General features: G+C 50.5%; 62 protein-coding genes and 2 rRNA genes. 3 read left to right on the top strand and 61 right to left on the bottom strand.

The window, feature by feature from the left end; translation table 11 throughout:
• Positions 1–167: 167 nt before the first annotated feature.
• The 5 genes from ACQY18_RS00575 to gcvT all read right to left on the bottom strand — a co-directional run bounded on the left by ACQY18_RS00575 (position 168) and on the right by gcvT (position 5995).
• The gene (locus tag ACQY18_RS00575; protein WP_428038444.1) at positions 168–1571 is read right to left on the bottom strand and encodes a type IV pilin protein; all 1404 of its coding nucleotides are present in this window, start codon (positions 1569–1571) and stop codon (positions 168–170) included.
• Between the two features lie 114 nt (positions 1572–1685).
• Entirely contained in the window at positions 1686–3137 is a 1452-nt protein-coding gene (gene gcvPB / locus ACQY18_RS00570) for an aminomethyl-transferring glycine dehydrogenase subunit GcvPB (RefSeq protein WP_428038443.1), read from the bottom strand.
• 1 nt (position 3138) lies between these two features.
• A complete protein-coding gene (gcvPA, locus tag ACQY18_RS00565; protein ID WP_428038442.1) occupies positions 3139–4452 on the bottom strand; it encodes an aminomethyl-transferring glycine dehydrogenase subunit GcvPA in 1314 nt (437 codons plus the stop codon).
• A 67-nt stretch (positions 4453–4519) separates the two neighbouring features.
• On the bottom strand, positions 4520–4900 hold the full coding sequence (gcvH, locus tag ACQY18_RS00560; protein ID WP_428038441.1) for a glycine cleavage system protein GcvH: 381 nt from the start codon (positions 4898–4900) through the stop codon (positions 4520–4522).
• 18 nt (positions 4901–4918) lie between these two features.
• Complete coding sequence (gene gcvT, locus ACQY18_RS00555) at positions 4919–5995, bottom strand: glycine cleavage system aminomethyltransferase GcvT (RefSeq protein WP_428038440.1); 1077 nt, start codon at positions 5993–5995, stop codon at positions 4919–4921.
• A 126-nt stretch (positions 5996–6121) separates the two neighbouring features.
• Between gcvT and ACQY18_RS00550 the strand changes: the two genes are divergently transcribed.
• Entirely contained in the window at positions 6122–6829 is a 708-nt protein-coding gene (locus ACQY18_RS00550) for a M48 family metallopeptidase (RefSeq protein WP_428038439.1), read from the top strand.
• Positions 6830–6969: 140 nt separating this feature from the next.
• Here the strand turns inward: ACQY18_RS00550 and ACQY18_RS00545 are convergent, their stop codons facing one another.
• The 54 genes from ACQY18_RS00545 to ACQY18_RS00280 all read right to left on the bottom strand — a co-directional run bounded on the left by ACQY18_RS00545 (position 6970) and on the right by ACQY18_RS00280 (position 51341).
• Positions 6970–7719: a hypothetical protein gene (locus ACQY18_RS00545; RefSeq protein ID WP_428038438.1), complete on the bottom strand. Its 750-nt coding sequence runs from the start codon at positions 7717–7719 to the stop codon at positions 6970–6972.
• Between the two features lie 111 nt (positions 7720–7830).
• The gene (locus tag ACQY18_RS00540) at positions 7831–8400 is read right to left on the bottom strand and encodes a chromate transporter (RefSeq protein ID WP_176778085.1); all 570 of its coding nucleotides are present in this window, start codon (positions 8398–8400) and stop codon (positions 7831–7833) included.
• Positions 8397–8927, bottom strand: coding sequence for a chromate transporter (locus ACQY18_RS00535; protein WP_428038437.1), 531 nt, complete (start codon positions 8925–8927; stop codon positions 8397–8399). Before ACQY18_RS00535 ends, ACQY18_RS00540 begins: the two co-directional genes overlap by 4 nt.
• A 140-nt stretch (positions 8928–9067) precedes the next feature.
• Positions 9068–10837: an N-acetylmuramoyl-L-alanine amidase gene (locus tag ACQY18_RS00530; protein ID WP_428038436.1), complete on the bottom strand. Its 1770-nt coding sequence runs from the start codon at positions 10835–10837 to the stop codon at positions 9068–9070.
• A gap of 43 nt (positions 10838–10880) precedes the next feature.
• Positions 10881–12335 (bottom strand): Rne/Rng family ribonuclease, encoded by a 1455-nt coding sequence (locus ACQY18_RS00525; RefSeq protein WP_176778088.1) that lies wholly within the window; start codon positions 12333–12335, stop codon positions 10881–10883.
• 21 nt (positions 12336–12356) lie between these two features.
• The gene (locus tag ACQY18_RS00520; RefSeq protein ID WP_428038435.1) at positions 12357–13046 is read right to left on the bottom strand and encodes a DUF2344 domain-containing protein; all 690 of its coding nucleotides are present in this window, start codon (positions 13044–13046) and stop codon (positions 12357–12359) included.
• Between the two features lie 12 nt (positions 13047–13058).
• Positions 13059–14387, bottom strand: coding sequence for an FtsW/RodA/SpoVE family cell cycle protein (locus ACQY18_RS00515; protein ID WP_428038434.1), 1329 nt, complete (start codon positions 14385–14387; stop codon positions 13059–13061).
• A complete protein-coding gene (mrdA, locus tag ACQY18_RS00510) occupies positions 14387–16234 on the bottom strand; it encodes a penicillin-binding protein 2 (RefSeq protein ID WP_428038433.1) in 1848 nt (615 codons plus the stop codon). Before mrdA ends, ACQY18_RS00515 begins: the two co-directional genes overlap by 1 nt.
• Before the next feature lie 21 nt (positions 16235–16255).
• Positions 16256–16750, bottom strand: a complete 495-nt coding sequence (gene mreD, locus ACQY18_RS00505; RefSeq protein ID WP_176778092.1) for a rod shape-determining protein MreD — start codon at positions 16748–16750, stop codon at positions 16256–16258.
• On the bottom strand, positions 16750–17613 hold the full coding sequence (gene mreC / locus ACQY18_RS00500; protein WP_428038432.1) for a rod shape-determining protein MreC: 864 nt from the start codon (positions 17611–17613) through the stop codon (positions 16750–16752). The genes mreD and mreC overlap by 1 nt, the downstream gene beginning before the upstream one ends.
• A 190-nt stretch (positions 17614–17803) precedes the next feature.
• Positions 17804–18847, bottom strand: a complete 1044-nt coding sequence (locus tag ACQY18_RS00495) for a rod shape-determining protein MreB (RefSeq protein ID WP_176778094.1) — start codon at positions 18845–18847, stop codon at positions 17804–17806.
• A complete protein-coding gene (rplQ, locus tag ACQY18_RS00490; RefSeq protein ID WP_176778095.1) occupies positions 18848–19192 on the bottom strand; it encodes a 50S ribosomal protein L17 in 345 nt (114 codons plus the stop codon).
• Between the two features lie 18 nt (positions 19193–19210).
• Positions 19211–20209 carry a DNA-directed RNA polymerase subunit alpha gene (locus ACQY18_RS00485; protein ID WP_176778096.1) on the bottom strand — a complete coding sequence of 333 codons (999 nt, stop codon included), beginning with the start codon at positions 20207–20209 and terminating at the stop codon, positions 19211–19213.
• Positions 20210–20223: 14 nt separating this feature from the next.
• Positions 20224–20853, bottom strand: a complete 630-nt coding sequence (gene rpsD, locus ACQY18_RS00480; RefSeq protein WP_176778097.1) for a 30S ribosomal protein S4 — start codon at positions 20851–20853, stop codon at positions 20224–20226.
• 5 nt (positions 20854–20858) lie between these two features.
• Positions 20859–21251 (bottom strand): 30S ribosomal protein S11, encoded by a 393-nt coding sequence (rpsK, locus tag ACQY18_RS00475; RefSeq protein ID WP_428038445.1) that lies wholly within the window; start codon positions 21249–21251, stop codon positions 20859–20861.
• Between the two features lie 59 nt (positions 21252–21310).
• Positions 21311–21691 (bottom strand): 30S ribosomal protein S13, encoded by a 381-nt coding sequence (rpsM, locus tag ACQY18_RS00470; protein ID WP_176778099.1) that lies wholly within the window; start codon positions 21689–21691, stop codon positions 21311–21313.
• Between the two features lie 21 nt (positions 21692–21712).
• Positions 21713–21826, bottom strand: a complete 114-nt coding sequence (rpmJ, locus tag ACQY18_RS00465; protein ID WP_176778100.1) for a 50S ribosomal protein L36 — start codon at positions 21824–21826, stop codon at positions 21713–21715.
• A complete protein-coding gene (gene infA, locus ACQY18_RS00460; RefSeq protein WP_176778101.1) occupies positions 21827–22039 on the bottom strand; it encodes a translation initiation factor IF-1 in 213 nt (70 codons plus the stop codon).
• Between the two features lie 43 nt (positions 22040–22082).
• Entirely contained in the window at positions 22083–22835 is a 753-nt protein-coding gene (map, locus tag ACQY18_RS00455) for a type I methionyl aminopeptidase (RefSeq protein WP_176778102.1), read from the bottom strand.
• Positions 22832–23470, bottom strand: a complete 639-nt coding sequence (locus ACQY18_RS00450; RefSeq protein WP_428038431.1) for an adenylate kinase — start codon at positions 23468–23470, stop codon at positions 22832–22834. The genes map and ACQY18_RS00450 overlap by 4 nt, the downstream gene beginning before the upstream one ends.
• Positions 23471–23763: 293 nt before the next feature.
• On the bottom strand, positions 23764–25104 hold the full coding sequence (gene secY / locus ACQY18_RS00445; protein ID WP_176778104.1) for a preprotein translocase subunit SecY: 1341 nt from the start codon (positions 25102–25104) through the stop codon (positions 23764–23766).
• Complete coding sequence (rplO, locus tag ACQY18_RS00440) at positions 25104–25565, bottom strand: 50S ribosomal protein L15 (protein ID WP_428038430.1); 462 nt, start codon at positions 25563–25565, stop codon at positions 25104–25106. The genes secY and rplO overlap by 1 nt, the downstream gene beginning before the upstream one ends.
• Before the next feature lie 18 nt (positions 25566–25583).
• On the bottom strand, positions 25584–26180 hold the full coding sequence (gene rpsE / locus ACQY18_RS00435; RefSeq protein ID WP_176778106.1) for a 30S ribosomal protein S5: 597 nt from the start codon (positions 26178–26180) through the stop codon (positions 25584–25586).
• 16 nt (positions 26181–26196) lie between these two features.
• Entirely contained in the window at positions 26197–26562 is a 366-nt protein-coding gene (gene rplR, locus ACQY18_RS00430) for a 50S ribosomal protein L18 (protein ID WP_176778107.1), read from the bottom strand.
• A gap of 2 nt (positions 26563–26564) precedes the next feature.
• Complete coding sequence (rplF, locus tag ACQY18_RS00425) at positions 26565–27116, bottom strand: 50S ribosomal protein L6 (RefSeq protein ID WP_176778108.1); 552 nt, start codon at positions 27114–27116, stop codon at positions 26565–26567.
• 9 nt (positions 27117–27125) lie between these two features.
• Complete coding sequence (rpsH, locus tag ACQY18_RS00420) at positions 27126–27518, bottom strand: 30S ribosomal protein S8 (RefSeq protein WP_176778109.1); 393 nt, start codon at positions 27516–27518, stop codon at positions 27126–27128.
• A gap of 74 nt (positions 27519–27592) precedes the next feature.
• Positions 27593–27778 carry a type Z 30S ribosomal protein S14 gene (locus ACQY18_RS00415; protein WP_087289315.1) on the bottom strand — a complete coding sequence of 62 codons (186 nt, stop codon included), beginning with the start codon at positions 27776–27778 and terminating at the stop codon, positions 27593–27595.
• 14 nt (positions 27779–27792) lie between these two features.
• Entirely contained in the window at positions 27793–28389 is a 597-nt protein-coding gene (gene rplE, locus ACQY18_RS00410) for a 50S ribosomal protein L5 (protein WP_176778110.1), read from the bottom strand.
• Positions 28390–28405: 16 nt separating this feature from the next.
• The gene (rplX, locus tag ACQY18_RS00405; RefSeq protein ID WP_428038429.1) at positions 28406–28714 is read right to left on the bottom strand and encodes a 50S ribosomal protein L24; all 309 of its coding nucleotides are present in this window, start codon (positions 28712–28714) and stop codon (positions 28406–28408) included.
• Position 28715: 1 nt separating this feature from the next.
• Positions 28716–29084, bottom strand: coding sequence for a 50S ribosomal protein L14 (gene rplN, locus ACQY18_RS00400; protein ID WP_176778112.1), 369 nt, complete (start codon positions 29082–29084; stop codon positions 28716–28718).
• A gap of 28 nt (positions 29085–29112) precedes the next feature.
• Positions 29113–29382: a 30S ribosomal protein S17 gene (gene rpsQ / locus ACQY18_RS00395; RefSeq protein WP_176778113.1), complete on the bottom strand. Its 270-nt coding sequence runs from the start codon at positions 29380–29382 to the stop codon at positions 29113–29115.
• Positions 29383–29394: 12 nt separating this feature from the next.
• Entirely contained in the window at positions 29395–29598 is a 204-nt protein-coding gene (gene rpmC / locus ACQY18_RS00390; RefSeq protein WP_176778114.1) for a 50S ribosomal protein L29, read from the bottom strand.
• Position 29599: 1 nt separating this feature from the next.
• Positions 29600–30010, bottom strand: a complete 411-nt coding sequence (gene rplP / locus ACQY18_RS00385; protein WP_176778115.1) for a 50S ribosomal protein L16 — start codon at positions 30008–30010, stop codon at positions 29600–29602.
• A 12-nt stretch (positions 30011–30022) separates the two neighbouring features.
• Entirely contained in the window at positions 30023–30754 is a 732-nt protein-coding gene (gene rpsC / locus ACQY18_RS00380) for a 30S ribosomal protein S3 (RefSeq protein ID WP_176778116.1), read from the bottom strand.
• A gap of 3 nt (positions 30755–30757) precedes the next feature.
• Positions 30758–31117 (bottom strand): 50S ribosomal protein L22, encoded by a 360-nt coding sequence (gene rplV / locus ACQY18_RS00375; RefSeq protein ID WP_176778117.1) that lies wholly within the window; start codon positions 31115–31117, stop codon positions 30758–30760.
• A gap of 16 nt (positions 31118–31133) precedes the next feature.
• A complete protein-coding gene (rpsS, locus tag ACQY18_RS00370; RefSeq protein WP_176778118.1) occupies positions 31134–31418 on the bottom strand; it encodes a 30S ribosomal protein S19 in 285 nt (94 codons plus the stop codon).
• Positions 31419–31420: 2 nt separating this feature from the next.
• Positions 31421–32260, bottom strand: a complete 840-nt coding sequence (rplB, locus tag ACQY18_RS00365) for a 50S ribosomal protein L2 (protein ID WP_176778119.1) — start codon at positions 32258–32260, stop codon at positions 31421–31423.
• 23 nt (positions 32261–32283) lie between these two features.
• Positions 32284–32580: a 50S ribosomal protein L23 gene (locus ACQY18_RS00360; protein ID WP_176778120.1), complete on the bottom strand. Its 297-nt coding sequence runs from the start codon at positions 32578–32580 to the stop codon at positions 32284–32286.
• Entirely contained in the window at positions 32580–33212 is a 633-nt protein-coding gene (gene rplD / locus ACQY18_RS00355; protein WP_176778121.1) for a 50S ribosomal protein L4, read from the bottom strand. The genes ACQY18_RS00360 and rplD overlap by 1 nt, the downstream gene beginning before the upstream one ends.
• A 12-nt stretch (positions 33213–33224) precedes the next feature.
• Positions 33225–34016: a 50S ribosomal protein L3 gene (rplC, locus tag ACQY18_RS00350; RefSeq protein WP_176778122.1), complete on the bottom strand. Its 792-nt coding sequence runs from the start codon at positions 34014–34016 to the stop codon at positions 33225–33227.
• Between the two features lie 17 nt (positions 34017–34033).
• Positions 34034–34378, bottom strand: coding sequence for a 30S ribosomal protein S10 (gene rpsJ / locus ACQY18_RS00345; RefSeq protein WP_428038428.1), 345 nt, complete (start codon positions 34376–34378; stop codon positions 34034–34036).
• A 331-nt stretch (positions 34379–34709) separates the two neighbouring features.
• Complete coding sequence (locus ACQY18_RS00340) at positions 34710–35063, bottom strand: hypothetical protein (RefSeq protein ID WP_176778123.1); 354 nt, start codon at positions 35061–35063, stop codon at positions 34710–34712.
• A 9-nt stretch (positions 35064–35072) separates the two neighbouring features.
• Complete coding sequence (locus tag ACQY18_RS00335) at positions 35073–35429, bottom strand: hypothetical protein (protein WP_428038427.1); 357 nt, start codon at positions 35427–35429, stop codon at positions 35073–35075.
• 4 nt (positions 35430–35433) lie between these two features.
• Positions 35434–35757 carry a hypothetical protein gene (locus ACQY18_RS00330; RefSeq protein ID WP_428038426.1) on the bottom strand — a complete coding sequence of 108 codons (324 nt, stop codon included), beginning with the start codon at positions 35755–35757 and terminating at the stop codon, positions 35434–35436.
• Positions 35758–35799: 42 nt separating this feature from the next.
• On the bottom strand, positions 35800–36123 hold the full coding sequence (locus ACQY18_RS00325; protein ID WP_428038425.1) for a hypothetical protein: 324 nt from the start codon (positions 36121–36123) through the stop codon (positions 35800–35802).
• Positions 36124–36479: 356 nt separating this feature from the next.
• Complete coding sequence (fusA, locus tag ACQY18_RS00320; RefSeq protein WP_176778127.1) at positions 36480–38582, bottom strand: elongation factor G; 2103 nt, start codon at positions 38580–38582, stop codon at positions 36480–36482.
• Positions 38583–38597: 15 nt separating this feature from the next.
• Entirely contained in the window at positions 38598–39077 is a 480-nt protein-coding gene (gene rpsG, locus ACQY18_RS00315; RefSeq protein WP_176778128.1) for a 30S ribosomal protein S7, read from the bottom strand.
• An 18-nt stretch (positions 39078–39095) separates the two neighbouring features.
• Positions 39096–39476: a 30S ribosomal protein S12 gene (gene rpsL, locus ACQY18_RS00310; RefSeq protein WP_176778129.1), complete on the bottom strand. Its 381-nt coding sequence runs from the start codon at positions 39474–39476 to the stop codon at positions 39096–39098.
• A complete protein-coding gene (gene rpoC, locus ACQY18_RS00305; protein WP_428038424.1) occupies positions 39476–43639 on the bottom strand; it encodes a DNA-directed RNA polymerase subunit beta' in 4164 nt (1387 codons plus the stop codon). Before rpoC ends, rpsL begins: the two co-directional genes overlap by 1 nt.
• 18 nt (positions 43640–43657) lie before the next feature.
• The gene (gene rpoB, locus ACQY18_RS00300; protein WP_428038423.1) at positions 43658–47518 is read right to left on the bottom strand and encodes a DNA-directed RNA polymerase subunit beta; all 3861 of its coding nucleotides are present in this window, start codon (positions 47516–47518) and stop codon (positions 43658–43660) included.
• Between the two features lie 160 nt (positions 47519–47678).
• Complete coding sequence (rplL, locus tag ACQY18_RS00295) at positions 47679–48056, bottom strand: 50S ribosomal protein L7/L12 (RefSeq protein WP_176778137.1); 378 nt, start codon at positions 48054–48056, stop codon at positions 47679–47681.
• 263 nt (positions 48057–48319) lie between these two features.
• Positions 48320–48844, bottom strand: coding sequence for a 50S ribosomal protein L10 (rplJ, locus tag ACQY18_RS00290; RefSeq protein WP_176778132.1), 525 nt, complete (start codon positions 48842–48844; stop codon positions 48320–48322).
• Positions 48845–49087: 243 nt separating this feature from the next.
• Positions 49088–50773 carry a hypothetical protein gene (locus tag ACQY18_RS00285; RefSeq protein WP_428038422.1) on the bottom strand — a complete coding sequence of 562 codons (1686 nt, stop codon included), beginning with the start codon at positions 50771–50773 and terminating at the stop codon, positions 49088–49090.
• A gap of 1 nt (position 50774) precedes the next feature.
• On the bottom strand, positions 50775–51341 hold the full coding sequence (locus tag ACQY18_RS00280; protein WP_428038421.1) for a hypothetical protein: 567 nt from the start codon (positions 51339–51341) through the stop codon (positions 50775–50777).
• 202 nt (positions 51342–51543) lie between these two features.
• Between ACQY18_RS00280 and ACQY18_RS00275 the strand changes: the two genes are divergently transcribed.
• Positions 51544–51801: a hypothetical protein gene (locus tag ACQY18_RS00275; protein WP_428038420.1), complete on the top strand. Its 258-nt coding sequence runs from the start codon at positions 51544–51546 to the stop codon at positions 51799–51801.
• A gap of 127 nt (positions 51802–51928) precedes the next feature.
• A complete protein-coding gene (locus ACQY18_RS00270) occupies positions 51929–52342 on the top strand; it encodes a hypothetical protein (protein ID WP_428038419.1) in 414 nt (137 codons plus the stop codon).
• 279 nt (positions 52343–52621) lie between these two features.
• Here the strand turns inward: ACQY18_RS00270 and rrf are convergent.
• Positions 52622–52740, bottom strand: a 5S ribosomal RNA gene (gene rrf, locus ACQY18_RS00265).
• Positions 52741–52942: 202 nt separating this feature from the next.
• Positions 52943–53926: ribosomal RNA gene (locus tag ACQY18_RS00260) — 23S ribosomal RNA — on the bottom strand; the annotation flags it as partial.

Below are 53926 nucleotides of genomic sequence, written 5' to 3'. Positions count from 1 at the left end.
CGGGGGTATTAAGCAGTAAATCCATAGTTTACATTGTAGCAGTTATCAAGCGGCCAGGGCGGCACTTTACGATTAGTTGTACCATAAAACACGCAAGGGCCCCCTTTGCGGGGGCCCTTTTTCAACCTGGTTTATGGGACAAGAATAATACGCGAAAGGCTAGCTTATTACCACCAAACCACTTCGTCGTTTGTACAATATTTCCCTTCATTTTTACATTTCAAGGAAACGCGCTTCCCAACAAAACTAGTCGACCCTGAGGATGAATCCGGATAAGGACAATTACAAGAAATCCAACAATTCAAACCGCCTTTTACACCGTTAAGATAGACACCCGGCTTTACATTATCAGGGCATTTAGCGCCTTTTCCACACGCACTCAGGCATTCACTATACTCTCGGCTTACTTGTTTAGAATAGAAAAACTTTTCTTCTTCCTCTACTTGATAGACTCGGCAACAACTAAAACGCCCGTCGCCACCCGATGGGTTCGTAAATTTAATATCACATTTGGGCACGCTTGTACAAGCATAATTTAGGAATCCGTAATTAAAAAAAGTGTTAACTTGTGCGTTTGCTTTGCATGCCTTACAGCCGGAATAACCGTTGCGGTCATTTTTCAAATCTTCGTTCCCTGTTCCCATCAAGCACAGATACGTTACCTCGCTCCCCCCTGCATATAGAGCGCGCAAACAAGACTGTTTATTTCCATAATTGGAACATTTCGCTTCCCAGCTGTTCGCGCCATATTTTTTCTTTAGGCAGTCTTGTGCCTTGCCTGAACCCATGCTATAAGAACAGCAATCTTCGTTTTCCGTACATTCTTCCACGGTTTTAGAGCAAGCACCTAAAAAGCTCTCCCATTTGCCATTTACGCATTTTTGCGTGGTTTGCGTACCGCAGGTATTACAGCTTTGGCTGCCGCTTACGGCCCCCTCCGTACATTCCGGGGTTTCACATTCCGCCACCGTTTTGCTACATTCGCCCAACTGGCTGACCCAACGGCCGCCCACACACGCTTGCGTGGTTTGCACGCCGCAGATATTGCAAGATTGGCTCCCGCGCACCTGTCCGTCCGTACAAGAGGCAGAAGGCGTCGGGTCCGTGCCTATTTCGCTCCCGTCGCCGTCCGTGCCCTCACAGCCGGAAGACGGAAACGTTAGTCCGTCACAACTGGGGTAATTTTTATTTAATTTGGTACAGTCATCCCCCTCACAGCAAAAACTGCCGTCCTGGTAAGACAGCATTTTTAAGGTGTAATCCCCTTTGTTGCTTTTAGCGGAAATGCCCTCGTTTTGCAAACTGTATGTATAGTTTTTGGTGTTGCTGGAAGAAACCACATCTGATAAGTTGTCAAATTTTAAGGTATAGGGTTTATCCATAGCACAGCGGCGCTCCTGCTCCGTGCGCACGGCGGACATCATTTCTTCGGCTTCCGTCACTTTCCGGTTTTCTATCACCCGGGTAAATTTAGGAAGCGTGACGGCAGACAGAACGCCTATTACAATGACTACAATAAGCAGTTCCGTAAGCGTAAAAGCACGCTTATTTTTGTTTTGTTTTTTGTTCACATATCCTCCATATACTTCGGCATAAAAACACTTTATCAAAAAAATAAAGCTCAAAGCAAGGCAGGTTCCGCAAAGGCAAAACCTGCCCTACCAAAGTTTTTGAATAAAACAACCTTACCGCCAACGCAAATTAGGCTCGCGCGCGGCGGAAACCTCGTCTATGCGTTTAACGCTTTGGGTGTGCGGAGCCTCTTTAACCAGTTGCGGCTCGGTTTGGGCCTCCTCAAAAATGCAACCCATGGCTTGGATAAACGCATCCAGCATATCTTTATTTTCCGTTTCCGTCGGCTCTATCATAATAGCTTCCGGCACAATTAACGGGAAATAAATGGTAGGCGCGTAAAAGCCGTAATCCAACAGCCGCTTGGCTATATCCGCCGTGTGAACGCCGTTCATTTTCTCCGCCACCGGGTGCAACACGCACTCGTGCATACACACTTCATCAAAAAACGCGGGGAATTTATCCTTTAGGCTCACACGCACATAGTTGGCGCTTAAAACGGCGTTTTCGGCAATGTTTTTAAGCGTGTTGCCGTCGTGCTGGCGCAAATACGCATAACCGCGCAAACACACGGCTATATTGCCGTAAAAGGCTTTCATACGGCCCAAACTGTGGGGCATTTTGCCTTGCAACGTATATTTGCCGTTTTTCAACGTGACTAACGGTTTAGGCAGGAAAGGCGCCACATGCGCCGCCGCACCCACCGGGCCGGAGCCGGGCCCGCCGCCACCGTGCGGAGCCGCAAAGGTTTTGTGCAAATTGAGGTGCATAATATCCACCCCAAAATCGCCCGGTTTGGCAAGGCCAATCAGCGCGTTAAAGTTGGCGCCGTCCATATATAACAGCGCGCCCGCTTTATGCACCAGGTCGGCAATTTCCAAAATATCCTTTTCAAACAGGCCCACCGTGTTGGGCACGGTCAGCATGACCACGGCGGTTTTGTCGGACAAGGCCGCCGCCAACGCCGCTTTATCCACGCGGCCGTCCGGGCCGGATTTGATGTTTACTACCGTAAACCCGCCCATATTGGCGGTGGCCGGGTTGGTGCCGTGGGCGGTATCGGGCACGATTACTTCCGTGCGGTTTTTATCTTTCCGCGCGGCGTGATAGGCTTTAGCCGTCATAATGCCCGTCAGCTCCCCATGGGCGCCCGCCGCCGGCTGAAGCGTAAACGCGGCTAGGCCGGTAATTTCTTTTAACAACTCCTGCAAATTATAGAGCATTTTTAAGGTGCCCTGCACGGCGCTTTCCGGCGCGAGCGGGTGAACCTGCGTAAAACTTTCCAACTGGCTCAGGCCGTCATAGGCTTTGGGGTTGTATTTCATCGTGCAAGAGCCCAGCGGATAAAATTGGGCATCCAAGCAGTAATTTTTTTCGGATAGTGCCGTAAAATGCCGCACCGTGTCAAACTCGCTGAGTTCCGGCAGTTTGGGCGCGGTTTTGCGCAAGTATTTTTCCGGCAGATATTGGGCGGCCGTTTGTTGCGGCGTACCCACACGCACCCCGCGGCGCCCGGGGCGGGATTTTTCAATAGACAGCAAATTGGTTTTTAGTATTTCTTGCATATTAAATCCCTCCCAACGCGGCGGCAAAATCGGCCACGTCCTGCGCGGTTTTGGTTTCCGTCACGCACACAAGCAGGCAGTTTTCAAACCCTTTGCCGGGCAAGGCATAGGCGGCAAAACCTTTCTTTTCCAATTTTTTAACCACTTGTTTGGCCGGTTTAGCACATTGTAAAACAAACTCGTTAAAAAACGGCCCGTTAAATTTAAGCTGATAGCCGGGGAGCGCCTGAACGGCTTGGGCTAATTGGTGGGCACGCTCCAAATTCAGTTGCGCCACTTCTTTTAAGCCTTGCGGGCCCAAAAGCGTTAAGTAAATCAGCGCGTTTAAGGCGCAGAGAGCCTCGTTAGAGCAAATGTTAGAGGCGGCTTTTTCGCGCCGGATATGCTGTTCGCGCGCTTGCAACGTAAGCACAAAAGAGCGGCGGCCGTCTTTATCTTTTGCCATACCCACAATGCGGCCGGGCATTTGGCGTTTGTAGGCTTCTTTACAGGTAAATAGCCCGAGCCCCGGCCCGCCGAAGTTCATGGCGTTGCCCAAAGGTTGCCCCTCCGCCACGGCAAAATCCGCGCCGTAAGAGCCGGGCGTATGCAACACGCCCAAACTAATCGGGTTAAATACGCTTACCAACAACGCCCCCGCCGCATGGGTCACATCCGCTACGGCCTGGGCATCTTCCAACTGGCCGTAAAAGTTCGGGTCCGCCAACACAAAGCAGGCGGTGTCGCTATCCGCCGCGGCTTTGAGGGCCGCTAAATCCAACGTGCCTTGCGGGCAAGGCACCGTTTCCACCCGCACTTTGGGGAAGTGCCGCAAATAGGTGTGCAAAACTTCTACATATTGCGGATGAAGCGCGCCGGACAGCACCACTTTTTGGCGCCCGGTAATGCGCATGGTGGCTAATACGGCCTCGGCCATGGCGGTTGCGCCGTCATAATGGGAGGCGTTGCTCACGTCCATATCCGTCAGCGCGCAAATACAGCTTTGAAATTCATAAATGGTTTGCAACGTGCCTTGGCTGGCCTCGGCCTGGTACGGCGTGTACGCGGTTAAAAACTCTCCGCGGGAGCTTAACGCGTTTACCGCGGCGGGAATAAAATGTTCATAAATGCCCGCGCCGATAAAATTTTTGAGCGGCTTATTTTCCGCGCCTAACGCCTTAATATGCGCGGCCAGTTCCGGCTCCGTCAACGCGGCCGGAAGATTTAATTTAGGGTATAAAAGCCCCGCCGGGATTTCCAACAATTCACGCACGGACGAAACGCCAATGCGCGCCAGCATTTCTTTTTGTTCTTGAGCAGTATGGGGAATAAACATAAAACCTCTTTATTTATAAAATACCCCGCCAAAGCGGGGATTTATATTTCCAAATGGCGCAAAAAGGTTATTTTTGCAGGGTGCCTTTGTAAGCGGCAAAGTCCATCAGGGCGTCATATTCGGCCGGGGCGGACATTTTAATTTTGAACAGCCAGCCGTTGCCGTGCGCTTCCCGGTTGACCAAAGCGGGGTCGTCCTTCAACGCTTCGTTTACGGCCACAATTTCCCCGCTGACGGGCGCGTAAATTTCGGACGCGGATTTAACCGATTCAATCACACAGCAATTTTGCCCGGCGGCCACTTTTTGGCCTACTTTCGGCAAGTCCACAAATACAATATCGCTGATTTCTTCCTGCGCGTGGTTGCTAATGCCCACCACGGCAATTTCTCCGTCTTTATAAGCCCATTCGTGGGTTTTGGCATAACGGCTGTTTTCTGCGGTATACATAAATAAATTTCCTCCTAATTAAACTCTGTTTTTATAAAATGGTGTTTTTACAACTTGGGCCGGAATACGGCGGCCGTGAATTTCAATTTCAACGGCAGTACCTTCCGCCAGGCCCGCCTGGGCATACCCCACGGCAATCCCCTTAAACAGCGGGGAAAAGGTGCCGCTGGTAATAGTGCCCGCTTCCTGCGCGTTTACAAACACTTTGCACCCGGTGCGCGGCACGCCGGCGCCGGAAAGACGAAAGGCGGTCAGTTTTTGTTGCACCCCTTTGGCCTTTTGCTCCGCCAATACCGGCTTGCCGATAAAATCTTCCTTAGCTAATTTTACCACCCAACCGCAGTTGGCTTCGTACGGCGTGCGGGATTGGTCGGCATCTTGCCCGTTGAGCAGGTAGCCGGCTTCCAAACGCAGTACGTCACGCGCGCCCAAACCGCACGGTTTGACGCCTTCTTTTAAGAGGGCATCCCATAATTTTACGGTAGCCTCCGGGGCAAGCATTACTTCCGCGCCGTCCTCTCCGGTGTACCCGGTGCGGGTTAAATACCCGTGCGCGCCCTCAAACACAACCGGGGTGATGTGGAACCGCGCCACGCCGTTTACGTCCCCCAACACGCGCGAAAGTTTTTCCACCGCGTGCGGGCCCTGTACGGCAATCATACCGTATTGGTCGCTTACGTCCGTCACGCGCACGTTAAAGCGGGGTGCGTGTTTTTGGAGCCAGGCCACGTCTTCTTCCCGGCAGGCGGCATTGACCACCACCAAAAATTTTTCCGGCGTTAAACAAAAAGCAATTAAATCGTCAATAATCGTTCCGCGCTCGGTTAACATGTGGGAATACGTCCCCGCGCCGGGCGTGTTTTTGATGTTATTGCAGTTTACATATTGCAAAAAAGCCCACGCATCTTTCCCTTCCACCAGCACTTGGCCCATGTGGGAAACGTCAAACATTCCGGCGCCCTCGCGCACGGCTTTGTGTTCGGCAATAATGCTTTCAAACTGAACCGGCAGCAGCCAGCCGTGGAAATCCACCATACGCCCGCTGGCAGCCTGACAGGCTTGGCAGAGCGGAGTTGTTTTCAAATTATTCGTCACGGTGTTCCTCCAAAAGTATAAAAGTATTGTATAAAATAATGGGCAAAAAGAAGTATAAAATAAAAAAGATTAGTTTTACATCTTCCCCTTGCCGTAAGTGCGGGTGCGAATTGCTATAATATAATTATGGCAGATACGCAAAGCGTCATCAGTGACGTAAAACTTTTTTTAGAGCGGCTCAAAAAGGAGCTGCCCGAAGTGTTTTCCGGCAAAAATGCCGCGCAGGATTGCACCCAACCGGCCGAACAAAACCGGGTGCTGTATAACGGCAACCTGTACGAAGCGCGTATGTACCTGACCCCGGACCAGGAGCCCGGGGTGGCATTTGACGGGAGTATCTTTCATATTTATTTACGCAGTGAACAAGACTCCCCGGCGGATTTAGTCACGCAGTGGCTGAAAGACAAAGCCGGCGAAGTTTTGCGCGCCAAAACCCGCCAATGGGCCGACAAAATGGGCGTGGAATACAACAACATTGTTATTAAAGACCAGCGCACCTTGTGGGCCAGTTGCTCCGGCAAAAAGAACATTAATTATTCTTACCGCATTATCAAAATGCCGCTGGCTGTGCAGGATTATTTAATGGTGCATGAACTTGCCCACCTGGTACACATGAACCACGGGCAAGAATACTGGCAATTAGTGGCCCAATACAGCCCGGATTATAACTTGCACCGCAAGTGGCTCAACGAAAATAAAGGCTCTATATTTGCCGAAGTGGAGCTAGCGTATCATGCGCCGGAAGAAGAAAACGCCGCGGCCGCAGAAAACGCCGCGGCAGAAACTCCGGCGGACTCCGCCGCCCCCGATACCAAAACTCCGCCCGAAAAATAGCTTTTACACCGTTTGAAAACGGTTTACCAATAAAAACTCACGCCGCACCCTGCCCGGTGCGGCGTGAATAGTTTCAGCAGGTGCGAGGAGACTGTTTTATGCGCACCCTTAATCCGGCCGTATGGCCCGGCCGGACAAATTTATTTTTTCAATACGGCCGCGCCGTTATCCACGCGCAAGACCGCCAACGCATCTTCCGGCGAAGAATGCCAACCCACCGGCAAGTATTTGGGTACATAACTGCACAAAGCCACTACTTTACCTTTATAAAAGAAAGGCGTGCCGCGTTTCATGGTCTTTCTAATGCCAAACGGGCTGCGGTTCGCGCGGGGAGATAACACCCCATGGCTCAAAAAGAACATGGCGGCCGCGTTATTAACTTCCGCGCCGTAGGCGCTTTCCAAATCGGCCCCTTTGGGCGCTATGCCCGCGGCCACCGCCGGAACCTGCTTAATCAACGCGGCAGGCAGGTCGGCAAAAGCAAAATCTCCGTTTATTTGCACTTTTGCCCCGGCTACGTTTATCTTTTTACCGTCATACAGGCGCACCTGCATAGTTTTTAAGACATAATCGCCATTTTTGGCACAGTCCGCCACGGTAAGCACGCGGCCGTTTATTACCACGCCGGAGCAGGTAGTTAGGTTGTGTTTACTTTCCCAATACATCCGTCTTCTTACGCGGCCAATGCGGTAGCGCGCTTTTTGAACCAGATTTTTTTGTTCCCATTCAAAGGTCAGGGATACTTGGGGCGTTTGCTTGGCCTTTGCCTGTTGGGTGCGGCGGGCGGCTACATCTTTGCGATGCAACACTTGTTCCACCTGGTCAGCGGTAGTGGCAAATGCCGGTACGGCGGCTAATAAAAGGACTACGGACAACAACTTTGTATTCATTTTCTTTTTCTCCTAAGTACAACTTTGATACATTTATTATATCAAAAGTTAGGTAAGGCTAACAAGCATTTTTTTAGGAGAAACTAACTTTCAGACGGTAAAACCTTATTTTTAATAGACTAAAAACCCCAAAATTCCGCTTAAAAAAATTATTTTAACAGGCCCCAACTTAAAAAAATAAGTGGCGCAAAAGGCTCCGGCAAAAAACAAAACACTTTTATAATCTATAAAATTATCCGCGTTGCACAGCACCAGTGCCGCGGCGGCTATTAACCCTACCACCGCCGGGCGCAACGCGCCGAAAACCGCTTTCACGCCGGACGATTCTTTATATTTTAAGAAATACTTGCTTACCAATAACATTAAAATAAACGAGGGCAAACACACCGCAAACGTAGCCACGCAACTGCCCAACACGCCGCCCCACGCGGCCCCTTGCGGCCCCAGCGCGGCTAAAAACCAATCGTGCCCGGCGGTGTAGCCTGTATAGGTAGCCAGGTTAATGCCAATGGGGCCGGGGGTCATTTGGCTGACGGCCACAATATCGGTAAATTCCGCCGTATTCAGCCAAGCCTGTTTATAAACAACCTCATGCTGGATAAACGAAATCATGGCGTACCCGCCGCCGAAGTTAAACAAACCTATCTTAAAAAAAGTGAAAAAGAGTTTCCAAAAAATCATTTTTTACGCCCCCACAGCCAACCAATCAGCCCGGCCGCTAGTACAATCCCCACCGGGGAAACCCCCGCCTTCCACACGCCCAGCGCCACCGCGGCGGGAATCAGCCACGCCGCCGGGCGTTTGCACACCGTGCGGCCCATATTGACTACCGGCACGGCAATCAGCGCCACCACGGCGGGGCGAATCCCCTTAAAAACACGCGCTACTACCGGGTTATCTTTATACCCCCTAAAGCAAAGAGCTATTAACAAAATGATGATAAAAGACGGCAACACCGCCCCCAAAGTAGCCGCGACGCTCCCCAACGTGCCTTTTATTTTATACCCCACAAAAATTGCCATATTTACCGCCAAAATGCCGGGGGCCGATTGGGCGATGGCCACTAAATCCAAAAATTCCGGGCGGTCTATCCATTTTTTATTATCCACAATTTCGCGCTCAATCAGGGGGAGCATGGCATAGCCGCCGCCCAAAGTAAACGCGCCGATTTTGGCAAAAATCCAAAATAAAACCAAATACATTTTCATAAAATTATTTTATCAATTTATGCTCTTGCCCCGCGTGCGCTTCCCACCGCGGCCGTAAAAACCGGGGCCACGCGCATAAATAAAAAACGCCCCGACGAACTGCTCGGGGCCTTTTTATGGTATGGGGGCGGTTGTAAAATTTATTTCAGCCAGCCTTCTTTTTTGGCGTAATCATATATGCCGTTATAAAGGCCCTGCGCCATTTTTTTGCGCACCGCCGCTTGGGAAAGCCTCCCGCGGTCTTTGGGGCTGCTGATGTAGCCCATTTCCACCAGAATAGCCGGGCTGTTTACCCCTTTTAGCACATAAAAATTGGCTTGCCGCACACTGCTGTTGCGGTTGACCGCAATACCAATGCCCGGCTGTTTGAAAACGGAATTACGCACATAGCCCGCCAGTTTGGAACTTTCGTTAATATATTCGTTTTTGGCGAGCGATTGCAGTAAAGCATCCACAAAATTGTAGTGGACTTCTTCATATTGCATGGCTTCGTTTTCCAGGGCGGCCACTTCGGCGGCTTCTTTGTCGGTGGCTTTTTCGGAGCGGAAATACACCTGAAAACCGTTTGCTCTGGAATTTTTGGAAGCGTTGGTATGCACGGACACAAACAAATCCGCCTTGAAATTATTGGCCTGTTTGGAGCGGTCCGACAGCGGAATAAACACATCTTTATCGCGCGTCATGCGCACTTCAAACCCGCCTTTTTTTAGTAGAGCGTACAATTCTTTGGCAACCGCTAAATTCCAATCTTTTTCCCGCTGTTTACGGCGCACCGCGCCGGGGTCTTTCCCGCCGTGGCCGGGGTCCACCATAATACGCATTTTTTTACGCGCCACGGATTCCACCCCTTGGTGAATAACCGCCGGTTTAAGCTCCTTGGCGGCCGGTTTGGCCGGGGCGGCGGGCTTAGCCGGGGAAAGGGTAGCACCGGGGGCCGCTTGCACCACAGCGGTTTTGCCCGCTTGAACTTGCGGCGCCGTTTGAGCCGGGGCGGCAGGCTTTTGCGTTGCCGGGGCCTGGGCGTTTTCCGCCTTTTCCGGGGCCGCGGAGGAGTCCTCCTCCATTACGCTGGGCGCAGGCAACAGTACGGCCGGCTTGGGCCCGGCAGGCTGGGCTGAAGACAAATACGTTTCCGGCCCCACCGCCGCGGGTTCCGGCGCACGGACAATAGGGGCAGACGTTTTATTTTTAGCGGCGCGGAAGACCCATTGGTCCCCCCGCGTGCCGGCCGACCACTCCTCTACGCCGCGGTTCAAAATAATTTTTAATACGGCCGAGCCGTCCTGCTGGCGCATTTGCACGGAATAGATAAAATCCCCTTTCAGGCGCAAAAATAACTCCCGCTTTAACACCGCACGCGGAAAGGTAATTTCCACCGTGTGCGCATTGGCCCGGTGGGAAACATATTGCAGCGGGGCCGTCATATCAAACACCAAATGCTCCCCGCCGGGGAGTTGGGTTTTTTCCGCATACGCCAAATTAAAATTCTTTTCCACCCACAGCGTGTTATTTTCAAAAGTAATTTTTCTATCCAACGCCTTGCCTAACGCGGGCAACGTAAAAAAGGCCACCGGAGCCATAATCCGCCCGCGGTAGGCTATCACGCTTTCGCCCAACGCTACCGGCTGGCCGTTGAGAATGACCTGGCTTTCCCCCGCGGTTAAAATGGAGGAAAACCCTTTTAAGGTCACTTTGGCTTGTTTGGCGGCGGAATACAGCTCCACGTTTGCGCCGATTTTTTTAGCCGTCTGCTGTACATCCAAATAAGTAATTCCGTTCGCCAAAAGAGAGGTGACCTCCCCTTTGTCTTTCCCAATCACTTTTACAGGCGTTTGGCCCTGCGCCCAACCGGGCACGCAGGTAAAAAAGCTAAACAAAGCGGCAAACAACGCAAGAAGCAGTTTCTTCATAGCCAAAACGGGGCCCGCACCGCACGGCACAGGCCCCACACCTTTACTCTAACACAATTTTGTAATCTTCCCACGCAATTTGCGGGTCCGCCTGGATTTTAAGCGAACGGTGGATGTTTTCTTCAATATCCGCCTGTTTTTGCTTAATGGCTTCCGCCAACACCGGGTGCAACACTACCCGCAAATTTCCGCCGGGGCGTCCGTTAGTCAGGTCGTAAATTTCGCGCTGGATTTTAATGCGCATGCTCTCGGCGGACAGTACCCGCCCGGAGCCGTGGCACTGCGGGCATTCTTCGCTGATGAAACTGCCGGTGCTTTCGCGTTTGCGTTCGCGGGTCATTTCCACCAGGCCCAGGCGCGTAATAGGCAAAATGCGGATTTTGGCTCTATCCCCATGCACGGCTTTGGTCAGCGCTTCCACCACGCGGTGGCGGCTGGAGGCTTTGCGCATATCAATAAAGTCAATGACAATAATCCCGCCGATGTTGCGCAGGCGCAGTTGGTGGGCAATTTCGTTAGCGGCTTCAATATTGGTTTGGGTGACGGTTTCTTCCTGCGATTTATTCCCCGTAAATTTGCCGGTGTTTACGTCAATGGCGCAGAGGGATTCCGCCTCTTGGATAATAATACTGCCCCCGTTGGGAAGCGGCAATTTGATTTTGCGCAAATTGTCAATTTCCGGCTCAATATCGTACGCTTCAAAAATAGGCGTTTTGCCTTTGTAGAGTTTTACGCGGTCGGCCAGTTCCGGCGAATTCTTTTTTACAAAGTCCAGCACGCGCTCGTAATCTTTTTGGTTATCCAGCAAGTACACGCTGGCATTTTCGGAAAGTACATCCCGCGCCACCTGCAAAACGGCGTCCATATCTTCGTGCAACAACTGCGGGGAGCGCATGGTTTCAAAGCGTTTCAAAATGGATTGCCATTGGCGGTACAGGTATTTTACTTCGCGTTCCAGTTCGTCTTTGCTGGCTTCTTCGGCTTCCGTGCGGACAATGCACCCCATGCCGTTTAAGTGTTTGGCGGCTAAATCTTGCACGATTTCGTTTAATTTATGGCGCGATTCGCTGTCTTCTATATTTTTAGATACACCCACAAAACTTTGGTTCGGCGTAAGCACCAAATAGCGGCCGGGGAGCGTCACGTCCATGGTCACTTTCATCCCTTTGGTGCCGATGGCATCTTTTACCACCTGCACCATTACTTCCTGGCCTTTTTTAAGCACTTTATCAATGTTCTTTTTATCGCCGCCTAAAATGTCCGAAATATACAAATAGGCGTTCTTTTCGTAGCCGATGTTCAAAAACGCGCTGGAAATACCCGGCAGTACGTTTTCCACCGTGGCTTTATAAATATTACCCACAATGTTGAGTGCGCCGCGGCGTTCCCAAATAATTTCGTTAATGCGCCCGTCTTCCATAATGGCAATGCGTGTTTCCTCAAACGAGGTATTCACAATCACTTCCACTTTAGGGCTGGTTTCCAAATTTTTCGTCATAAAAATTCCTCTCTGTACAACTCAAATGCGGTGCAACGCGCCTTGCGTGTCACGCCAGTATAAACCTTCCCGAATAAACTTTACGTTTTCTACGGTAAATTCTTCCCCTTGCATAATGGTAAGCCCCAACCAGGCGGCCACCACGTATTCCGGCTTGAGGGTTTTTCCTTCCACCGTTTGCAAAGTAAGCACTATTTTATCCGCTTGCGGCTGTTCGCAGGCCAAAACATACGGCTTAATGTTTTCTTCCCGCGTCATACCGTTAGGGGCCGTAATGACGGCCACGGCCCGGGAGGCGTTGATAAACTCCGCCAAACCGGGGCCGGGAGATAAGTGCTTAAAATCCCCCTCCAGCCAATAACAGGCCGCCGCAACCAGGTTGCTCACGGACGGCAACGCATACGGCACGCGCTCCACCCGTTTTATGGTTAAAGAGTTTCCGGCGGCTTGAGCCAATGCCTGCCGGGCTTCTTGTGTGCTGACAGGTTGGGTTAAATAAATATCGGCATATTCCCCTAAACTTTCCTGCGCATATCCCAATACCGGGCCATACGCCAACCGGGGCCAATTTTTATTTATTTTAGCAGGCTCAAACGCCAGTCCGCTCCCCAACACTGCGTTGCGTAATACGTTAAAAATGCGTTTGTGGTCCGGACGGCCGGACACAGTAAACTCTATACGCATTTTATAAATTTTTGGCGTGTTTATCATGTCGTTTTCCTTTTACGCGCGTATGCGCCGCGCATAGACGGACTGCGCCACCCCCAGCGCCAGTAAACTGGACACCAGGTTGGAGCCTCCGTATGAGATAAACGGCAGCGGTATCCCCGCCACGGGCACAATGCCAATCAGCATGCCGAAGTTGATTATCATGTAGGTAAAAAACATGCCAAACATCCCTCCGCACACCAAATAGCCGTACCGGTCACTGGCGCTATAACCAATCATCACCAGTCTCCATAAAATCAGTAAATAGAGCCCCAGTACCGTTAAAGTACCCCACAGGCCCAATTCTTCCCCCACTACTGCCAAAATAAAATCCGTGTGTTTTTCCGGCACGAACCCCAAGCGCGATTGCGTACCCGAAAACAACCCCTTGCCCAACACGCCGCCGGAGCCCATGGCAATTTGCGCTTGCAACACGTTGTAGCCGGCGCCTTTCGGGTCGGACTTCGGGGCCAAAAAGGCTTCCACGCGCTTACGCTGGTATGTTTTCATCTGGTGGTCTACAAACACCCCGGCAAAAAATCCGCCCAACACCACCGCCGTCCCCAACACAAAGTAAAACGACGGCAGGAAAATGCGCAACTGCCTAAACAGCCACCAAGTGCCATAGCCCAGGACCATCACTAATAAACACGCCCCGGCCATATACCAACCGTTATTTCCGGTCTGAAAGAACAGCCGCACCAGCGCATAATCCATAAGTTCCGGGTGCAGATATACATACGTCCAACCAATCGTACAAATCCCGGCCACCCCGCCGAATAACACCAGTAAAAGCAAATAAAACATATTAACCCCAGTACAGTACAAAAGCACCACAAGCGCGGGGAAAGTAATAACAATGGACGAAAAATCCGGCTGAAGCATAATCAGCCCGAAAATCGGCGCAATTAAAAGCCCCAGTCCCACCAGTGTACTTGTATCGCGGATGCGCGTACCGCGGCGGTCCAAAAAGGCGGCGGCAATCAGCAGGGTCAGCACCCGGCAAAGCTCCGCCGGCTGCATAGAGAAAAACGGCAAAACAATCCAAGAGCGGCTCCCGCGCTGGTACGAGCCCAACACCAGCACCGCCACCAACAAAAGGAGCACAAATCCGTACAGGGCCTTCCATTGTTCGTCATAAATTTGATAGTTAAAGCTCCACCCTACAAAAAAGGCCGCCCCGCCCAAGCAAAGCGCCACCGCGTGCGTGCGCACCACGCTGTTTGTAAACGAAATGCTGTTCACGGCCGACATCACACACAAGGCCCCGATAATCACCAGCCCCAGCATGGCAAAAAACAATATCCAATCCAATTTATTGCGTTTGGTTCCCGTCTTCAGCATTAATCCCCCAGGTTTTCTAACAGTTCACTATATTCTTTATCATTAGCGGCAGGCACGTCGGATGCAACCACCTTTCCGCGGTCATCCACCCCAAAATAGGCTTTTAGCATTTCCCGCGCAACCGGCCCGGCCGCGCTGGAGCCGTGCAAACCGTATTCCACAAATACGGCTAGGGCAATAGAGGGTTCTTCTCCGGCCCGCCCGGCAAAAGCCATAAACCAAGCGTGGTCGTCCCCGTGCGGGTTTTGGGCCGTACCCGTTTTGGCATACACATCCAACCCCGGTATTTTCGCCCACCGGGCGGTGCCTGCATCCGTGGTGTGTTTCATGGAATGCCAGATTAAATTGTAGGTATCCGCCGGATAATCCGCCATATTGAGGATTTCCGTTTTTCCTACCGGGGTTTCTTTACCGGTATGGTTGCTGACCAGTTTTTCCACATAATACGGACGGAAAACCTTTCCCCGGCTGGCAATCGCCGCCGCGAATTGCGCCAACTTTATAGGCGTGACAAGCAGTTCCCCCTGACCGATAGACAAATTGAGCGTATCCCCGATAAACCAGTAGGATTTATTGCGCGCGCGTTTGGTGGGCCCGTACATATTGCCGGAACGCTCCCCGGGCAAATCAATCCCGGTGGGGCGGCCGAACATAAACGCCCGCTGGACGCGCTCAATAGCGGCTGAGCCGATTTGCGCGGCCGTAGCGTAAAAGTAAACGTCGCAAGAATTGGCCAGGCCGTCTTCCAAATTCATCGGGCCGTGCCCGGTTTTTTTCCAACACTTAAACACGCGGGAGCCCGCATTGTAATAACCCGGGCACTTAATTTTATCGTTCGGGTTGAAATCCGGGTCTTGCAACGCGGCAATAGCCGTTAAAATCTTAAATGTGGAAGCCGGCGGATAAGTACCCTGGATGGCTAAGTTATATTCGCTGATTTGCTTATTATTTTTGGGGGAAGTGTCATCACTGTACGGCACAAAAATATTCGGGTCATACGCGGGCGCACTGGCCAACGCCAACACGGCCCCGGTGCGGGTATCCAACGCCACCGCCGCCCCGCGCCCGGTGGACGTTTTTTTGAGCCCCTCCTCCGCCGCACGCTGTACGGCAAAATTTAAGGTTAAATACACATCACTGCCCGGCTCCCATTTACGGTCTTCAATCACGCGCTTTACGCGGCCGCGGTAGTCCACTTCCAAATAGGCGCCGCCGTCCGTTCCTTTTAGTTCGCGCTCGTATTTTTTTTCTATCCCGTTTTTGCCGATTTTGGAGTTCAAGCGGTAATTCATACGCAAATCCCGCTTGCGCCATTCCGAGTCTTCCATACTGCCTAAATAGCCGATTAAATGGCTGGCAAAAGAGCCGTACGGATAGTCCCGCTTGGTTTCTTCCAACAAATACACACCCGGATAATAGATTTGCAATTCTTGCAGGGCTATGGTGGTTTTAGGGGAAAGGTTTTCGGCCAAGGCTACCGCTTTGCCGCTTTTTAAGCCCTCTAACAGCTTGTCGGTCAACGCCTCCTCGCTTAACCCCAATTTTGGGGCAAAATCCTGCGCTAAATGCTGTAAATAAGGGGTATCTTTACGGCCGGCGGCCAAATAATAAAAACTAAAGGAAGGCTGATTGCTGGCAACGGCTACGCCGTCCGAGGTAAACACGCGCCCGCGCGGTGCCGTTTGGTACAGCACCTGCGTACGGTTGCGCTCGGCCATTTCCAAATAATAGCCGTGCCGCACTACTTGAATGTCCACCAGGCGCAAGGCAATTACGCCGCACGCCGCACAGGCAATCAAAAACAACGCTTTCAAGCGCGCATTAAAAAAAATCTTGGTTGTGGGCATACACCCGGTATCCTTAGCTTATTAAGCTTCTTTACTGACAAACCCTTTAGAAAATATCCTCCGCAAGAATAAAAACACAGCCGGAGCCAACAGCGCATTCGTCACGCTTCCGCCCAACCAACTCCACCAACCCAGCCACACGGAAGCACCCGCAAAAATGCGGACAAGCAGTGTACTCATCAACACTGCCGCCAGGCTGCCCAGCAGCACCGACAGCATTTGGGGTAAGATACTTTCAAAATCAAAGCGCTCACCTACCGCGTATACCACACACGCGAGCGCGCAAAAGGTAAAGGCGTTATTGCCGAACAGTTTGGTACCAAAAAAGTCCAAAAACAGCCCGCACAAAAACGCAAGCGCATAGCCGTACGACGGTTTCAACAAGGCACACGCCGCTAACGCAAACACAAACATTAAATTAACCTGTATGCCGATGTTTGCAAACGCGGTAGCAAAAGCCCAATGTAGTACCGTGGCTATTATAAAAGTAAAAAACAGTTTAATGACACCCAACATTATTTTTTCTTTTTATCCTTATTCAAAATGATAAAAACTTCTTTTAAGGTGCTGGAGCTAATGGCCGGGGCCACCTCTACCGTCAGCGCGGTTTGGAACGACCCGCCCCGCCGCACGGCAGATACTTCCCCCGCCAAAATTCCGGCCGGGAAAATACTGCTGGCCGCCGAGGTATACACCTTATCCCCCGGCTTTACCTGGGATAACAGCGGCACATATTTTAATAATACCGCCCCGGTACCGCCGCCCGCTAAAAGCCCTTCTTCACGCCCGGGGCTTAAAAACGCCGCGGCAGAAAAATCTTCGTCACGCACCAAAAGCACTTTGGCCGTGTTTTCCGTCACTTCCACCACTTCCCCGGCTAAACCTTCCACGCCGTTTTCCACCGCAATTACCGCACTACGCGGCTCTATGCCGTCTTGCGCGCCTTTATCAATAATTACCGTATTCCATTGGGAAGGCTCCCGGTACGCAATCGTGGCCCAAGTGCCTTTCCACGGTTTAGACGGCTCCAATTTCAAAATAGCGGTTAGGCGTTCGTTTTCGGCAAATACCATTTCCGCCTGCGCGCTTAAAATTTTAGCGGCTTCAATTTCCTGGTGCAGTTGGCGGTTTTCGTGATGGGCGTTTAACAATTCCTGCACGGTGGCCGATACGCCTTGCGCATATTTAACGGCCGAGTGCGACAAACGGATTTGCGGTATAAATACATAAGAAAGTACCGCTTTGACCGAATTGACCATTCCTTCCAACGGCAAAATCATTAATAAAAAAGATAACACCAAATAAAAAAGCGGCAACATCCACCCGCGGGACTTGCCCGCTTGTGCGGCCTGGTGTTTTTTCTTTTTAGGGTAAGACATAATAAAAAGGGTTCCTGTGCGTAAAACGCCCGTTTACACGCGCGTAAACAACCGGCCCGGAATTTTGGGTGTGTAGCCCCCCGGGCGGCAACCGGCACGCCGCAAAGGCACGCACCGGCAAATACAAAGCGGGCAACGGTTCCCAAAACCGAAACCGTGCCCGCTCAAATCAATCAGAACGCCGGAAGAATTAGTAAGATTTCCCGCGCGAACCAAAGAACTTGTTGCCTTTCTCGTTCAGCTGTTCCAAGAACTTGCCCGTACCCAGGGCCACACAGCTAAGCGGGTCCGGAGCGCGGTGAACGGGAATGTCCGTTTCTTTGCGGATAAGCTCGGTAATGCCTCTTAACATACTGCCACCACCGGCAACTACCAAGCCGCGGTCCACCAAGTCAGCGGCCAATTCAGGCGGGGTTTCTTCCAAGGTGCTTTTGATGACTTCAATAATCAAGCGCACGGGCTCCATCAGGGCCTGGCGGATTTCTTCGCTCGTCACCGTCAGCGTGCGGGGCAACCCTTGTGTCTGGTCGCGCCCTTTTACTTCCATGGATTTTTCTTCCTTGAGCGGATAGACGGAACCCAGGTTGATTTTCACTTCCTCGGCCGTCGTTTCCCCAATAATCAGATTGTATTTTTTGCGGAAATACTGCACAATACATTCGGTCAGTTCGTCCCCGGCTACATCAATGGATTTGGCTACCACCATTCCACCTAAGGAGATAACAGCCACTTCCGTCGTGCCGCCGCCGATATCCACAATCATACTGGCGTGCGGTTCCGCAATCGGCAAATCCGCCCCCATGGCCGAAGCCATAGGCTCTTCAATTAAGTACACTTCGCGGGCACCTGCTTGACGGGCGGCATCATCCACCGCGCGGCGTTCCACACCGGTAATGTCGGAAGGAATCCCAATCACAATCCGGGGGCGCAACAAACTGCTGCGGCTGTGTACTTTGCGGATAAAATAGCGTATCATTTCCTGCGTCACTTCAAAATCCGCTATTACGCCGTTTTTCATGGGGCGCACCGCAACAATGTTGGCCGGCGTGCGGCCCAACATTTGCTTGGCCTTGGAGCCGACCGCCTTTACCTCGCCGGTTTCCCGGTCCACGGCAACGACGGACGGTTCGCGTAAAACGATGCCTTTATCTTTTACATAGATAAGACTGTTGGCTGTGCCAAGGTCCATACCTAAGTCGGAAGAGAAAAGGCCCCCCAAGTAGTCAATAACCATTTATTCCACCAATTTAATGATAGCAACCTGCGCGTTATCGCCCTGGCGCACACCAGCGCGGTAAATGCGGCAGAAACCGCCCGGCCGGTTTGCATATCTGGCAACCAGCACGTCAAAGAGTTTTTTGAAAGCAACTTTGTCTTTCAACGTATCTTTAACGGCCAAGTGGTTGTTCGCTTTGGCGGAGGTAATTAACCCTTCCACTACGCGGCGGACTTCCTTGGCTTTGGGCAAGGTGGTCTTCACTTCTTCGTGAAGGATAATGCTGGTGGCCATGTTGTTCAACATCGCTTTGCGGTGAGAGGCCGTTTTGCCCAGCTTTCTGTATCCTGTATTTTTAATCATACGTTCAAAATCCTATCCTTAAATTTTCATGCCGAGAGAAAGATTCATTTCGGCCAGTTTTTCTTTGATTTCGTCCATAGATTTGGCGCCGAAGTTCTTAATCATTTTCAAATCGTCTTCGGTCATTTTTACCAAATCGCGTACGGTGTTCACATTTTCAGATTTTAAGCAGTTAATGGAACGGCTGGAAAGCTCCACGAACTCAATGGATTGGTTTAACACTTCATCCAATTTAGAGCTGGCCGCAGCGGCACCGGTGTTAGCCGTGGCGGAAACAGGTTCCGCAACCGCTTCGTCGCTTACGGTGGCTACGCAGTCGTCTTCGCCTTCAATCGTAAAAATATGCAAAGAATTGGAAAGCAATACCGCGGCGCGGTGCAACGCACGGGCAGGTTCCAACGTGCCGTCCGTCGTGATTTCCAAAATCAGGCGGTCGTAGTCGGTTTTCTGTCCCACGCGGGCAGGTTCCACGTCGTAGTGAACTTTCACAATAGGAGAATACAGGGCGTCCATCGGAATAAAACCGGCAGGACGTTGGATTTTGGCCAGTTCTTCGGCCGGCGCATATCCCTTACCCCGGGAAATTTCAATTTCCATCTCCAGGCTGCCGCCCGCTTCAAGCGTAGCGATAGGCAAATCTTTGTTAATAATGGTCACACCGTCCACTTCCTGGATGGAAGCGGCCGTCACAACACCCGGTTTGGTGGCGTGCAACGTGACATATTCACGGGCTTTGCCGTCCATTTTAACACGCAGTTGCTTGAGGTTGAGCAGAATATTGATAACGTCTTCCCGTACGTTGGGCAACGTGCTGAATTCATGCACGGCCCCCGCAATTCTAACGGCGGTAACAGCGGCCCCTTCCATGCCGGAAAGTAAAATCCGGCGCAGGGAGTTCCCTACCGTGTGGCCGTAGCCGCTTTCATAGGGTTCCGCAATAAATTTGCCGTAAAAATCAGAAGCAGTTTTTTCTTCTAACTGAATTTTTTGGGGAAGAACCAATTCATTCAAAGCCATGTAAAGCCTCCAAACTATTTAGAATAGTATTCTACGATGAGCTGCTCGTTGACAGGATAGGACATTTCCGCTCTGTCGGGCCATCTTAAAAGTTTTCCGGTCATTTTCTCCGCGTCGTATTCCAAGAAGCTCGGGCGCTGGTTGCGTTTTTCGGTTTCGGTAAGGCCTTGTTTCACGCCAGCGTTTTCCGCCAAAGAGGCATCCAACGCCACTTTATCACCGATGCGCAGTTGATAAGAAGGCACGTTTACGGCTTTACCGTTCACTTTTACAAAACCATGCAACACCAACTGGCGGGCGGATTTCAAAGAAACCGCAAAGCCCAGGCGGCGCACGACGTTATCTAAGCGGGTTTCCAGTTTGCGCAAGAAGTTTTCACCGGTTTGGCCTTCGGCCTTAGCAGCGGCGTCAAACAAATTGCGGAACGGAATTTCCGACATACCGGACTGAAGTCTGGCTTTCTGCTTTTCCTGCAAGCGGATACCATATTCGGACACTTTAGCGCGGCGTACTTTGCCACCGCGTTTAATGGTGGCGGCCAATTTGTCAACCACGCAGTTGGTGTAGCATTTGGTCCCTTTCAAGAAAAGTTTGCAATCTAATTTTCTGCATTTTTTGCAGCTGGCTCCTGTATATCTGGACATAAATCTTATACTCTCCTGGCTTTAGGCGGTCTGCATCCGTTGTGCGGAATGGGGGTGATGTCTTTAATGGAAGACACGGTAAGTCCGGCTTGTTGTACGGCTCTGACGGCAGTTTCTCTGCCCTGGCCGGGGCCACAAACCTTTACTGCAACTTCTCTCATACCCAGAGCGACGGCTTTTTCGGCCACTTTGTTGCAGGTAATTTGGGCGGCAAACGGAGTGCCTTTTTTGGTGCCCTTAAACCCATGGGAACCGGCGGTAGACCAGGCAATGGTGTTGCCTTTATCGTCGGATATCGTCACAATCGTATTGTTGAACGAGCAGTTAATATGCACCACGCCGAACACAGGCGCTTTGGCGTTTTTCTTTTTTCCTTTCACAGCGGCGGGAGCTTTCACTTCCGCGGCTTCTTTTTTAATTTCTTCTGCCATAATTAAATTCCTAAAGTTCCTAAATTTTATTTAGCTGCAGCCTTGGAACCCACGGTTTTGCGGCGGCCGCGTCTGGTTCTGGCGTTGGTTTTGGTTCTCTGACCGCGGACCGGCAGGTTTCTGCGGTGGCGCTGGCCTTTATAGGAACCGATTTCAATAAAGCGGTGGATGTTTTGGGCGATTTCTCTTCTCAATTCCCCTTCCACTTTATATTCTTTTTGCAAGATGGTGTTTAAGAGACCGGCCTGCTGTTCGGTTAAATCTTTCACGCGGGTGGCGGGGTCAATCTGCCCTTCCAGCTTGGCGAGGACTTCTTTGGCGTTTTTCTTGCCGATGCCGTAGATGTACTCTAAGGCTACGTCTATTCTTTTGTTTTTAGGTAAATCAATACCTGCGACTCTTGCCATATATTCTAAAACTCCTGTAAATTAACCTTGGCGCTGTTTGTGTTTTGCTACTTCGCAAACCACCCGAACCACGCCGTTGCGTTTAATGACTTTGCATTTTTGACATATCTTTTTGACACTGGCTCTGACTTTCATTTATTTCTCCCTATAAGTAATCCGGCCTTTCGTCAAGTCGTAAGGGGAAAGCTCTAACTTCACTTTGTCCCCCGGCAAGATTCTTATATGATGAACTCTCATTTTTCCGGATATGTGGCCAAGAATCGTTTTGCCGCCTGCAATTTCAATTTTGAACATTGCATTGGGCAACGCTTCCAAAACCTTTCCTTCCAGTTCAATTTTATCGCTCATACATCTCCGAGTTCGGATTAAATCAGAATTTCTCCCGTAGGAGCTATTCAAAAGCAGTGAAAATTTCACTGCCGTGAGCGGTGACAGCTACCGTATGTTCAAAGTGCGCGGCATATTTACCGTCACTCGTCACAACCGTCCAACCGTCACTCAGCTGCCTGACTTTATAAGTTCCCGCTGTAATCATGGGCTCTATTGCCAGCACCATGCCTTCTTCCAACATCGGCCCGGTGCCTTTACGCCCGAAGTTCGGGATGTTTGGCTCCTCGTGCATATTGCGGCCGATACCATGCCCGCAATAATCCCGCACGACACCCATGTTATGTAGCTCGGCAAAAGTCTCCACCGCGTGCCCAATATCTCCTAGCCGGGCACCCGGTTTGACAAGCCCAATCGCTTTATACAAAGACTTCCGGGTCACATCCATCAGTCTTTGGGCTTCATCAGAAACTTTTCCCACGCCGAGGGTGATAGCGGCATCAGAACAGAAACCGTCAAGCCGGGCTCCTGTATCTATACTTACAATATCACCACTCTTTAATATTCTATCTTTTTTTGGGATTCCATGCACAACTTCTTCATTTACAGAAGCGCAAATTGAACCCGGAAACCCATAATACCCCAAGAATAACGGGGTCGCCCCGAAGGAGCGAATTGTTTTTTCCGCGGCGGCGTCCAAATCCCAAGTAGAAATACCGGGGCGGACCAGTTCGGTCATTTGTTTCAAAACCGCAGCGGTCACTTTGCCCGCCGCACGCATCAAATCTAGTTCATGTTTGCTTTTAACTTCAATCATTTTACCTTCTTGAGGACAGCAACTAAATCCTCAAAAACTTTTTCGGGCGTTTGATTGCCGTTGATTTCCACATATTTGCCGGAATTTTGATAGAACGTCTTTACCGGCAACGTGTCGTGGTGGTACACTTCCAAGCGGTGTTTGGCCCGTTCGGCGGTATCATCCGCGCGGGTGTATAATTCCCCTCCACAATCCGGGCAGACGGTGGCCGGAGCGGACGGGTCCACATGCACAATCGCCCCGCATTTTTTGCATTGGCGGCGCGAGGTAATGCGTTTGACCACTTCGCTTTCCGGCAAATTAATCATTATAACGGCGGAAATTTCACGGTGAAAGCGTTTCAGCATAGCGTTTAACGCTTCGGCCTGCGCCACCGTGCGGGGGAACCCGTCAAAAATAATCCCCGCATCCGTGGATTTAACAATGTTTTCCAACATGGAAATCATCAATTCGTCCGGCACTAAATTACCGGCGTTAATAATACTGGCAATTTTTTTACCCAATTCAGAACCGGAAGCAATTTCGGCCCGGAGTACGTCCCCAGTGGAAATATGTTTGAGCTTCAGTTCTTCCTGCAACTTGGCCGACTGCGTACCTTTCCCGGCACCCGGGCAGCCCATTAAAACGATATTCACAATCAATCCTTCCTTGTCTTTCTTGTCAAATTATTTTACGTCCGGCCTTTCTCAAGCCGCACGCAAAATAATTCCCAAAACGGCCTTCATTTATTTTGCGGAAACTCCGTCCAATAGCGGAATTTTCCCATTTTCTACACTGCTTTTATTTGTCCAGTTCCGGGAACAACCCGCCCCAGGAACTTGAATTTTTAGGGAATTTTGAGGAGATTTCTAGGCGTTCATGCACGAAACATACTTGTTTGTTATGCGAGTGGATGAACAACAACGAAATCTCCCAAAATTACCAAAAATTATTGGCCGACGTTGAACCAGCGCCCCTTAATCCTTTTGCTGCCTTTCATCAGCGGCTCATAATTGCGGGCCAACAGATGGGCTTGGATTTGGCCGACGGTATCCAAAGCAACACCAACCACGATGAGCAGCGCGGTACCACCGAAGTAGAAATCCACGCCAAATTCCGCACGGAAGAAATCCGGCAGAACAGCCACCAAACAAACAAAGATGGCGCCGCAGAACGTCAAGCGGTTCATGACCCATTCAATGTAGTTTTTGGTCGGTTCGCCAGGGCGAATGCCCGGGATAAAGCCGCCCCATTTCTTCATGTTATCCGCCAAATCGGCCGGGTTAATGGTCATAGAATTGTAGAAATAGCAGAAGAAAATGATAAGCGCCGAGAACAACAACATATACCACGCATTATTGTGGCTCATGTAGTTCATCAGCACTTGGGCCCAATGGGCGTCACGGTTGAAGCTAGCCAGCGTAAGCGGCAAAGAAATGACAGACGAGGCAAAGATTACCGCAATTACACCGCTCTGGTCTATTTTGAGCGGCAAATAGCTGGTCTGCCCGCCATACATTTTGTTGCCCACCTGGCGTTTGGCGTATTGTACCGGGATTTGGCGTTGGGCCGTTTCCAACCACACCACCAAAGCCGTAATTACCACCGCAGCGGCAAAAATTACAAGCGCCATAAAGAAATCCATTTCGTCCGTTTTTACGCGGTTCACAATTTCCATTACCGCACTGGGCAAGCGGTCCACGATACCCGCAAAAATAATGAGCGAAATACCGTTCCCGACGCCTTTTTCGGTAATTTGTTCCCCCAGCCACATCACAAACATCGTGCCTGCGGCTAACGTAAGAACTGTGGTAATAAAGAACCACGCCGAGGGGTTGACCACGGCCGACATACCGCCCGCGCCTTCCACCTTGGTAATAGCAAAGGTCATCATCGCCCCTTGCAGGACGGCTAAGAACAAAGCAAAAATACGGGTGATTTGGTTTTCTTTTCTTCTGCCGCTCTCGCCTTCTTTATGCATGCGGTCCAATGCCGGGAAGATATGCGCCCCGCGCACAAGCCCCATGATAATGGACGCGTTGATGTACGGCATAATACCTAACGCTAAAATGGAGAATTTGCCCAAAGCCCCACCCGAAAAGATATTCATAAAGCCTAAAATACCGTTTTCGTGTTGGGCAAACATCTGGCGCAAAACTTCCGCATTAATGCCAGGTATCGGGATTGCAGCCGCAATCCGGAAAACAGCCAACGCCCCTATCAAGAAGAGAAGTCTCTTCTTGAGTTCGGGGGCGTTGAAAATATTTGCAACCGTATTGTTGGTTTCCATTATTTGGTCTTCTTTTCAATAACGGTGACGGTGCCGCCGGCTTTTTCAATCGCCGCTTTAGCAGAGGCGGAAAAACCGTGGGCGGACACTTTCAGCGCTTTGGTAAGCTCGCCCATGGCAAGCACTTTCACGCTGGAAACATCATGAATGGCACCGGCCTTTTTCAAGGCTTCCGGGGTCACTTCCGCACCGGCGTTGAACAATTTTTCCAAGGTGCCTACGTTGACGTAGTCAAACCGTCTGGCAAAATCCTTATTGGAAAAACCGCTCTTAGGCGTGTGGCGGATAAGCGGCATCTGGCCGCCTTCTTTGCTTTCCTTGCGGGTATTACCGGAGCGGGAAGTCTGCCCTTTCATACCTTTGGTGCAGTAGTTGCCCAAGCCGGAGCCCGGGCCGATGCCCAAGCGTCTTTTGGCTTTTCTGGAGCCATGTTTAGGGAAAAGAGTATTCAAATTTACCATTTTATTTTCTCCACAAAACTATTCGGCCTTGGCAGCTTCGGCTTGCGCTTCGGCTTTCGGGGCTTCAGCCGGTTTTTCGGCTTTACCGCGCAATACTGCAACGGTTTCTTTGTTCTTCAGCATTTTCAAGGCTTCCATCGTGGCGTAAACCAGGTTGCACGGGTTGGTGCTGCCCAAGCTTTTGGCCAAGACGTCTTTGATGCCGGCGGCTTCAAACAACAAGCGCACACCCGCACCGGCGATTACACCGGTACCGGGGGCGGCCGGTTTCATCCAAACGGATGCCGCGCCGAATTTGCCGATAACTTCATGCGGAATGGTTTCGCCCACAATCGGAAACGTAATCATGTGTTTGCGGGCGTGGGATTCCGCTTTAGCAATGGCCAACTGCACTTGGTTTGCTTTACCAATGGCCACGCCTACTTTGCCGGAGCCGTTGCCCACCACTACCAGCGCGCGGAAACCAAAACGTTTACCGCCTTTTACCACTTTAGCCGTGCGGGCTACGTGGATAACCGTGGATTTACCTTCCAACGCCGGTCTGGCTTTTTGAAACTCGGCTCTTTTGCCTTTCGCTTCTTTTCTGTTTTCGCTCTTCAGCGTTTCGTTAGACATTAAATTCACCTTAATATTAGAATTTCAAGCCTGCTTCTCTGGCGGAATCAGCAAGCGCTTTAATTCTGCCGTGATAGACTCTGCCGCCGCGGTCAAACATCACTTCGGTGATGCCTTTTTCCAAAGCTTTTTTGGCAATTACGGCGCCCAAGGCTTTGGCGGCTTCAATGCTTTTGCCGGAAGCTTCATATTTACCTTCCAATTCGGCAGACAAGGTGGTAGCGGATACTAACGTGCTATGGGTCTTGTCGTCAATGATTTGGGCATAAATATATTTCAAGCTTCTGTAAACGGACAGGCGGGGTCTGTGCGCACCGGTGGCTAACAGATGCCCACGGCTTCTGTCTTTTCTGTATTGGTATCTTTCCTGTTTAGTAGCCATAATTATTTGCCTCCCGCAGCAGTCTTACCGGCTTTGCGAACAATGTGTTCACCTTGGTATTTAATACCGCTGCCCTTGTAGGGTTCCGGAGGTCTGATTCTTCTGATTTTGGCCGCAAAATCGCCCACGAGGAACTTGTTGCTGCCTTTGATGGACAGGGCGCCCGTTTTGCCGTCCACCGTCACGGTCAAACCTTGCGGAATGTCCAAATTGACGGGGTGGGAGAAGCCCAATTCCATGTTCAATTTCGTGCCGGCCACGTTGGCGCGGTAGCCCAAGCCGTTAATTTCCAGCACTTTGGTAAAACCGTTCGTCACGCCTTCAATAATGTTGAAGACGTTGGCGCGGGTGGTGCCGTGAATGGCGTTAAGCTGTTTTTCTTTCCCTTCCGGGATAGAAAAAGAAAGCACGTTATCTTTGAAGCTGATGGTGACATCCGCCGGGCAGGTGTACGAAAGCGTACCCAACGCGCCGGTGGCCGTCACTACTTGGCCGTTGACTTCCACTTTGGTTTTAGCGGGAATGTTGATGATTTTTTTACCAATTCTGCTCATATTCCCCCCTTACCAAACCTGGCACAACAATTCGCCACCCATCTTGGCGGCTTTGGCCTGGCTGTCGGTCATAATGCCTTTAGAAGTAGACAAAATGGTAATGCCAAACGCACCGCGGACTTTGGGAATGTTGTTGTACGCGCTGTACACCCGTTGACCCGGTTTAGAGACTCTTCTGAGCCCTTGGATTACGCATTCGTTTTCAGGCGTGTATTTTAAGAAAACTCTTACCACACCGCCCTTGGTTTCGTTATGCACGGCTTTGAAATTGGCAATATAGCCTTCTTCTTTCAAAACGCGGGCAATTTCCGTTTTAATCTTAGAAAAAGGGATATCCACTTTTTCTTTCTTTTTCATGTTGGCGTTTCTTATTCTGGTTAAGAAATCTGCGATTGGATCCATGTGTATAGGCTGCTCTTCCAAAACACTTTCCGCTTAGCGGAGTTAATCCGGTTGAGCGCCTCCTCCTGTAAATTTTACCAGCTTGATTTTCTAAGACCCGGGATTAAACCCTGGTGTGCCATCTTTCTCAGGCAGATACGGCAAAGACCGAAATCGCGATAATAACCTCTCGCGCGGCCGCAAATCTGGCATCTGTTATGATACCGGACAGCGAACTTTTGGTCTTTGGCCATTTTTGCAACCCATGCTTTGGTAGCCATAAAGTTTTTGCTCCTTATTTAGCCGCCGCTTTGCGGAAAGGCATACCCATATAATTCATGAGCAGGCGGCCGGCGTCGTCGTTCTTGGCCGTGGTGACGAACGTAATGTTCATACCATGGGCTTTGGGCGATTTTTCCACGTCAATTTCCGGGAAAATATAATGTTCTTTAATACCCAGGTTTAAGTTGCCTTTACCGTCAAAGGCCTTATCGTTAAAGCCTTGGAAGTCGCGGATACGCGGGCAAGCAATGCTAATAAAGCGTTCCAAAAATTCATACATACGGGCGCCGCGCAAGGTCACGCGTACACCAATAGGCATACCTTCTCTCAATTTGAAGTTAGAGATAGATTTTTTGGCTTTTCTTACTTGCGCAGCTTGGCCGGCGATGGCGGTTAAGTCTTCGCGGGCCACGTCTAACGCTTTCACGTCTTCACGGGCTTCTTTTACGCCAATGTTGATGACGATTTTTTCCAGCTTGGGTACGGCCATGGGGCTTTTTTGGCCCATGTCTTTCAGTAAAGCAGGCAGTACTTTTTCTTTGTACAGTTTCTGCAATCTGGGCTGGTAATCTGCCGGAACGTTCACAGTATTTTTCGTTTCTTTAGTCATTTTAACTTTACCTAGATTAAATGATAGGCTGATTGCACTTGCGGCACACACGCACTTTTTTGCCGTCACCCGTCACTTCAATTTTGGGGGTCATGGCTTTTTTGCATTTGCTGCACACAATCGCTACGTTGGAAGCGTCCAGCGGAGCTTCCATCTTGTTGATGCCGCCTTGTTTGTTTTGGGAAGGCTTCACGTGTTTGGAAATCATATTCACGCCGGTCACTACTACTTTGTTTTTGGTCGGGTTGACGGATTTCACTTCGCCTTTCTTGCCTTTGTCCTTACCGGACAAAACCAACACAGTATCTTTTTTCTTAATAATCATACTATACTACCTCGGGGGCCAGCGAAATGATTTTCAGGAAGTTCTTTTCCCGAAGTTCTCTCGCAATAGGGCCGAACACACGCGTACCTTTGGGTTCGCCATTATCGTTAATGATGCAAACAGCGTTGTCATCAAAGCGGATATAGGAACCGTCTTTGCGTCTTTTTTCACGGGCTACACGCACTACTACTGCGCGTACCACGTCGCCTTTTTTAATGGCGGAAGTAGGGATTGCATCTCTGACGGAGCACATCACAACGTCTCCCAAAGTTGCAATATCCCGGTGGTGGCCACCGCGCACCTTAAAGCACTGGACTTTGCGGGCGCCCGAGTTATCGGCCACGTTAAGAATGCTTCTGAGTTGAATCATAGTTTAATAACTCCGTAGTTTATAAAAACTAAGCTCTGGCTTTTTCCACAATTTTGGAAACGCGCCATTTGGTCGTTTTGGACACGGGGCGAGTGCTCATGATTTCCACTTTATCCCCTATTTTGCTCTCGTTGCCTTCATCATGCGCATGAAACTTGGCGGCTCTTTTCAGCGTTTTGCTGTATAAGCCGGTGCGCACTAAGCGTTCCACCAATACGGTGCGGGTTTTGTCCATCTTATCAGACACTACCACACCGGTGAGAACTTTTCTCTGTCCACGGGATTCTTGTTTTTCCATATCTTAAAACCTCTAGTTCTGCTCTTTCTTCTGGTTAATCAAAGTCTGCAGAAGAGCAATCTCGCGTCTTACAGCCCGGATTTCCATCGGGTTGGCGATGGGGGTGGTGCTGTGTTTGAAAAGAAGGTTGAATTTCTTTTCTTTCGCTTTGCCGAGCGCTTCGTTCAGTTCGGCCAAGGTCTTTTGTTTCAAAGCTTCTTTTTCGTTCGTTTTCATACTATCTTCTCGTCACCAGTTTAGTTCTGATAGGCAGTTTGTCAGCGGCCAGTTTCATAGCTTGTTTGGTATCTTCCAGCGTAGCGCCTTCCAATTCAAACAAAACTCTGCCGGGCTTTACGACACATACCCAATGGTCCGGAGCCCCTTTACCTTTACCCATACGGGTTTCAGCCGGGTGTTTGGTGATGGCTTTATCCGGGAAAATGCGAATCCAGAGTTTACCTTTTTTCTTGATGAATCTGGACAGCGTAATACGGGCAGATTCAATCTGCCGGGCGGTGATCCATTTGGGTTCTAATGCTTTGAGCCCATATTCACCGAACACAACCTCGGCGCCTCTTTTGGCATTGCCTTTAATGCGGGGGGCGCTAAACGGTTTGCGATATTTTACTCTTTTAGGCATTAACATAAGTAAATTCCTCTATTTAGCTTCCTTGGCCGGGGCAACGACTTCCGTGACGCCTTCGGCGGAACCGCTTTCCATATCTCTATGTTTTTTCAGTTCCTGCATAATTTCTTTGGGAGATTTGGCAAAGTGCGTTCTTTTGAAAATCCACACTTTAATACCAATCTTACCGCTGATGGTGGACGCTTCGGTAAAACCGTAGTCAATGTCCGCGCACAAGGTGTGCAACGGCACGCGGCCTTCACGTTTCCATTCCGTGCGGGCAATTTCAGCACCGCCCAAGCGGCCGGATACCATAATTTTGATACCCAACGCTTTACCGGAAAGGGCTTTTTCAATCGCTTTCTTCATAGCGGCGCCGTAGTGGGCGCGTTTTTCAAGCTGCATAGCGATAGATTGGGCCACCAGTTGAGCATCCGTTTCCGGGCTCTTGATTTCAATGACGTTCACAAAGGTTTTGCTGCCGGTAAGGGCTTCAATTTCTTTGCGCAGGGCTTCAATGTCGGCACCTTTTTTGCCAATCACCACGCCCGGGCGGGCGGTGTGAATGTTCAAGCGCAAGAAAGCGCCGGCACGTTCAATGCCCACATAGCTTACGGCCGCCATTTTGAATTTGTCATCTACAATTTTGCGAATCTGGAAATCTTCCATGATTAACGCCGGCATATTCTTGGGGGCGAACCAGCGGGAACGCCAATCCTGAATATAGCCCAGTCTAATGGACCGAGGGTGAATCTTATGTCCCATAAATTAGCGACCTCCCTTTTTTTCATCGGTGACGATGACAGTCAGATGACACATGCTTTTTTTGTAAGGCATAGCGCGGCCTTGCGGACCGGGCTGCACTCTTTTCAAGTGGTTGCTGGGCCCCAGATTGGCGAAAGCTTCTTTAATGAATACTTTGGTCATGTCCAGTTTTTTGCCCGCTTTTACTTCCAGGTTGGCAGCAGCGCTGTGAAGCGTTTTGAACACGAGGTCCGAGGTTCTTTTGGCAATAAACGGCAATACATCTTCCGCCGCTTTGACATTTTTACCGCGGATTTGGTCCAATACGAGGTTCACCTTGCGGCTACCGTACCGTTGAAATTTAGCTTTTGCACAAGCTTCCATATCAAATCCTCAACTCTTATTTCAAGGCGGTGGAGTCTTTCGTCATGCCACCGTGACCTTTGAACAACCGGGTGAAAGAAAATTCACCGAGCTTATAACCTACCATTCTTTCGGAAACGTAAATGGGAAGGAACTTTCTGCCGTTATGCACCAAGAAGGTGTGTCCCACAAATTCGGGAACAATCGTGCAGGCTCTTGCCCACGTTTTAATAGGTTTCTTTTCGTTGGAAGCGTTCATTGCTTGAACCTTTTCCAACAGGTTTATGTCTACAAACGGACCTTTTTTAGTTGATCTTCCCATAATTACTTAACCTTGTTTTTTCTTCTGTCGCTGACAATCATCCAACCAAACGCTTTCTTCGTGGAGCGGGTTTTCAAACCGCGGGTTTGTTGGTTCCACGGAGAGCGCGGAATGTTGCCGCCTTTACCGTGACCGCGGCCACCGCCCATCGGGTGGTCTACCGCGTTCATCGCGCTACCACGAACCGTGGGGCGAATACCGCGTTGGCGGTTGCGGCCAGCGTTGCCGATTACCACGTTGGAGTGGTCCACATTGCCGACTTGGCCGATGGTGGCGCAGCAAGCGCTGGGTACCAAGCGGATTTCGCCGGACGGCATTTTAATGTGGGCATAGTCGGATTCGCGCGCCATCAGCTGGGCTTGAGAGCCGGCGCTTCTGGCCAACTGCGCACCTTTACCGACTTGCAGTTCAATCGCGTGGATAAAAGTACCTTCAGGAATGTTTTTAAGAGCAAGGCAATTACCCACTTTAATTTCAGCGGTCGGGCCGGACATCAGCACATCGCCCACTTTTACGCCCACCGGGTGGAGAATATATCTCTTTTCCCCGTCGGCATAGCTTAAAAGACAAATACGGGCGCTGCGGTTCGGGTCGTATTCAATAGCAACCACTTTGGCCGGCACGCCAAGTTTTTCTCTCTTAAAATCAATGGTTCTGTAAGCGCGTCTATGGCCACCACCAATGTGGCGCACCATAACCATACCGGTATTATTGCGTCCGCCGGTTTTGCGCAGACCCTTGGTTAAACTCTTCTCCGGAGTTTTTTTGGTAATTTCCGAAAAATCGGCTACCGTAATGGTTCTGCGGGAAGGGGTATAAGGTCTGAATGACTTAATAGGCATAGTTAGTAGTTCTCCTTAATACTCTACTTAGCAGTGGCTTCAACCACTTCTATTTTATCGCCTTCTTTAAGGGTGACGAAAGCTTTTTTGTAGTCAGGTCTTTTGCCTTCATACCGGCCCATGCGGTGCGTTTTGCCCGTGACGGTAATGGTGTTAATTTTAACAACAGTGACGTTAAAGATCTTTTCTACGGCAGTTTTGATTTCGCCCTTAGATGCATTTTTGGATACCACAAAACCATAGCGGTTTTGCGCATCTCTGGCGACCACACTTTTTTCGGTCAAAAGAGGCTTTTTAAGAATTTCGTAAGTACGGGTCATTATTTGGCCTCCTTGGTAAACGTGGCGCTAATTTTTTCCAACGCTTCTTTGGTCATAATAACCTTGGTGCTGTTAAGCACTACATAGGCATTAATGTCTTCAGGAAGAAGGTGGGTCAACCCGGCAATATTGCGCCCGGCTAACTTAGTGTTGGCATCCGCAAAGTTGCCCAACAACAACGGTTTGCGCCCGGCGGAAAGGGTTTCCAACACAGCGGCAAACGCTTTGGTTTTGGGTTCGGATACTTTCAAATCTTCCAAGACGACCAAGTTGCCTTCGGACAATTTGGTGGAAAGCGCCATAGCCAAAGCCAAGCGGCGTTTGGCAACCGGCAATTCCTGGCGGTAAGAGTGCGGGGTGGGCCCGAAAGCTACACCACCGTGGCGGAATTGAGGGGCGCGCAAGCTGCCCTGGCGGGCGCGGCCGGTGCCTTTCTGTTTCCACGGTTTTTTGCCGGTGCCGGAAACTTCACTGCGGGTTTTCACATCGGCGGTGCCGCTTCTTTGGTTGGCCAAGAAAGCAGTGACGACTTCGTGCAAGAAGGTAGGGTTGGCTTTGACGGCGAACAAACTTTCCGGCAGAGCGCAGGTCCCTTTTTCTTTACCTTTAATATCTAAAACTTTTGTTTCCATAGGTCCAAGTCCTTACTTCTTGTTAGCGGCTTTGGAAGCAGAGATTTTCTGCACCACGGGAGCCACTACGTGTTTTCTGTTTTTGGAAGTTTCCAACACGGACACGATGGAGCCTTTGGCACCCGGTACGGAGCCTTTCAAGAAAAGAAGTCCGTTTTCGTTGTCCACTTTGATAACTTCAATTTTGGATACGGTATGGGTGGTGGTGCCGTAATGACCAGCCATGCGCTGGCCGGAAAGCACTTTACCCAAGGAGCGGCGGGAACCCAAAGAACCCGGTGCGCGGCATCTGTCGGAAGCACCGTGGGAATCCGGCTGGCCGGCGAACCCGTGGCGTTTCATAGCGCCCGCAAAGCCGTGGCCTTTAATTTTACCCTGCACGTCTACATAGTCGCCGGGTTTGAATACTTTTTCAAGTGAAATGACTTGGCCGATTTCAAAACCGTTCACGTCGGCAACACGGCATTCTTTCATGTGTTTAACCGGCGCGGCGTTTACTTTTTTGAAGTACCCGAGTTCGGGTTTGTTGAGCTTGCTTTCTTTCACTTCGCCAAAACCCACGCAAACGGCGTTGTAGCCGTCTTTTTCCAGGGTTCTGACACGCACAACCTTGCACGGACCCGCTTTTACAACGGATACGCCATGCAGATTGCCTTTTTCATCAAAGAGCTGCGTCATGCCGACTTTTTCCCCAATTACAAAGCGGAAAGATTCGGGAGCTTCTTTGACAGTTTCTGCTTTGGCCGCTTCAGCAACGTTCGTTGCCTCTTGGGCACCAGCAGCTTGTTTGATTTCTTCTGTCATAGTGTCTGTATTTCCTATTAATTGCTTTTAATGGCCACATCCACACCGGCGGGCAAATCCAATTTCATCAGTTCGTCCACGGTTTTGGAGGTGGGGCTTTTCAAGTCAATAAGTCTTTTGTGAATACGCATTTCAAACTGTTCTCTGCTTTTCTTGTCGGTATGAGGAGAGCGAAGTACGGTGTACTTTTTAATCCGAACCGGCAACAAAACAGGACCCGCCACGATGGCACCCGTTTTTTGGGCAGTTTCCACAATGCGGGAAACCGAGGTGTCCAACATGCGATGGTCATAAGAACGCAGTTTAATGCGGATTCTTTCTTGGCTCAGCGCGTGAGCTTTCTTTTCAGTTTTTTCTGCCATTTTTGATTTCCTTAAAACAACTTTTAATAAAAAATTATAGGGCAGAAAAACCTTCACCGGTCGCCTTTCTCGTCGGGCCGGTAAGGAATTTCTCTGCCATGCGTCTAAATTCGGTACTATTTATTATACCAAAATTCAGGGGCGTTTGCGTAGAATTTTTACTAACAATTTTCACCGTTTTGCGTTCAAATCCAACGCCTAAAATTCGCTTATGTATATTGTATAAAATCTGTTTAGGGTTGTAAAGGTATTCTCCAATACAAACCGGTGGTTGCTTTCTTTACAAACAAAAAGACCGGCTTTCGGGCCGGCCTTTTGTTATTTTAATAACTTACAAAGCTACCGCACGCGGAGCCACCAGGGTACCTGTGCAAACGTGGTTTACACACTGGGTGGTAATGCGCGTATAGCACGCTTCGCGCGTGCAACCGCCGCCGGCGCAGGCTTTATCCAACACCGTTTGAACCTTTTGGGCCGCCGTTTTATTTACGGCTTCATACCCGGCGCAGGGGCAGCAACCTTTCTGCACGGCCACGCAATCGCTATCGGCCTGACAGGCTTTATCTGCCGCCGCCACGGCCTTGGTTAATTGGGCCGGAACGGCGTTAATCCCCACGTTTTGCTGGGCAGTACCGCACGCGGCAAACAACCCGGCGGCTAACATCATAAAAAATACTTTTTTCATTTATTTCCTCTAATTCATCCGATACGCGGACATTGGTTTAAGCTCTCCCGCGCATTGGTTCTTTACGCATTTAGGCGTAATTTCCTCGTAGCACATTTCCAAAGTGCAAGCGGCCATACCGCACGCTTTTTTCAGCTTTTTTTGCAATTTGGCGGCCACGCGGGCGTTGACGGCCTCATAACCCGCGCAAGGGCAACAGCCCTTTTGAACGGCGGCGCAATCGCTATCCGTTTGGCAGGTTTTATCGGCCGAAGCCACTAATTGGGCATATTCCGCCGGAACGGCATTCACCGCGGCGCTTGGGCTGGTGCAGGCCCCCACAAAAAGGGCCGCACAACCACACAAAAGAAGTTTCCACTGTTTCATAAATTTATTGGGCCAAAGTACCCACGCAACGGTTATTTTGGCAGGACACGTTCAAATCCGTATAGCACATTTCTTGGGTGCAGACGGCGGTGGGGCAGTCGCTGAGCCATTTAGTGCGCAAAGCGGCGGCCACACGCCGGTTGACGGCAACTTTACCGTCACAGCGGCAGCAGGAACGGTTGACAGCTACACAATCCGCATCCGTCCGGCAGTCTTGGTTAGCCTGAATCAGCTGGGTATAGGTATGCCCGTTTTTAGGAGCCGAAGCGCACCCCGCCCCCAATACACCGGCGATCAACAACAAACCGACAGCAATTTGTTTTAGCATAAAAGTCTCCCTGATAAGTTTTTTATATTATACCAAATCTGTTTATGGGTTTACTAACCGGCACCGCCCGGAAACACACCGGGTAGGGATTTCATCCGCGGGCGGCGGCTCTTTTTTACAGCGGGTGTACCAATCGGCCTGGCGGATACGCTTAACATCCCCCAGCTCCAAACGGTTAATGGCGGCATAGCCCCATTGGGGATAACGGCACGAAAGCAGAACGGCCGTACATTCTTCATCCGCCGAACAACCCACATGGGCTTGTGCCACAAAGCGGGCAAAAAGCTGGTTTTGGTGTTTTTGCAAACTGGGCGCACAGCCGACCGCAAGCAGGCACACCGCCCCTAAAATGAAAGGAAATCTCATATTTGGTATTGTAGCAAAAAACGAGCCGGAAAGCGCCGCGCGTTTGCGTTGCTGTTTACACAATATGCCCAGTTGAGTGATTGACCGCTACGGCCGGAAAGCGCCGCGCATTTTGCCGAAATTTACCACGCCCCGGGTAAGGTTTATCCCCCACCACGCCCAACGGCTTATCCGCCCTTCCCTCAAAAATCACGCCCCCCACCACGCGCATACGCACTGGGCAACGCGGGTTCCGCCACACAAAAGCCGCGCCCCCACGCAACGGCCCAGCTCCCCCCACAACGCATATCCCTACAACAAAAAACGGAACGCCCGCTTTTGGCAGGCGTTCCGTAAATGTTCAAGTTGCAACCTGATTAGGCGGCAGTCTTTTCAGCCGTTCTCTTTTCAATAATGGCTTTGGCTACGTTCGCCGGGACTTCAGCATAGTGGCTGGGTTCCATGGTGAACGACGCGCGGCCCTGAGATAAGGAGCGGACGTTGGTGGCATAGCCGAACATTTCGGCCAGCGGCACTTCGGCGCGTACATAGCGCACGTTGCCGCGCACACCCATTTCGCCGATTTGGCCGCGGCGGGAGCTCAAGTCACCAATAATATCGCCCAAGTTGGCTTCCGGAGCTACCACTTCTACTTTCATGATAGGTTCCAGAATAATCGGGTTGGCTTTCTTGGCGCCGTCTTTCAAGGCCATAGAGGCAGCAATCTTAAAGGCCATTTCGGAGGAGTCCACTTCGTGGAAGGAACCGTCAAACACGGCCACTTTAATATCCACCAAGGGGTACCCGGCGATCGCACCGGAATCCAGCGCTTCGCGGCAGCCTTTTTCAATAGCAGGGATGTATTCTTTCGGAATACGGCCTTGGGTGATTTCGTTAACGAATTCAAACCCTTTGCCTTTTTCCTGCGGTTCCAGTCTAAGGAAGACGTGACCATATTGACCACGACCGCCGGACTGGCGCACAAACTTGGTTTCCTGTTCCACCGTTTTGGTGATGGTTTCGCGATACGCAACCTGCGGCGCGCCCACGTTGGCTTGTACGTTGAATTCGCGTTTCATGCGGTCAACAATAATATCCAAGTGGAGTTCGCCCATACCGGAAATAACGGTTTGGCCGGTTTCTTCGTCCGTATGCACGCGGAAGGTTTGGTCTTCTTCGGCCAAGCGGGCCAGCGCGTTGGACATTTTTTCTTCATCGGCCTTGGATTTGGGTTCCACGGCGATGGAGATTACCGGTTCAGGGAAAGTGATGCTTTCCAGCACAATCGGGTGGTCCGGAGAGCAAATGGTCTGCCCCACGCGGGCATTTTTAATAGCCACGGTGGCGGCAATTTCGCCGGCGCCCAATTCTTTTACTTCTTCGCGTTTGTCGGCCATCATACGCATCATACGGCCGAAGCGTTCAGAGGCGTTTTTGCCGGGGAAGAACACCGTATCACCGGCTTTAAGCATACCGGAATAAATGCGGAAGAAGCTTAATTTACCCACAAACGGGTCCGTTTGAATTTTGAAGATTAAGCCGCAGAACGGTTCCGTGTTGGACGGTTTGCGGAATTCTTCTTCGCCCGTGTTGGGATTGGTCCCTTTGACGGCAGGAACGTCTACAGGAGAGGGTAGATAATCGTTCACGCAGTCCAACAAGGGTTGAACGCCTTTGTTTTTGTAAGAGGAACCGCAAATCACGGGGAAGAATTTACCCGTTAAGGTACCTTTACGAATGGCTTTTTTAATTTCTTCAACGGTGAAGTTCGTTTCGCCGTTCAAGTAGCGTTCCATTAAGGCTTCATCAAAATCCGCCAGCTTTTCAATCATTTCCAAGTGGGCTTTTTCGGCCGCTTCTTTCAGGTCCGCCGGGATTTCTACCTCGTTAAAGGTGGCGCCGTTGTGGTCGCCGTCCCAAATAATGGCTTTCATTTTTACCAAGTCCACCACGCCGACGAATTTATCTTCGGCGCCGACAGGAAGCTGAATGGGGCAAGCGTTGCCGCCCAGTTTTTCCTTAATGGAGTTGGCGGAGCGGACGAAGTCCGCGCCGATGCGGTCCATCTTGTTGATGTAAGCAATACGGGGTACATGGTACTTATCAGCCTGGCGCCATACGGTTTCAGACTGGGGTTCCACGCCCTGCACGCCGTCAAAGCAGCACACAGCGCCGTCCAGAACGCGCAAAGAACGTTCCACTTCGGCGGTGAAGTCCACGTGGCCGGGGGTGTCAATAATGTTGAGTTGGCAATCTTTCCAAACGCAGTAAATGGCGGCGGAGGTAATAGTAATACCGCGTTCGCGTTCCTGTTCCATCCAGTCCGTCACGGACGCGCCGTCGTGCGTTTCCCCGATTTTATGCACTTTACCGGTATAGTAAAGGATTCTTTCAGAGGTGGTGGTCTTACCGGCGTCAATGTGCGCGATAATACCGATGTTTCTGATTTTATCTAACGGATAGGTTTTGAATTCAGCCATATCTTTAGTTCCCAATTACCATTTGAAATGGGCAAAAGCGCGGTTGGCTTCGGCCATTTTATGCACGTCTTCTCTTTTCTTGAAAGCGGTGCCTTCTTTTTTGGCGCCCAAGATGATTTCTTCGGCCAATTTTTCAGCCATCGGGCGGCCTTTGCGGCTTTGCGCGGCGCCAATCAGCCAGCGCATAGCCAAAGAGGTGCTGCGCAACGGTTTTACTTCCGTAGGAACCTGATAAGTAGCACCACCCACGCGGCGGGCTTTTACTTCCACCAACGGGCGGACGTTTTCAATACATTTATTGAATACGTCCAGCGCGTTTTCTTTGGTTTTTTCGGCAATGATAGCCATGGCGCCGTCTAATACTTTTTCGGCGGCGGAAGTTTTACCTTCAAAATTCAATTTGTTAATAAACCGGGAAACCAACACGGAATTGTACTTAAAATCCGGTGCGGGTTGCGGTCTTCTGTCTCTGGGTCTTAAACCTTTTCTAGGCATACTGTTCTAACTCCTAAATTATTTACCGGCCTTGGGTCTCTTTACGCCGTAAAGAGATCTGCCCTGTTTTCTGTTTTCAACGCCCGACGCGTCCAACGCGCCGCGAATGATGTGATAGCGCACACCCGGCAAGTCTTTCACACGGCCACCGCGCACTAACACAATAGAGTGTTCCTGCAAGTTGTGGCCCACACCGGGAATGTAAGCGGTGACTTCCACTTTGGAGGTCAACTTTACACGGGCAACCTTTCTTAAAGCAGAGTTAGGCTTTTTGGGGGTTGTGGTATAAACACGGGTGCAGACGCCTCTTCTTTGAGGGCAAGCTTGCAACGCCGGGGATTTCGTTCTGTGAATTTCTTTCGCCCGTCCGTATTTCACTAATTGGTTTACTGTTGGCATTACTTCTCTCCTGTTTCTTTGCGTTTTTCTTCAAACTCTTCGGCAATTTGCCGGGCGGAAATACCCGTACCCGCCGGTATCAAATGGCCTACGATTACATTTTCTTTCAGGCCTTGCAATTCGTCCACCTGGCCCGTAATTGCGGCATCCGTCAAAACCTTGGTGGTTTCTTGGAAGCTTGCCGCGGATATAAACGATTCGGAAGCGAGGGATGCTTTGCTGATACCCAAAAGGATGGTTTCCGCATCCGCCATGTTTTTGCCGGCCGCTTTCATTTTAGCGTTTTCTCTGAGCCAGCTGGCTTTGCTGCGGATTTCACCTTTCAGGAACGCCGTATCACCTGCGTCCAGAATTTTTACGTTCCCCAACATCTGACGGACAATAACCTCAATATGTCTGTCATTAATCGTCACGCCCTGCAGTCTGTACACTTCCTGAATGGCGTTTAACAGGAACTCTTGTGCTTCTTTATCGCCTTTGACACGCAACACATCGTGCGGGTCAATAGCGCCGTCGGTCAGGGCTTCGCCCACGCCAACGTGGTCGCCTTCGTACACGACCAAGTGTTTGCCTTGCGGAATGCTGTACTGTTTAACCTGGTTGGTTTCTTCATTCCGCACGACTACTTCAATCAAACCTTTCGGGGACGTTTCCAAGCTCACAATCCCTTCAAACTCGGCAATAATGGCCGGGTTGCGCGGGCGGCGGGCTTCAAACAATTCCGCAATTCTGGGCAGACCGCCCGTGATGTCTTTGGTACTGCCGGCTTCGCGGGCGATTTTTGCCAAAATATCACCGGGTTCTACTTCTTCCCCGCTTTCTACCATCAAAATCGTATCAATCGGCAACGGCAAGTTCATCTTGGAGCCTTTGCCTTCAATGCTGATACGCGGGTTCTTTTTGCCCATGCGGCTGGCGATGATTTTACGTTCAATAACACCCGTCACTTTGTTGCGTTCTTCCTGCAAGGTAATACCTTCCACTACGTCGGAAAGTTTAACCGTTCCGGTCACTTCCGCCAATACAGGAATAGAGTGCGGGTCCCATTCGGCCAGCAGCGTCCCTTTTTCAGCATGGGCTTTATCCGCGGTGTACACGGCCGCACCATACTGAATCTTATATTCTTTTATTGTACCATTTCCGGCCTCTACAAAGATAGAGCCATTGCGGGAAATGCAGATTTTTTTATCAAAGCGGTCCGTAATGAGCTTCATATCTTTGAAGGTCACTTTGCCGGAAACTTCGGCAACCGCCTGGCTGCGGGCCAACACGCGCGACGCCGTACCACCGATGTGGAACGTACGCAACGTAAGCTGGGTACCCGGTTCGCCGATGGACTGGGCCGCAATAATACCCACGGAATCGCCGGGGTTGCTTCTGGTAGCGGTAGCCAAGGACAAGCCATAGCAGCGGGCGCACACGCCGAACGGCGCTTCGCAGGTCAGCACGGAGCGGATGCGTACGGATTCCACCCCATATTGTTTGACCAGTTTGCTCTGTTCCAGCGTAATCAAATCGCCTTCTTTAATGATGGTTAAATCTTTACCGTCCGGAGTTTTGACCACCACGTCTTCCAAGCTGGTGCGGCCCAAAATACGTTCTTCAATCGGTTCCACCATATCTTCGCCGCTCATCAAGGATTTAACTACAATCCCGTTGTGGGTGCCGCAGTCTTCTTCCGTAATTACTACGTTGTGGGCTACGTCCACCAAACGGCGGGTTAAATAACCGGCGTCGGCTGTTTTCAAAGCCGTATCGGAAAGACCTTTACGACCACCGTGCGTGGAAATAAAGTATTCCAACACGGACAGCCCTTCACGGAAGTTAGCGGTAATCGGGTTTTCAATAATTTCACCCTGGCCGCCGGTCAGTTTCTTCTGCGGTTTAGCCATCAAACCGCGCATACCGGCCAACTGGCGCACCTGTTGGCGGGAACCGCGGGCGCCGGAATCAGCCATCATGTAGACGGAGTTAAAGCGCTGGCCGCTGTGTTCCTTATTGGTGGGGTCATATTTGGAATCTTCAAATTTTTTCATTTCTTTGAAGAGTTCGCTACCCACGTCATCCGTCACGCGGGTCCAAATATCAATTACTTTGTTATAGCGTTCGCCTTCGGTAATGATACCGGCATCCGCCTGGGCTTGGATTTGGGCCACTTGTTTTTTGGCATCCGCAATGTATTTCTGTTTGGCAGACGGAATCGTCATATCCGCCACGGAAATAGACAAGCCGGACAGCGTAGCATAGTGGTAGCCCATCTTCATAATGTTATCCAAAAGCTGTACGGCGGCATAGCGGCCGTATTCTTTGCTCTTATAACATTCGTCCACCAACGCGGCCAAGACTTTTTTGTCCACGGTCTTGTTGATGTAGTTCCACCCTTTGGGCATTACTTGGTTGAAAATAATGCGGCCCACGGAAGTAAAATCTTTCCATTTGGAGGCATTCCCTTCATCTTTCGGGTCCAAACCGGGTTCGGCAATTACGTTTAATCCGCGCACTTTAATTTTAGCGTGCAAGGACAGTTTGCCGTATTCCAACGCCACGAGGGCTTCTTCTTTACTGCCGAAGATAGAGCCTTCGCCGATGTCGCCGTCCTTAATGGTGGTAATAAAGTTAATACCCAATACCATATCGTGGGACGGCGTGGCAATCGGCTTGCCGGACGCGGGAGATAAAATGTTGTTAGAGGCCAACATCAGCGCGCGGGCTTCCATTTGGGCTTCCAAAGAAAGCGGCACGTGAACGGCCATCTGGTCACCGTCGAAGTCAGCGTTGAAAGCGGCACAGGTAAGCGGGTGCAACTGAATGGCTTTACCTTCAATCAGTACCGGTTCAAACGCCTGGATACCCAAGCGGTGCAAGGTGGGGGCGCGGTTCAAAAGGACCGGGTGATTTTTGGTCACTTTTTCCAAAATATCCCAAATTTCCGGGCGGACGCGCTCCAACATCTTTTTGGCGGATTTCAAGGTGACGCCTTCTTTCTTCATCAATTCGCCAATGATAAACGGTTTGAAAAGTTCCAACGCCATCAGTTTCGGCAAACCGCACTGGTGCAGTTTCAAGTTCGGGCCTACCACAATAACGGAGCGGCCGGAATAGTCCACGCGTTTACCCAGCAAGTTCTGGCGGAAACGACCGTGTTTACCTTTAATGCTGTCGGAAAGAGATTTCAGCGGTCTGCCGCCGGGCCCGATAGAAACTTTACCGCGGGCACCGTTTTCAATCAACGCATCCACCGCTTCTTGCAGGAGGCGTTTTTCGTTATAAATCATCACTTCCGGCGCGCGCAAGGATTCAATATGTTTCAAGCGGTTGTTGCGGTTGATAATGCGGCGGTACAAGTCGTTCAAGTCAGAAGCCGCAAAACGGCCGCCATCCAGCGGAACGAGCGGGCGCAAGTCCGGCGGAATGACCGGCAGTACGCTCATAATCATCCATTCGGGGCGGTTGCCGCTTTCCTTAAATTCTTCCATCGTTTTAATGCGGCGGATAAGTTTGGTGCGTTCCAGTTCGCTCTGCGTGTTTTTCAACTGTTCGTGCAGGGCCGGAATTTCTTTATCAAAATCAATGCCTTGCAATAATTTTTGGATAGCCGGAGCCCCGATGTCCACTTTCAAGCGGGCACCGTGTTTTTTGCGGGCTTCGCGCACTTGCACGTCGGAAAGCAACGTGCCTTTTTTGAAATCCGTGCGCCCGGTCACGCTGTCTATGCAGTCTTCAATTACCACATAGGCGGCATAGTACACCACGCGTTCCAAATCGCTGGTGCGCATATCCAAAATAATACCAATGCGGGACGGGTTTTTGCGCAAGAACCAAACGTGGGCCACCGGCACGGCCAATTCAATATGGCCCATGCGTTCGCGGCGCACTTTCGCTTCGGTAATTTCCACACCGCAGCGGTCGCACTGAATCCCTTTGAATTTTACCCAGCGGTATTTACCGCAGGCGCATTCGTAGTCTTTGGTCGGCCCGAAGATACGTTCGCAGAACAGACCGTCGCGCTCCGGTTTGAGCGTGCGGTAGTTGATGGTTTCCGGTTTTTTTACTTCCCCGTAAGACCAGGACAGTATCTGTTCCGGGCTGGCAATGCCCAATTTAATGGCATCAAAATCAAAGAAATTTAATTCGCTAAGTTTTTTCACTTTTTTCGTTTGCATTTTCAAAAGCTCCGAACGCTATTTCGTCACAATTCCCGCCTCAATATCGGCGTCTTTGGCCTCAACCAATTTTTCGGAGGCGGAAGGCGCGCCGTTCGCGCCTTCTTCGTCCACTTTCTTCAGCAAGTCCACGCTTAAACCGAGTGCCTGCAATTCTTTAATTAATACCTTAAAGGATTCCGGCACACCGGGTTGGGCAGGGGCTTCGCCTTTTACGATAGATTCGTACATTTTGGTACGGCCCACAAAATCGTCGGACTTGACCGTCAGGAATTCTTGCAGCGTATACGTTGCACCATAACCTTCAATGGCCCACACTTCCATTTCCCCGAAGCGCTGGCCGCCGAACTGGGCTTTACCGCCCAAGGGCTGGCGCGTAATTAAGCTGTAAGGACCGGTGGAGCGGGCGTGAACCTTGTCTTCCACCAAGTGAATCAGTTTCAACATATATTTGTAGCCGATAGTCACTTTTTCTTCAAACGGTTCGCCGGTGCGGCCGTCGTACAGCGTAATACGGCAGTAATCGTCCGGCAGGTATTTGGCGGCGTATTCGGCGCGCGCTTTACCCGTAAGTCCTTTATCGTCCAAAATTTTCTCTTTTGCTTTGCGGATTTCTTCCACCACTTTGGCTTCGCTCGGGCCGTCAAACACCGGGGTAGCGGCGTTGTAATGCAAGTAGTGCGCCGCCCAACCGAGCATGGTTTCCAACAACTGGCCCACGTTCATACGGGAAGGAATACCCAACGGAGAAAGCACAATATCCAGCGGGGTGCCGTCCGGCAAGAAAGGCATATCTTCTTCCGGCAAAATACGCGCGACCACCCCTTTGTTCCCGTGGCGGCCGGACATTTTGTCCCCAACGTGCAGTTTGCGTTTGGAAGCAATAAACACTTTGACGGATTTGTTGACCGTCACACCCAGCTCATCCCCTTGTTTAGCAAATTCCGTTTCGCGGGTGAAGTGTTCGTCCGCTTTTTTCTCCATCAATTTATACAACGCGTTCAAGCGGGCTTCTTCTTTCTTATATTCCGCATCTTTCAGCGTTTCTTTGGCGTTGGCCAAAGCGCGTTTGCGTTGTTCTTTCAAAAGTTCCAGCGTGGCGTCTTTTTCGTCCACCAACGCTTTCAAGCGGGCTTTTTCTTCGGCTTTCGTCAGCTTTTCTTTGCGTACAAATACGCGGGTGCCGATTACTTTGCCGCTGGTGCCGGGCGGAACGCGCAAGGAGGCATCCACCACGTCATCGGCTTTTTTACCGAAGATTACTTTTAACAATCTTTCTTCCGGCGTTAATTGTTGTTCGCCTTTCGGGGTCACTTTACCTACCAAAATATCCCCCGGTTCCACCACCGTGGCCGGCAACACAATACCGTCGTTATCCAAATGGGAAAGCGCTTCCGCACCAATGTTCGGAATATCGCGGGTGATTTCTTCCGCGCCCAGTTTGGTGTTGCGGGAGTCCACGGTAAATTCGTGCAAGTGGATAGAGGTAAACATATCTTCTTTTACCAAGCGGCTGGAAACCAAGATGGCGTCTTCGTAGTTATACCCTTCCCAGCACATAAAGCCTACCAGCACGTTGCGGCCCAACGCCAAATAGCCGTTATCCATGGACGGGCCGTCGCCCAACACTTGCCCTTGCACCACTTTATCGCCGGTAAATACAATCGGGCGTTGGTTAATGCAGGTATCTTGGTTGGAGCGTTTATATTTCAAAAGTTCATAAATATCGTCGGAGCCGTCTTTGGCTTTCACGATAATTTTGGAAGCGTCGGCAAATTGCACCACGCCGTCGCGTTTGGCAACCACGGCGGTACCGGAGTCGCGGGCGACTTCGTGTTCAATACCGGTACCCACATAAGGGGCTTCGGTAATGAGCAGCGGCACGCCCTGGCGTTGCATGTTGCAGCCCATCAAGGCACGGTTGGCGTCGTCGTGTTCCAAGAACGGAATTAACGCGGCGGACACGCTGATAACCTGCAAGGGGGACACGTCCATATAGTCCACTTCCTTGGGGGAAACGAGCGGATAGTCCGCGCGGATACGGCCCTGGACGGTATCGGCAATAATTTTGCCTTTTTCGTCCACCGGCGTATTGGCCTGCGCCACGAATTTATCGTCTTCTTCGTCGGCGGTTAAGGATTCAATGCGCCCGGTCAGTTTGCCGTTTTCCACTTTCAAATACGGCGTTTCAATCAAACCGAATTTGTTTACTTTGGAATAGCACGCCAAAGAGGTAATCAACCCGATGTTCGGGCCTTCCGGCGTTTCAATGGGGCACACGCGGCCGTAGTGGGTATAGTGTACGTCGCGCACTTCAAAGCCGGCGCGTTTGCGGTTCAAACCGCCGGGCCCTAAAGCGGAAAGTCTGCGTTTGTGGGTCAATTCCCCTAACGGGTTGATTTGGTCCATAAACTGGGACAGTTGGGACGTACCGAAAAATTTGCGGATAATAGCTTGCACCGGCTGGGCGTTGACCAACGCGCGGGGCGTAAAAGAGGTCAGCTCGCGGTTCATGCGGTCACGCGCCGTTTTTGCCATTTGGGAAAGCCCCACGCGGATTTGGTTTTCCAACAATTCCCCAATCCCGCGGATACGGCGGTTGCCCAAGTGGTCAATATCGTCTACCTTAAAGACCATATCGTCGCCATACATTTTTTGCGCATCTTCGCCGGCGTTCAAGGCCAGCAAATACTTTACGGTCACTACAATATCTTCCGGCGACAACGTGCGGCGTTTATCGGACGGAGCGGTAAACTTTTTGAATTTGTTTTTGCCGATTAATTCAAACAGTTTGTGGAATTTTTTGTTGATTTTATAGCGGCCCACAAAGCTGAGGTCATAGCGGCGGATGTTATCAAAAATTAAGTTATCCAGGAAGGTTTCGGCCTGTTCCTTAACCACAAAGTCCTGGCCTCTCATCTTTTTATAAATTTCGGCTTGGGCTTCGGCGGCGGTGCGGATGGAATCCTTGCGGTGTTCCAACGTGGCCAAAATACCGGGGTCATCCTGGCGGGGCTTACCGGCAATTACTTTAATGGTTTTTACGTTCTTTTCAATTAACGTTTTGAAAAGTTTATCGTCAATCGGCAGGGTGGCTTTATCGTCCAGGTTCCAAAGCACTTCACCGGTGGACGGGTCGTAAATATCATCCGCGGCATAGCGGCCGATGACGTTTTCAATAGCAGTAGGCTTTACTTCCACTTCTTCGCAGTTATAGAAAGTTTGGATAATCTGTGCGTTGGTTTCCAAACCACAAGCGCGCAGGAACGTGGAGGCTAACACTTTTTTCTTGCGGTCAATGCGCACCCAAAGGGCGTTCATCAAGTCAAACGAAAACTCAATCCACGCACCGCGGTACGGGATAATGCGCGCCACATACAGGCGTTTACCAAAGGTGGATTGTTTCTTTTCTTCGTCTTCTTCAAAAATAATACCCGGGGAGCGGTGCATCTGGCTGACCACCACACGTTCGGCCCCGTTATACACAAAGCAACCGGCATCCGTCATCAGCGGCACATCACACAAGGTGACGTCTTGGTCGGAGGCTTCTTTCATTTTCCCGTTTTTCTGTTTTACATACAGGCGCAACACCGCTTTGAGCGGCACGGAATAAGTGCTGTCGCGCACGGTGGCTTCGGCCGGCGTGGCGTAGCGCGGGGTTCCAAATTCATATTTCAAAAATTCAAGTCTCATGCTCCCATCGGGGGCTTCAATAGGGAAGACGTCCTCAAATGCGGCCTGAAGGCCTTTCAGTTCCCGTTTAGACGGGGGGACATCTTCTTGCAAAAAGTCCTTAAAGGAGCTTTGTTGCATATCCAATAAATTGGGTAAAGGGAGCTTGGTGGAGATTTTGCCGAAATTTATTTGCTTTTCAATCATTTTGCCAATATCCTGCTGCTTTTTTGTAAGCGGTCCGCCGGTGGTTGCACGCACTCGCAACAACTGGTAGACTGCTTAAATACCCAAACACTTTGGGGGGTACGCAAGCCCAAGCCCCGCGCAAGCGCGGGGACATGGGCTTAAATAATACGTTGTGCTACTATTTGAGTTCTACGGTGCCGCCGGCTTCGGTGATTTTCTTTTTCAATTCTTCAGCTTCGGCTTTGGCAACGTTTTCTTTTACGGCTTTCGGGGCGCCTTCCACCAAGTCTTTGGCTTCTTTCAAGCCCAAGCCGGTGATTTCGCGCACTACTTTAATAACGCTGATTTTTTTGGCAGCGTCAACAGCGGTCAACACAACGTTGAATTCATCTTTTTCTTCGGCAGCGGCGGCACCGGCAGCAGCAGGAGCAGCAGCAACGGCCACAGCGGGAGCGGCAGCCTTAACGCCGAATTTTTCTTCAATAGCTTTCACGAGTTCGGAAAGTTCCAGAACGGTGAGTTCAGCAATAGCATTTACTAATTCTTCTTTGGTCATTTTAGCCATTTTTAATGTTTCCTTGTTTATATAGAGTAGCTGCCTTCTGCCTAAACCGGGTTTAGGCCCGTGCATTTATCCTTTCGGGCTACTACCGCACTTTGGCGGGTTTAGATTTTACCTTCCGGCGGCCGGATTTGTTAAAAATCCGGGCGGTATTTGCCTTTTGCCGGGGGAAAAGCCGCGCGGGCTAAATCCCCCAGGCAAAAACAAAACCGTTTCTAAAAAAGAACCGTCCGGCGCACCTGACGGTGCATACGCCATTATTTGCCTTGTTTTTCTTCCAAAGCTTTGATGACGTAGGCAAAATCCCGTATCGGAGCTTGCAGGACTTGAGCAGACTGCGCAACTGCGTTGTACAACGCACCGGCCAACTTGGAGAGGTTTTCTTCCTTGGTACCAATGGTAGCCAATTGTTTAACCTGTTCTTCGTTGTACCATACGCCGTCAGAATAACAAGCTCTGAGCTTCAAAGCCGCAAACTTCTTTTGGAAGTCCACCAACGCTTTGGCCACCGCGGCGATGTCTCCGCCAACGGCAATAGCCGTCGGGCCCTGGAAGAGCTTGGAGTCAGCGCCTTCAATGTTGGCCTGGCGAATGGCGTGTTCTACAATCGCGTTGCGTTCCACACGGAATTTAGCACCCGTGGGAGCCAGCAACGCGCGCAGGGCAGCCATATCCACGAACTTCAAGCCTTGATAGGCCGTGAAGAACAAGGTGCCGGCGTTTTGGATTTCGCTGGATAAGTCTTGCGACTTTTGTTTCTTTTGGTCTTTGGTCAGGTTCATTTTTTTGCCTGTATTACACCGCGTTTTTTAGCCGTTTTTTCTTTCTTTTCAGACAGAGAAAACGACAGCCAACGGCACCTTTCCCTACGAATTTCTCGTCGGAGGTGTCTTGGTTGACGCGTAAGTAAATCTGTTTTGTTGCTACAATTATTTTATCAATAAAAGCCGCCTATTGCAACCATTTTTGCAAACGTCTTATCCGCGGCTCTTGTACATATTATATCAAATTTTTTGCGGATTTGTTTATTTTTTCGGCACAAATTTTTGTATCCGCGGGGAAGCCCCCGGTTTGCGGCGGTACCAACTTTTGCCCGCCTCGCGCCGGAAAGACTGCAGGGGCGCGCCGCTTAAATCCAACCCCGGGTAAAAATTGTGCATTAGCTGCCTGAAACGCTGGGCATACAGCCGGCTTTCGCGCGCATCCCGCAGTAGATTTTGGCGTGTAAACTCGCTATGAAAGTCCGGCGCCGGGCCGTTTTCGCCAAAGCGCGTTTCAAAAGGCAGCATCCGCTCCCCGCGCAAGAAAGTCTGCGGCCTCATCGGTACATATTCTTCCAGCCCGCGCGGGCCGTTTTCGTCCAATTCCACGCGCAAGCCCGCATACCTGGTTTTGCGGTCCGTTTTTACTACAATCCACTCGCCATCCGTGCCCTCGTTCGGGCGTAAAACGGTGGTGTTTAAGTTCAGGTCCGGCTCGTCATACGTTTCTTCGCGGGAGTCCGTCCACACGGCAAAACTTACTTTGCGCGCGAACACTTTTTCCGCGCCGTCCGCCAACTCTTCTTCCTCGGTGGATAAGGCGCCGTCCGCCAAAAAATCAATGCTCCACGCGCGGCGGTATTTTCCCCCCGCTTTGCGCTCTATGGATAAATACCGCGGCGTTTGGATAATATCCGTTTCGTGCAATAATTCCCCGTTTAACAAACTTTTTACGCGGGTAAAGCGGGGTTCGTACGTCCAAAAATATTCTTCCGGCCCGCGGCGGGCATACGTCAGCCGCCCTTGGGAATCTTTGCGGGTTTGGGTGTAATCTTCCCGCGCGGCGGGGTCATATCCGCCGGACATAACCGCCGGGTCCAAATCTTGTTTACGCAGAGCCGCTTGCCGCCACACATCATACACCGCGCGCGAGGGCAGTGCCTTGTCGTCCGTTTTCTTCCAACCGCCCTGTGCTTTGCAATTTACATAACTGGTTAAACTGCGCGGGCAAAAACTTTTCCACCCGGCCGCCCCGCCGCGCCGCGGACGGAGCCCCGCCAAACAATCCAACCCCAAAATAAAATCATCCAAATCCGCGCAAGAAAAATCCGCCCCGCCGTGAATCATATACGGTTTGCTCTTTTTAGCCGAAGTACGCGGCATAGCCAAACTGCCGCCCACCCCTTGCCAAAGTTCTTTCACGTCGGCCGCCCGGTTTAAGGCCAACACCGCCGGAGTTTGCGCCGTGGCCGGCACCAAATACCCCATGGCCTGCGCGTTGCCGCTTAAATCCGCCACCGCTTGAGCCGGCAGTAAAATGACCCGCAAATCTTCCTGCACCGGGGCGAACGCATACCCCCGCGCCAGCGAGCCTTGCCGCAGGTATTTTTCATACTGTTTTTCAATAGCGGCGTTTTTACTGCAAGGTTGGGGCGTAATAACCACGGGGTTTGTCAGCACGGTTTGCAAATCCTTAAATTCTTCCATGCGGCCGGACTCTTCTATCCGGCTGTAAACGGAACGCAACCAGCGCGACAGCGCCTCCCCCAACGGAGCCGTGGAGGTTTCCTGCCAACCCGCCCCGTCTACACACACGGCAAGCGGCTCCCGCGCGGCCACTTTAGCCAAAAAAAACGGCGCCGCCTGCGGGGAGTCAATGCCCCAAGGGGAAGCCGTTAAAAAGGCCGCCGCCCACCAGACGAGCGCCGCACTAAAAATCCATTTTTTCATTTTACCGCCACACCGGGGGCACCGGCAAGTGTTGTAAATCGCTGAGCCAATCCTGCTGCCCTTTTTGCACCGTACGCGCAAACACGATACTGCGGCGCATATCTTCCTGTGCATCCCCCAAGGTGGAATACGCCGCAAACACAAAACCGACTGCCACCGCCCCGCATTTGCTTTTTACAATTTTCCACGCGTTAAAGGCCGGAGTCACGTACGGGGCGCGGTTATCGCCGGGCTCCCCGCCAAAGAAGGTAAGCATGACTTCGTTTTCGTTCAAATCCCAGGTGGAAAACCGCCCTTGCGGGGCCGCCATACGCAAAATGTATTGGGCCGCCTCTTGCGCGGAAAGCCCGTCTTGCGTGATTTCCCACACGCGCACGCGCCGCTGGAAAGCCGGGTCCGGCACGTCTACCGTATATTCGTTGCGCCAGAGGGACTCGTTGCCCCATCTTTCTTCCAGCGAGTATTTTTCCTGCAAGAACACCACGGACAGCACTTCCGCCCGAGCCACCCCCGCCAAGCCAAACACCGCCACCGCCAACAAATATAAAAAGCGTTTCCAGTTTTGCATAAGGCCCTCCTTGTTTTTATATTTTACATAAAGGGCGCCTATCCGGCAAGCACCGCCGCGGTATTAACTAAAGGGAATTTGCACCAGGAACTAAAAAGGCAAGTTTTGTTTCAAACCATTGGGAGCAAGGATAACGGCTTTTTACCGAACTTGACCCAAAAACGGACTAAAAAGATATAATTAAATTTTAGCAGGATTGCCTATGACAATAGAACAAAAAATTATAAAAATAGCGCTTCAAGAAGAGAAAAAACAAATAAGCAAAGAAAAAAATGATGAGCAACAAAAAAAATTCAAAAAATATCCTCATCTATTTTTATTAGGTTGTATCCTAAATTCAGGGGCTAATTCGGATAAGATTTGGGATACGCTGGAAGATATTTCCACAACCATAGGATATGATTTTAAGAATTTTTATGAAACATTTTATGGAAAACAAAAAAACATATTAAATGTTTAGAAAAGAAAATAAGGTCTTTCTCTCGTTATCATAATGACAAGTATTTCAAAGAAGCGATTAAAAAATCCATGAGGATTATGCGGACGATGCTTCGTTAATTTGGAAAAAATCTAAAAATTGTGCCGACGTGATTGTCCAATTATTGCAATTTAACGGTATAGGAATCAAAAAAGCAACCATGGCTATAAATATTTGGCAAAGAAGATATGCCGAAACAAAATTTACAACCAGCCGACAAACTATTGATATATCCCCGGATATACATGTTAAAAGAGCCATGTGCAAGTTGGGGTTAATCAATATGTCCGGCTCCCAAAAACCGGATTATAATAAAATAGACAAGGATGTTGTTATATTTAAGGCCCGCGCCATAAACCCCAAATTTCCTGCCTTGTTGGACTTTGCATTTTGGAAAATAGGGAAAGACAAAATTTGTAAAAATAATGGTTGCGAAAGTAAAAAAGAAAAACAATGCCCCTTTGAAAGTTTTTGTCCAACCGCTCAAAAATACCTGCAAAAGCAGAAAAAACCCCGCTTGTAAGCGGGGTTGGCGCCGTTATTACCTGGCTAATGTTTGCAAAAACACAAATAAATATTCCCCAGCATAGCCGGTGGGTTTCAAAAACACAAAAAAACCCCCGCGTTATAAGTATGGTTATTCCGCCGGGATTGCCTGGTTGGGGTTTCAATACGCCCCCCGACACCCCGCGTTATAAGCTACCCTTTACGGCTGCCCCCAATAAACTGGTTTCAAAAAGGCAATAAAAAACCCCGCGTTGGAAGCGGGGTTCAAATTCTAAAAGATAAAAGGCTGGGATGAGACCGACAACGATCTACTCTCTCAGCACCGAATTGGGTGCCAATACCATCGACCCTGAAGAGCTTAACTGCCGTGTTCGGAATGGGAACGGGTGTTGCCTCTTCGGAATTATTATCAGTCTCATTCCAGCCTCTTAAGTAAAAGAACAAATCTGTAAAAAGGAATAGCGTTTAGGCAACTCCTTTTTAAGAGTGTTGGAAACGTGCTCGCTGTTTAGTTGCAACAGGTCATCGCAAACCTTCCAACAGTTATGATATCAGAAATTTTAGAAAAGCGCAAGTGTTTTTTATTACACTTATTCTTCAATCTGGATTAAAGAATATGGCCAAGCCTCACGACCTATTAGTACAGATTAGCTGAACACATTACTGTGCTTACACACTCTGCCTATCAACCCGGTAGTCTTCCGGGGGTCTTCTGGGTAGTTAATCTACCAGGGAAACCTTATCTTGAGGCGGGTTTCACGCTTATATGCTTTCAGCGTTTATCCCTACCGAACACCGCTAATCAGCTATGCCTCTGGCGAGACAACTGATATACAGGAGGTTCGTTCATCCAGGCCCTCTCGTACTATGGACAACTCCTCTCAAGTTTCCTGTGCATACAGCAGATAGAGACCGTACTGTCTCACGACGTACTGAACCCAGCTCACGTACCACTTTAATGGGCGAACAGCCCAACCCTTCCCACCTGCTTCAGCGGGAGGATGTGATGAGCCGACATCGAGGTGCCAAACCGAGCCGTCGATGTGAACTCTTGGGCCCGATCAGCCTGTTATCCCCAGGGTAGCTTTTGTCCGTTGAGCGATGGCCCTCCCACGAGGGACCACCGGATCACTAAGTCCTGCTTTCGCACCTGTTCGGACCGTCGTCCTCACAGTCAAGCTCCTTTCTACCTTTGCGCTCAATGGCCGATTTCTATACGGCCTGAAGGAACCTTAGAACGCCTCCGTTACTCTTTAGGAGGCGACCGCCCCAGTCAAACTGCCCACCTGCCACTGTCCCCAACCCGGATTCACGGGTATAGGTTAGAATCACAATCCACAAAAGCTGGTATTTCACTGTTGCCTCCATACCCCCCACAAGGGATATTTCAAAGGCTCCCAGCTATACTACGTAGTGTAAACCGTAATCCAATAACAAGCTACAGTAAAGCTCCATAGGGTCTTTTCGTCTTGCTGCATGTATCAAGCGTCTTCACTTGAACCACAATTTCGCCGAGCCCACCGTCGAGACAGCGGCTTCTTTGTTATGCCATTCGTGCAGGTCGGAACTTACCCGACAAGGAATTTCGCTACCTTAGGAC

This window comes from Candidatus Avelusimicrobium faecicola (assembly GCA_900540405.1).
In the GTDB taxonomy this organism is placed as follows: domain Bacteria; phylum Elusimicrobiota; class Elusimicrobia; order Elusimicrobiales; family Elusimicrobiaceae; genus Avelusimicrobium; species Avelusimicrobium faecicola.
The sequence above is the reverse complement of the archived record's forward strand: the minus strand, read 5'-3'. Positions and strand labels throughout refer to the sequence as shown.

Coding starts and splice junctions, on each gene's coding strand:
- infA (WP_176778101.1), bottom strand. CDS start 22,039: ATGAGCGATAAAATTGAACTGGAAGGAAAGGTTTTGGAAGCGTTGCCC.
- ACQY18_RS00485 (WP_176778096.1), bottom strand. CDS start 20,209: ATGGCTTTGAATGAATTGGTTCTTCCCCAAAAAATTCAGTTAGAAGAA.
- ACQY18_RS00415 (WP_087289315.1), bottom strand. CDS start 27,778: ATGGCTACCAAAGCATGGGTTGCAAAAATGGCCAAAGACCAAAAGTTC.
- rplF (WP_176778108.1), bottom strand. CDS start 27,116: ATGAGCAGAATTGGTAAAAAAATCATCAACATTCCCGCTAAAACCAAA.
- rpsQ (WP_176778113.1), bottom strand. CDS start 29,382: ATGGAAAAACAAGAATCCCGTGGACAGAGAAAAGTTCTCACCGGTGTG.
- rpoB (WP_428038423.1), bottom strand. CDS start 47,518: ATGATTGAAAAGCAAATAAATTTCGGCAAAATCTCCACCAAGCTCCCT.
- rpsD (WP_176778097.1), bottom strand. CDS start 20,853: ATGTCCAGATATACAGGAGCCAGCTGCAAAAAATGCAGAAAATTAGAT.
- ACQY18_RS00330 (WP_428038426.1), bottom strand. CDS start 35,757: ATGCTAAAACAAATTGCTGTCGGTTTGTTGTTGATCGCCGGTGTATTG.
- rplP (WP_176778115.1), bottom strand. CDS start 30,010: ATGTTAATGCCTAAAAGAGTAAAATATCGCAAACCGTTTAGCGCCCCC.
- rplO (WP_428038430.1), bottom strand. CDS start 25,565: ATGGTAAATTTGAATACTCTTTTCCCTAAACATGGCTCCAGAAAAGCC.
- rplR (WP_176778107.1), bottom strand. CDS start 26,562: ATGGCTACTAAACAGGAAAGATACCAATACAGAAAAGACAGAAGCCGT.
- gcvPA (WP_428038442.1), bottom strand. CDS start 4,452: ATGTTTATTCCCCATACTGCTCAAGAACAAAAAGAAATGCTGGCGCGC.
- ACQY18_RS00340 (WP_176778123.1), bottom strand. CDS start 35,063: ATGAAAAAAGTATTTTTTATGATGTTAGCCGCCGGGTTGTTTGCCGCG.
- ACQY18_RS00285 (WP_428038422.1), bottom strand. CDS start 50,773: ATGAAAAAATGGATTTTTAGTGCGGCGCTCGTCTGGTGGGCGGCGGCC.
- map (WP_176778102.1), bottom strand. CDS start 22,835: ATGATTGAAGTTAAAAGCAAACATGAACTAGATTTGATGCGTGCGGCG.
- ACQY18_RS00540 (WP_176778085.1), bottom strand. CDS start 8,400: ATGATTTTTTGGAAACTCTTTTTCACTTTTTTTAAGATAGGTTTGTTT.
- rpsH (WP_176778109.1), bottom strand. CDS start 27,518: ATGGATCCAATCGCAGATTTCTTAACCAGAATAAGAAACGCCAACATG.
- rpsS (WP_176778118.1), bottom strand. CDS start 31,418: ATGGGAAGATCAACTAAAAAAGGTCCGTTTGTAGACATAAACCTGTTG.
- rpsM (WP_176778099.1), bottom strand. CDS start 21,691: ATGGCAAGAGTCGCAGGTATTGATTTACCTAAAAACAAAAGAATAGAC.
- mreD (WP_176778092.1), bottom strand. CDS start 16,750: ATGTTGGGTGTCATTAAACTGTTTTTTACTTTTATAATAGCCACGGTA.
- ACQY18_RS00520 (WP_428038435.1), bottom strand. CDS start 13,046: ATGATAAACACGCCAAAAATTTATAAAATGCGTATAGAGTTTACTGTG.
- rplX (WP_428038429.1), bottom strand. CDS start 28,714: ATGATTATTAAGAAAAAAGATACTGTGTTGGTTTTGTCCGGTAAGGAC.
- rplE (WP_176778110.1), bottom strand. CDS start 28,389: ATGACTAAAGAAACGAAAAATACTGTGAACGTTCCGGCAGATTACCAG.
- ACQY18_RS00530 (WP_428038436.1), bottom strand. CDS start 10,837: ATGAAGAAACTGCTTCTTGCGTTGTTTGCCGCTTTGTTTAGCTTTTTT.
- ACQY18_RS00545 (WP_428038438.1), bottom strand. CDS start 7,719: ATGAATACAAAGTTGTTGTCCGTAGTCCTTTTATTAGCCGCCGTACCG.
- ACQY18_RS00360 (WP_176778120.1), bottom strand. CDS start 32,580: ATGACCCGTACTTACGAAATTCTTAAAAAGCCTCTTTTGACCGAAAAA.
- mrdA (WP_428038433.1), bottom strand. CDS start 16,234: ATGCCCACAACCAAGATTTTTTTTAATGCGCGCTTGAAAGCGTTGTTT.
- rplL (WP_176778137.1), bottom strand. CDS start 48,056: ATGACCAAAGAAGAATTAGTAAATGCTATTGCTGAACTCACCGTTCTG.
- fusA (WP_176778127.1), bottom strand. CDS start 38,582: ATGGCTGAATTCAAAACCTATCCGTTAGATAAAATCAGAAACATCGGT.
- rpsE (WP_176778106.1), bottom strand. CDS start 26,180: ATGTCTAACGAAACGCTGAAGAGCGAAAACAGAAAAGAAGCGAAAGGC.
- rplV (WP_176778117.1), bottom strand. CDS start 31,117: ATGGAAGCTTGTGCAAAAGCTAAATTTCAACGGTACGGTAGCCGCAAG.
- gcvH (WP_428038441.1), bottom strand. CDS start 4,900: ATGTATACCGCAGAAAACAGCCGTTATGCCAAAACCCACGAATGGGCT.
- ACQY18_RS00535 (WP_428038437.1), bottom strand. CDS start 8,927: ATGAAAATGTATTTGGTTTTATTTTGGATTTTTGCCAAAATCGGCGCG.
- ACQY18_RS00280 (WP_428038421.1), bottom strand. CDS start 51,341: ATGCAAAACTGGAAACGCTTTTTATATTTGTTGGCGGTGGCGGTGTTT.
- ACQY18_RS00495 (WP_176778094.1), bottom strand. CDS start 18,847: ATGGTTATTGACTACTTGGGGGGCCTTTTCTCTTCCGACTTAGGTATG.
- ACQY18_RS00515 (WP_428038434.1), bottom strand. CDS start 14,387: ATGCTGAAGACGGGAACCAAACGCAATAAATTGGATTGGATATTGTTT.
- gcvPB (WP_428038443.1), bottom strand. CDS start 3,137: ATGCAAGAAATACTAAAAACCAATTTGCTGTCTATTGAAAAATCCCGC.
- secY (WP_176778104.1), bottom strand. CDS start 25,104: ATGGAAACCAACAATACGGTTGCAAATATTTTCAACGCCCCCGAACTC.
- rplD (WP_176778121.1), bottom strand. CDS start 33,212: ATGGAAACAAAAGTTTTAGATATTAAAGGTAAAGAAAAAGGGACCTGC.
- rpsJ (WP_428038428.1), bottom strand. CDS start 34,378: ATGGCAGAAAAAACTGAAAAGAAAGCTCACGCGCTGAGCCAAGAAAGA.
- ACQY18_RS00325 (WP_428038425.1), bottom strand. CDS start 36,123: ATGAGATTTCCTTTCATTTTAGGGGCGGTGTGCCTGCTTGCGGTCGGC.
- rpmC (WP_176778114.1), bottom strand. CDS start 29,598: ATGAAAACGAACGAAAAAGAAGCTTTGAAACAAAAGACCTTGGCCGAA.
- ACQY18_RS00525 (WP_176778088.1), bottom strand. CDS start 12,335: ATGACGAAAAATTTGGAAACCAGCCCTAAAGTGGAAGTGATTGTGAAT.
- rpsC (WP_176778116.1), bottom strand. CDS start 30,754: ATGGGACATAAGATTCACCCTCGGTCCATTAGACTGGGCTATATTCAG.
- rpoC (WP_428038424.1), bottom strand. CDS start 43,639: ATGCAAACGAAAAAAGTGAAAAAACTTAGCGAATTAAATTTCTTTGAT.
- rpsG (WP_176778128.1), bottom strand. CDS start 39,077: ATGCCTAGAAAAGGTTTAAGACCCAGAGACAGAAGACCGCAACCCGCA.
- rplB (WP_176778119.1), bottom strand. CDS start 32,260: ATGCCTATTAAGTCATTCAGACCTTATACCCCTTCCCGCAGAACCATT.
- ACQY18_RS00550 (WP_428038439.1), top strand. CDS start 6,122: ATGGCAGATACGCAAAGCGTCATCAGTGACGTAAAACTTTTTTTAGAG.
- rplN (WP_176778112.1), bottom strand. CDS start 29,084: ATGATTCAACTCAGAAGCATTCTTAACGTGGCCGATAACTCGGGCGCC.
- rplJ (WP_176778132.1), bottom strand. CDS start 48,844: ATGAACCTGACCAAAGACCAAAAGAAACAAAAGTCGCAAGACTTATCC.
- rpsL (WP_176778129.1), bottom strand. CDS start 39,476: ATGCCAACAGTAAACCAATTAGTGAAATACGGACGGGCGAAAGAAATT.
- ACQY18_RS00275 (WP_428038420.1), top strand. CDS start 51,544: ATGACAATAGAACAAAAAATTATAAAAATAGCGCTTCAAGAAGAGAAA.
- rpmJ (WP_176778100.1), bottom strand. CDS start 21,826: ATGAAAGTCAGAGCCAGTGTCAAAAAGATATGTCAAAAATGCAAAGTC.
- rplQ (WP_176778095.1), bottom strand. CDS start 19,192: ATGATTAAAAATACAGGATACAGAAAGCTGGGCAAAACGGCCTCTCAC.
- ACQY18_RS00335 (WP_428038427.1), bottom strand. CDS start 35,429: ATGAAACAGTGGAAACTTCTTTTGTGTGGTTGTGCGGCCCTTTTTGTG.
- mreC (WP_428038432.1), bottom strand. CDS start 17,613: ATGTCTTACCCTAAAAAGAAAAAACACCAGGCCGCACAAGCGGGCAAG.
- rplC (WP_176778122.1), bottom strand. CDS start 34,016: ATGACAGAAGAAATCAAACAAGCTGCTGGTGCCCAAGAGGCAACGAAC.